This is a genomic window from Glutamicibacter soli, from assembly GCF_003309065.1.
Taxonomy (GTDB): domain Bacteria; phylum Actinomycetota; class Actinomycetes; order Actinomycetales; family Micrococcaceae; genus Glutamicibacter; species Glutamicibacter soli.
The window spans coordinates 226,062-282,248 of the sequence record NZ_POAF01000001.1 but is presented as its reverse complement, the minus strand read 5'-3'; the positions used below and the strand labels follow the sequence as shown (position 1 = coordinate 282,248).

The window sequence follows — 56,187 nt, the reverse complement described above, 5'->3', positions numbered from 1 at the left end:
ATGGACCGCGAGAACACCCAGCGCGCCGCCGCCCAGGAAGCCTGGGACAAGGCCCACCCCGAACAGGCCTAGGCCCGTTCGACCACGAAGTTTCAACCACCGATACGAAGAGGTAGTCACATGACTGAACGTACCCTGATCCTGGTCAAGCCGGATGGCGTCAAGCGCGGCTTGACCGGCCAGATCATCGCCCGCATCGAAGCCAAGGGCTACACCATCGCCGAGCTGAAGCAGGTCACCGCGACCCGCGAAGTGCTGGCCCAGCACTACGCCGAGCACGAAGGCAAGCCGTTCTACGAGCCGCTGGTAGAGTTCATGCTCTCCGGCCCGGTTGTCGCGATTGTGGCCGAGGGCCACAACGTGATCACCGGCTTCCGTTCGCTGGCCGGCACCACCGACCCGACCACCGCCGCTCCGGGCACCATCCGCGGCGACCTGGGCCGCGACTGGGGCCTGAAGGTCCAGCAGAATCTGGTTCACGGCTCGGACTCGGAAGAGTCTGCAGCACGCGAGATCGGCATCTGGTTCGGCAACTAGCCGATGAAACACGCAATCCCAGGGACCCATCGGGGTCCCTGGGATTGCTTGTTTAATGGGGATGCCTACAACCAGCCATCGAGGTTGTTGTTGGTTCCGGGAGGAGGGGCTGCCAGCGTGGGGGCCGGGAGGCCGCCGGTGCTGATCGAATCGAAGTCGTCCTTGGAGATCAGGACCACCGATTCATGGTTAGCACCTTGGACGGTGATGACCTCATGGCCGGTCACCACGTTGTCCAGCAGGTGCGGAAAATTCTGTAGGGCTTCTTCATAGCTGAAATTCAGCATGCAGATTCCTCCTGGTGTCATGTGCTCAAAGCGTCGAGGATGGGGCGATGCCTGCACCGTGGATGGAGGCCACGGTACTAAACGGCCAAGTGGCCGTCCGGGGGAGTATGTTCTCTGCACCACTCCAGGTAATTCACATGAGTCACCTTAAACACACAAACATCGGGCAATACAATCTTCAGCATTATTTTGTGACACGAATTGATGAATCCGTGGATTGCCGCTGGCGGTATCGATTCCGCCACGGTGGCAAGGTTTCCAAGATCCGCAGGACGCTGCCCCTGACGCAGCGCGAACCGATGGGACTAGTCCGTGGCGAGCCTGGCGAAGAGCAGCGAGTCGCGGCGACCGGTTGCCGTGCGCTTGTGGGCTCGCAAAAGCCCCTCGTAGCTGAACCCGGATTTTTCAAGCACCCTGCGCGAGGCGGTGTTCTCCGGCGCGCAGGTGGCCTCGATGCGCTGCAGTCCTAGGTCGCTGAAACCAAGGTCGAGCAGGAATCCCGCCACGACAGTTGCGTACCCCCGGCCCCAGCACGTGCTGTTCATGGCGTAGCCCAGTTCTCCGCATGCATGCTGCCCGCTCGCGGTCGATACCGCGCCAGCGCCGATGGCCTCGTTGTCCAGCGTCACCGCAAGGTTCAACGCGCCGGCGGCGGAGGCCATGGCCTCGTTGATGAACGCCTCGGTGTCGGGTCGGGAGTTCGGACCCCAGTCGACGTACCGGCAGACCAGCGGATCCGGGCATAGGCATGCACGGCATCGATGTCCTGCAGGGTGAAGCTGCGCACTGCGAGGCGGCCGCCATTGGGCAACAGGTGTTCTCTGAGCGGTTCCATGCGGTGTTCGGTTTCCCTTTCACGGGTGAGTAGCAGGCTATGGCGCAGGCGGGAGAAAACAAGGGGTCCAGCTTCCGGATGATGGAAGCTGGACCCCTTGGACGTACATAGCGGGCAGTGCGCGGTATTGAACTACTCGGCGGCGTCCTTCACCTCGTCGGAGGCCGGATGAGCAGGCTTGGCTGCTTCCGCCTTGTCCTGAGGCGCCCGCTCCTTGGCGGCCTTCTCCTTGGCGTCGAGGCGTTCGAGTGCGGATTCCTCCTCATCGAGCGCGACCTCCGCGAGGATGTCCTGTTTCGCCTCGACCGCTGGATCCTTCTTCTCGCGTCCTGTCCAGACCTTGATCACGGCCCATGCAGCGGCCGTCAGGGGCACGGCGAGTACCGCTCCGATGATGCCGGCCAGCACGGTGCCGGCGGTCAGCGCCATCAAGACGACCAGCGCATGCAGGCTCAGGGCGTTGGCCATGACGACCGGCTGCAGGAAGTTGCCTTCCAGCTGGTTCACGATGATGACCGCGGCCAGCACGATCAGGGCAACCACCGGCCCGTTGGTGACGAGGGCGACAAGGGTGGCCAGCACGCCTGCTACCGTCGCGCCGACCATCGGCACGAAGGAACCCAGGAAGACGATGACACCCAGCGGGATGGCCAGCGGAACCTGCAGGACCAGCAAGGTGGCGGTGATGCCGATCGAGTCGACTGCCGCCACGATCGAGGTGCCGCGGATGTAGCCGCCGAAGGTGTGCAGCGCGCGGTCGCCGGACAGGATCCACTTGTTGCGGTAGTGCTTCGGGGTCCAGGAGACCGCGAAGGCCCAAATGCGGTCGCCGTCCTTCAAGAAGAAGAACAGGATGACCAGCAGCAGGATCAGCCCGGTGATGAAGCTGCCGGCGGCGCTGATCGTATTCAGCGCCCCGGTGCCGAACTGGGAACTGGTCAGGAATCCAGTGACGGTTTGGACTGCCTTGTCGATCTGCTCCTGGTCGATGGTGAACGGAATGTCGACCAGCATTTTCTGGACAATCTCGTTGAGCTGGTTGAAGCCCTGGACCGCCTTGTCGACGAGCGTCGACCATTCGTTGGTTACGGAGAACACCAACCCGGTGCCGATGCCGCCGAGCACGAGCAGGGAACCGAGGAAAACGATCCACGCCGAAAGCAAGGCGTTGAAGACCTTGCGCAGCTTGACAACCAGTGGCCACAACGCGCAGGCGATGATGATTGCCAGCAATGTCGGGATGACGATCGTGGTGAGCCTGAGCATGCCGACGATGATGAACCCGGCCAACGCGCCGACAACCAGGATCTGCGCGCTGCGGATTCCCATGCGTCCAAGCAGGTCGGTCCACAGCCCGCTGACGGTGAATTCCGGCGGCTGCTCGGCGCTCAAGCCCAACGCCGCGTCGGCCTTCACCTTTGGCGCCCTCTCCTTCGTCGAGGGTTTCGCCCTGCGAAACAAACTCATACTCGCTCCTCTATGCCGTGTGTGATAGCTCCAACAATAGGCTAGCGAAATGAATAGCTGGTTGATCAACACCGTGAGGATGATCTTTTGCCAGCTCAGTGATGACTTGCTCGTGCTCTGGGTGGATGATCGGGGCTAGGAACGCGGTCCGAAGTATTCGCTGGCCAGCAGTCCCATGATGATCCGATCGTGGAACTGGCCATCATGGAAGCCAGCCTGGCGTTCGCGTCCTTCTTCGCGGAATCCTGCCCGGTTGAAGGTGCGCAGCGCACGCTCATTGTAGGCCCAGACGCTCAGTCCGATGCGGTTAAGCCCCATTTCGCGGAAGCCGAAATCGATAATCATCTTGGTTGCCATGGTGCCGTAGCCCTGGCCCACGTTGGAGCCGCCGATCATGATCATCAGCTCGGCCGAGCGGGCCGGGGCGTTGTAGTTGTACAGCGCCGTATGGCCGATCAGGGTGTCGTCGGGCAGCGTGATGCACAAGCCCACCCCGTCGGTGGTGCCCCGGTTCAGGCTGCGGCCCTTGAAGAGCTCGGCGGCTTCGGTTCCCGGATGCGGGAGCACCAGGGAGCCCTGCAGCGCCATGAACTCCGGGCTGTTCCACCACTGGGTCAGGATTGGCAGGTCATCGTCCTGCAGTTCGCGCAGTCGGATGTGTTCCGAAATCAGCAGATTGATTCCGTAGTCCTGGGCGTTCTCTGTGTTCCATATGTCACTGGCCATGCATCCAATCTACCCTGTTGCGTATTTCACGTTCCTGGAAACGAGCTGCGGCTGGATCAACGTATACGCAACGGAAAAGGTGGTTTGGCTAGGAGTTAAGCTAAAGAATTGCTTCAGTAGGATGCGGCGGACACGCCGAAGTCGCACACCGGGGCTTGGGCACGAACTTCGAGTGTTTGCCCAGCCAGAAATCCAGCGCTGCGGACAGCAGGATCCCCAGCGCATAGGCCGCGAGATCCAGCGCAGCGAATCCGGAGCCGAACACCAGATGGGCTGCCGGGAGCATGGAAGCCATCAGCGCTGGCAGGCCGGTGAGCTGCAGGAATTCGATCCCGAAGCACCACAGGAAAGCCAGGGAGGCTGGTAGCCACGGGGAACGCCTGACGAAGATGAAGGCGAGCAACACGTAGAACAATGCTGCGTACAGCACCCCGCCGGAGAGGTCTGCGGCCAGCCCGTCGGCCAGGTATCTTGCGCCTAAACCAACGGGGACCATCGCGATGGCGATGATCCCCAAGGTCAGTCGGCGTGCGGAAACACTGCCCATGCTTATCCGAAGAAGGCGTTCGGGAAACGCAGGATGACGGTCGCGGCGACCAGCAGCCACAGGATGGCGGTGATGATCCAGCTCCATTCGCGGAACAGCTTCTTGACTCCTTCGCCGGCGGGGATCACGCCATTGAGCACGTTGCGTCCGGTGGTGAAGACAAAGAGCGGGATGACCATGGTCCACACGACCATGCAGTAGAGGCACAGGGCGTTGATTTCGTACAGTGCCTGGTACCAGAACCAGATGACCAGGCCCAACGCCGCGGTGATGCCTAGCTGGAAGCAGATCCAGAACCAGCGCTGCAGCTTGGTGGCCCCTGCCAGCAGCGTGAAGCCGATGGTCACCACGACGGCGAAGCAGACGATGCCGAAGAACGGGTTGGGGAACCCGAAGATGCCGGCCTGCTCGGTCTTCATGACCGTGCCGCAGGAAATCCATGGATTGACGTCGCAGCTGGTGACGTAGTCGGGATTCTTGTAAAGTTCGATCCGCTCCAGAACCAGGATTCCGGCCGCGACCCAAGCGATGAAGCCGGTGATGATGGTGAACAGGCCGAACCCGCGATCCCTCGCCCACCAGGGCAACACGCCCGGGGCCTGTTGATTTTCAAGTGATGAAACCATGCTTTGACTATTCCATATGTTCCTAGGAAAGCGGATGTCTCCGCCGTGTGCGTTCTTATCCTAGAAAGATTTTCTGTGCAACGGATATGTGCCCGTGAACGCGATGTGAACGAAATATGAGAGAATGGGAATGGTTGTTCGCGGATCCACAGTCTGCTTTCAACCCAACGAGAGACTTTCGAAACGACAGATCGTCAGGCGATGCATCGCTTCGGTTGAGTGCCCAATATGTGCGCCTCCCGAGGGAATACCGCGGATCGAAGGGCTGCAAAGGAAAGCAGCTGGTTTGAAAGGGCCGCGTTGAGCCGCAGTTGCTGCGTTGGGATCGGTAAACCGGACCCGCGGCGTGGATGGCTGCGGAATATATAGAGCTTTTGCGTTCGGCCGACTCATAGAAGAAGGCCGAGCCGCACGTCATGATTGTAGATTCAGCCAAGGCGCCGTCTGTGGAGGATGCCGACGTTGGACATTAGTAGGAGTACGCGAAATTAAATGAGCGCATCAAATCAGCGAAAGGGTGGGGCGCAGGGAAACAAGCGAGGCAATCGTTCGACGCGCGCCCGCCGCACCCAGGTGTCCACCACTCCGGCCCGTCCTTTGCGCCGTGCCATGACCTTGGCAGAGCTGAACGCCGCTGCCGGCGTCGAGGATACCCAGTACCGCTGGCGGGCCACCCGCCGCACCCAGGTGTCCACCCCTGACTCCAGCAAGCGCGCCAGCCGCCAGGCCGACCGCCGCGCCCAGAGCGCGCGCAGCGCAGCCGCCGACGAGGCAGTGAACGAGCAGGCCGCCAAGCAGCAGGCAGCCGAGGCCGCCGTTTCCGAGCAGGCGCAGGATTCGGCCGCCGAAACTGTCGAGGCGGCCGCACCGGCGGCTTCGCTGGAAACCGTCGAGGCCATCGCCCAAGCAGCCATCGAGGCCGAGGCGCACGCCGAGCCCGAAGACCGCACCGGCGCGTTGCTGGCCGAGCACGGCAACACCATGATCATGAACCCGTTCGCGATCCCTGAATCGGCCCACTCGGTGCTGGCCCAGGCCGTCGCGAAGAAGACCCGCACCACGCCGCGCCCTGAAGCCGAGGAGCAGTCCGACGGCGAAGACGTCACCTCGCGCCGCCGTCGTCGCCGCCGCCGCGGAGACGTGGACCTGGAACTCGAAGGCGGCTCGCAGGACGATCCGCCGAACACCGTCACCCGTGTCCGCGCCCCGCGCGCCGGCATCGAAAGCCACGCCAGCGTGAACAACAAGGTCGCCTCGGTGCGCGGTTCCACCCGCCTGGAAGCCAAGCGCCAGCGCCGCCGCGAATCCCGCGAGACCGGCCGCCGCCGCCAAGTGATCACCGAGGCCGAGTTCCTGGCGCGCCGCGAGTCGGTTGAGCGCAAGATGATTGTGCGCCAGCGCGAGGACCGCATCCAGATCGGCGTGCTGGAAGATGGCGTGCTCGCCGAGCACTTCGTGTCCAAGACCCAGCAGGATTCGCTGATCGGCAACGTCTACCTGGGCAAGGTGCAGAACGTGCTGCCGTCCATGGAGGCCGCCTTCGTGGACATCGGACGCGGGCGCAACGCCGTGCTGTACGCCGGCGAGGTCAACTGGGACGTGGCAGGCCTCGAAGGCCAGCCGCGCCGCATCGAGAACGCCCTGAAGGCCGGCGACTCGGTCCTGGTGCAGGTCACCAAGGACCCGGTGGGCCACAAGGGCGCCCGCCTGACCAGCCAGGTCTCCCTGCCGGGCCGCTACCTGGTGTACGTGCCGGGCGGCTCCATGACCGGCATCTCCCGCAAGCTGCCCGACGTCGAGCGCCAGCGCCTGAAGAAGATCCTGAAAGACCACCTGCCGGAGAACGCCGGCGTGATCGTGCGCACCGCAGCGGAAGGCGCCTCGGAAGAGGAGCTGACCAATGACATCAACCGCCTGCGTGCCCAGTGGGAAGGCATCGAGGAGCAGTCGACCTCGACCAAGACCCTGGCCCCTGAGCTGCTGTACTCCGAGCCTGATCTGACCATCAAGGTCGTCCGCGACGTCTTCAACGAGGACTTCACCAAGCTGATCGTCTCCGGCGAGCAGGCCTGGGACACCATCGAGGCCTACGTCATGTACGTGGCGCCGGATCTGATGGGCCGCCTGGAGAAGTGGGAGCAGGACGAGGACATCTTCGCCAACTACCGCGTGGACGAGCAGATCGCCAAGGCGCTGGACCGCAAGGTCTTCCTGCCTTCGGGCGGTTCGCTGGTGATCGACCGCACCGAAGCCATGACGGTGATCGACGTGAACACCGGCAAGTTCACCGGTTCGGGCGGCAACCTCGAAGAGACCGTCACCAAGAACAACCTGGAAGCGGCCGAGGAAGTCGTGCGCCAGCTGCGCCTGCGCGACATCGGCGGCATCATCGTCATTGACTTCATCGACATGGTCCTTGAATCGAACCGCGACCTGGTGCTGCGCCGACTGGTCGAGTGCCTGGGCCGCGACCGCACCAAGCACCAGGTGGCCGAGGTGACCAGCCTGGGCCTGGTGCAGATGACGCGCAAGCGCATGGGCACCGGCCTGCTGGAAGTCTTCGGCGAGGAGTGCGAGCACTGCGCCGGCGCGGGTGTCATCACCCACGAGGAGCCTGTCGAATCCCGCAAGTCCTTCAACTCGCATGGCGAGAGCCATTCGAAGAAGTACGCCGAGAAGCCTTCGCGCAACCGCCGCCGCCGCGGCGGGGACAAGGACGAGAGCAAGCCGGTAGAGCAGGAGCACACCGAGGTCGTCGAGGAGAAGACCGAAGCCACGCGCCATGCCCTGGCCAACATCGCCGCGGCCTCGCACCTGGATCACCCGGCCGAGCACGCCGTGAAGATCGGCGACGACGAGGTTCCGATGCCGAAGCACGTCGAGACCGGCTCCGCCGACTCGTCCCTCACCCTGGAATCGCTGGAAGCAGCGCTGCCGGAAGGCGAAGGACAGGGCGAGCAGTCCGACTCCGGGCGCAAGCCACGGCGCCGCTCCCGTTCCCGCGGCCGCAACCGCGGCCAGGACGAGCAGCAGGGGGCCGAGCCCCAGGCCGAAGAGCAGCAGGCTGCCGCCGAGCCGGAGAACGCAGCGGAACAGGTTTCCTCGAAGCCTGCCCGCAGCCGTTCGCGCCGCGCCTCGCGTCCGCAGGAGGCCTCCTCAGGGGAGCAGCCGGTCCTGACCGGCCTGGCCCTGCCGGCTTCCCAGGCCCCCGTTGCCGAGCAGACCGCAGCACCTGCTGCGCCTGCCGCCGCCGCTTCGGCGGCCCCACAGAGTTCCACCAAACCAAAGCGACGCAGCCGTCGGGCCACCTCGGTCCAGGGCGATGCGAACGCGGCGGTGGAAGTGGTCGAGGTATCCGCTGCTACCGGTTCGGTAGTCCAGATGGATACCGCCAGTTCACGGGCTGAAAAACCTGCCGAACCGGCCGGTGCTCCGGTCATGTTCGGTGTCGGAGTTCCGGTTCGCGAACTGAAATAGATGAACTTGGTCACGGTTCACCCACTGGGGCAGTTTGTATTTGCCCCAGTGGCGTGGACTAGCGTAATCTAGTTGATCGGTGCTAAACGCCAAGATCACGGACTTTTGGTCCGCTCGGCGTCAAGGCACAAGCGCATGAGATCCCTGCGTAACGGACCTGAACAAGGTTTGCGGGTTGATCTCTGCGCCGGTAAGACAATAAACGTCGAGTAGAAGTGAGTACCCACGTGGTGTACGCAATTGTCCGCGCAGGCGGCCACCAGGAAAAGGTTTCCGTTGGAGACCTGATCACCGTTGACCGTCTTCAGGCTGCCCCAGGTAGCTCCATTGAGCTTCCTGCCTTGCTGCTGGTGGACGGCGAGAAGGTAACTTCCGCCGCTGCCGACCTGGCTAAGGTCAAGGTCACCGCCGAGGTCGTTGAAAACCTCCGCGGTCAGAAGATCGTTATCCAGAAGTACAAGAACAAGACCGGTTACAAGAAGCGCCAGGGTTTCCGCGCTGCTCTGACCAAGGTCAAGGTCACCTCGATCGCCTAATTAGGCGCTCGTACTATCCATTTTTTGTAGCGAAAGAGGCTAAATCATGGCACATAAGAAAGGTGCGAGTTCCACTCGCAACGGTCGCGATTCCAACGCACAGTACCTGGGCGTAAAGCGCTTCGGTGGTCAGGAAGTCAAGGCAGGCGAAATCATCGTTCGCCAGCGTGGCACCCACTTCCACCCAGGCGCCGGCGTAGGCCGCGGCAAGGACGACACCCTGTTCGCTTTGGCTGCCGGTGCAGTCGAGTTCGGCACCCGTCGTGGTCGCCGCGTGGTGAACATTGTGGCTGCTGCCTAACTCAGGCACGCAACAGCATTTTTAGTACACAAGGGGTGGGCCGATTCCGGTCCGCCCCTTGCGTGCGTAGATAGACTTTTAAGCGAGCAGAAGTTCGCACCCCTTTTCTAGGAGTAGATGGCCCCGTGGCTGCATTCGTTGATCGCGTTACCCTTCATGCCACCGCAGGCAACGGTGGTCACGGTTGTGTGTCCATCAAGCGTGAGAAGTTCAAGCCGCTGGGCGGCCCCGACGGCGGCAACGGCGGCAACGGCGGCGACATCATCCTGCGTGTCGACCCGCAGGTCACCACGCTGCTTGACTTCCACCACCTGCCGCACCGCAAGGCCGGCAACGGCGAGCCGGGCAAGGGCGGCCTGCGCCCGGGCAAGCAGGGCCAGGACCTGATCCTGGGTGTGCCTGCAGGCACCGTCATCAAGACCCGCGACGGCGACATCCTCGCCGACCTGGTTAACGTGGGCGATGAATTCCTCGCCGCCGCCGGCGGCCAGGGCGGGCTGGGCAACGCCGCCATCGCCTCCGACAAGCGCAAGGCCCCGGGCTTCGCGCTGCTGGGTATTCCCGGTCAGGAGCAGGACGTCGTCATGGAGCTCAAGTCCGTGGCCGACATCGCGCTGGTGGGCTATCCTTCGGCCGGCAAGTCCTCGCTGATCGCCGCGGTTTCCGCCGCGCGCCCTAAGATCGCCGACTACCCGTTCACCACTCTGGTGCCGAACCTGGGCGTCGTGCAGGCCGGCGAGGTCCGCTTCACCGTGGCCGACGTGCCGGGCCTGATCCCTGGCGCCTCCGAGGGCAAGGGCCTGGGCCACGAGTTCCTGCGCCACGTCGAGCGTTGCGCAGCCATCGTGCACGTGCTGGACTGCGCCTCGCTGGAATCCGACCGCGACCCGATCACCGATCTGGAGACCATCGAAGCCGAGCTGGCCAGCTACGAGGCCGACTCTACCTTCGCCGGCACCGACGGCACCATCGTCCCGCTGGTCGAGCGCCCCAAGCTGGTGGCGCTGAACAAGGTCGACATGCCGGACGGCAAGGACATGGCCGACTTCGTGCGCCCGGAGCTGGAGAGCCGCGGCTACCAGGTCTTCGAGATCTCCGCGCTGGCCCGCGACGGCCTGCGCGATTTGTCCTTCGCGATGGCCAAGCTGGTGGAGGAGGCCCGCGCCTCGCGTGTCGTGGAAACCCCTGTGGTCGAGGTGCCGGTGATCCGCCCGCGCTCTGTCAACAAGCGGGAATTCTACATCCGCCGCGAAGAGCAGAACCTCGAACCATTGTGGCGCGTCATCGGCGAGAAGCCGGAGCGCTGGATCATGCAGACCGACTTCCGCAACGACGAGGCCGTCGGCTACCTGGCCGACCGCTTGGCCAAGCTCGGCGTGGAGACCCAGCTGTTCAAGGCCGGCGCCAAGCCGGGCGACGCGGTGGTCATCGGCGTGGAGGAGAACTCCGTGGTCTTCGACTGGGAGCCGACCATGGCCGCCGGCGCGGAGCTGCTGGGCAGCCGCCGCGGCGAGGACGTGCGCCTGGAGGACCGCGGCGCCCGCAAGACCCGCGAGGAGAAGCGCGCCGAGCACGAGGACCGCAAGGCGGCCAAGGCCGCTGCCCGCGACGAGCTGGAGGCAGAGCGCCGCGCAGGCATCTGGACCGAGTCCGTGCATGCGAAGGCCGCTGAGCGCAAGGCCAAGCAGCGCGCCCAGGAAGACCAGTGAACACCACCAAGACCCTCTCCGCGGTGTCCTCCCGCGCCCAGCTGCCCCAGGCCAAGCGCCTGGTCGTCAAGGTGGGCTCCAGCTCGCTGACCACCGTGGAAGGCGGCATCTCCCAGGAGCGGCTCGACTTCCTGGTGGATACGCTCTCGCGCACGGTGGCCGCGGGCACCGAGGTGGTGCTGGTGTCCTCGGGCGCCATCGCCGCCGGCCTGGCTCCGCTGGCGCTGGCCAAGCGCCCCAAGGACCTGGCCACCCAGCAGGCGGCCGCCTCGGTGGGGCAGGGCCTGCTGCTGGCGCAGTACACCGCGCAGTTCGCGCAGCAGGGGATCACCGTCGCCCAGGTGCTGCTCACGGCCGATGACCTGATGCGCCGCACCACCTACACCAATGCGCTGCGCGCGCTGGTGCGACTGCTGAACCTCGGGGTGCTGCCGATCGTCAACGAGAACGACACGGTCGCCACCCACGAGATCCGCTTCGGCGACAACGACCGCCTGGCCTCGCTGGTGGCCCACCTGGTCAAGGCCGATGCGCTGCTGCTGTTCTCCGACGTGGACTCCGTCTACGATGCGCATCCCGCCCAGGGCGGCAGCCGCATTCCGCTGGTCGGCCACCCGGACGAGATCAGCGCCATCGACCTGGGCACCTCGGGTTCCTCGGTGGGCACCGGAGGCATGATCACCAAGGTGCAGGCCGCCACGCTCAGCGCTTCGGCCGGTATCCCGGCCCTGGTCACCTCCACCGCCAACGCCGCCCGCGCGCTGGCCGGCGAGGACGTGGGAACCTGGTTCGCCGCGCGCAACACCCGCCGCTCGGCCCGCGACGTCTGGCTGGCCCACCTCGCGGTGGCCCACGGCCGGCTGATGCTGGACGCCGGCGCGGTGCGCGCCATCCGCAGCGGCGAGAAGTCGCTGCTCGCCGCAGGCATCACCTCGGCTACCGGGGACTTCGAAGCCGGGGACGCGGTGGAGATCTGCGACGCCTCAGGAACCGTGGTGGCCCGCGGCCTGGTGAACTACGCCGCGCTGGAACTGCCGGCAATGTTCGGCCGCTCCACCTCCACGCTGCTGGCCGACCTCGGCGAAGGTTACGAAAAACCGGTAGTACATGTCGATGACTTGGCGCTGATCTAGGTTCCGGAACCTACAATGGGTGCATGACCCTCACCGTTTCCGAGACCGATGCAGCCGTCCACAAGCTGGCCGACCGGGCCCGCCGCGCCTCGCGCGTGCTGGCCCGCGCCAACCGCGACTGGAAGGACAAGGCCCTGCGCGCCATTGCGGCGTCCATCGACGCCAACCGCGCAGGGATCATCGCCGCGAATGCCAAGGACCTTCAGGCCGGCAAGGCCAACGGGACCTCGGCGGCGATGCTGGACCGCCTGAAGCTGGATGCTCCGCGCATCGATTCGCTGATCTCCGCCCTGCACGAACTGGCCGGCCTGCCCGATCCGGTGGGCCGCGTCGTGCGCGGCGAAACCCTGCCCAACGGCCTGCGCATGCGCCAGGTCAACGTGCCCATGGGAGTCATCGGCACCATCTACGAAGCCCGTCCCAACGTCACCGTGGACATCGCCGGTTTGTCGCTGAAGAGCGGCAACGCGGTCTTGCTGCGCGGCGGCTCGGCGGCCCTGAACTCCAACCTGGCGCTGGTCGGCTTCATCCGCGACGCCCTGGAATCCGTGTCGCTGCCCCGCGACCTGGTCATCTCCGTGGACGAATACGGCCGCGAAGGCGCCGACGCCATGATGGGGGCCCGCGGCAAGATCGACGTGCTCATCCCGCGCGGCGGGCGCGAGCTGATCCAGCGGGTGGTCACCACCGCCAAGGTGCCGGTCATCGAAACAGGCGAGGGCAACGTGCACATCTACCTGGATGAGAGCGCCGACCTGGAAATGGCCACCGACATCCTGCTCAATGCCAAGACCCAGCGTCCGAGCGTCTGCAATACCGTGGAAACCCTGTTGATCCACCAGAATGCCGCGGCCGCCGCCGGCGTGCTGCAGGCCTTGTCGGCCGCCGGGGTCACCCTGCACGCCGAGGAACGCGCCGCCCAGCTGGTGCCGGAGATTGCCACGGTGCAGGCGGGGGAGGACGACTGGGCCAACGAGTACCTCGACCTTGACATCGCGGTGAAGGTGGTGGACGACATGGACCAGGCGCTGGAGCACATCCGCGCCTACTCCACCGGCCACACCGAGGCGATCATCACCTCCTCGCTGCGCAATTCAGAGCGCTTCATCGCTGAAATCGACTCCGCCGCGGTCATCGTCAACGCATCGACCCGCTTCACCGATGGCGGCCAGCTTGGCCTGGGCGCCGAAGTTGGCATCTCCACCCAGAAGATGCACGCCCGGGGACCCATGGGACTGGCCGAACTGACCACGACCAAGTGGATCGTCCAAGGCGACGGACATGTCCGTAAATAGTTTCTGACCGCCTAATTCGGTACCATGTAGAAGAACGCTACCGTGACCTTTCGGGCCACTGCCCGGGCTAGCCCCCGACGCGGCAGGCAACGAGGAAAACAACTGGAGAAATATCTTGAACGCGCTGATTATGGCTTCCGCAGCCGCAAGCACCACTGGGTTGGATTCGCATACCTGGGCCCTGATCATTGGCGGCGGCATCTTCCTGGCATTTATGCTGTTGCTGCTGGTCACCGTTTCTTACACCAACGTAGGCCTGCGCCACGAAATCAAGCCTGACGATTTCGACGAGCACCGCCAGTTCAAGACCCACGCTGAGCACCACTGATCTTGGCGGACGAACAAGTCAAGAACCGCCCATTGCGCCTCGGCGTGATGGGCGGTACTTTTGACCCCATTCACAACGGCCACCTGGTTGCCGCGAGCGAGGTCGCCGCGGAATACGACCTGGACGAAGTGGTTTTCGTGCCCACGGGCGAACCTTGGCAGAAGGCCGACCGCAGCGTCACCGATGCCGAGCACCGGTACCTGATGACCGTTATCGCCACGGCGTCGAACCCGCGCTTCACCGTCAGCCGCGTGGATATCGACCGCGAGGGCGCCACCTACACCCGTGATACGCTGCTCGACCTGCGCGCCCAGCGCCCCGACGCCGAGCTGTTCTTCATCACCGGTGCCGACGCCATGAGCCAGATCATGAGCTGGCGGGACATCGACCAGGTCTGGGACCTCGCGCATTTCGTAGGCGTTAGCCGTCCGGGGTACGTGATTTCCGATTTGGGCCGGGACAACGTCTCCCAGCTGGAGATTCCTGCACTGGCGATTTCCTCCACCGACTGCCGCGAACGCGTCGCCGAGGACAAGCCCGTCTGGTACCTGGTACCCGATGGTGTGGTGCAGTACATTGCAAAATATGGGCTCTATACCGAGTCGTAACCTCACATTGAGCCGTAATACACGGCATAATCGATTAAGGTGACGGTATTTGTCTATGCGGTCGGGAGTAGCACCAGATGAGCGATAACTCGCAGCCAGTTTCCAGTAGGCGGGCATTGCGTGAAAAGCGACGCGCCGAAATGGAGGCGCTGCTCGCCAATAGCAAGGCTGAACAGGCCGCCAAGGAACAGGCGGACAAGAAGGCCAAGGCTGAATCCGCCAAGACCGATTCCAAGAGCTCTTCTGCTCCGGCTAAACCCGCACCACCTGCATCGAAGCCTGCTGATTCCAAGCCTGCGCCTGCCAAGGCAACGGAATCCAAGCCTGCCGCCAAGCCGGCAACTGCTGCCAAGAAACCGGCAGCCAATTCCGGTACCCCGAAGGCTCCCGCGAAGCCCGCCGAGAAAACCCCGGCCGCCAAATCTGCGCCCAAACCCCAGCCGGCCAAGACGGCAGCCTCCAAGCCTGCGGCACCTAAGCCCGCTGAAGCCAAATCAGCACCGGTCAAGAGCGCACCGGACAAGCCGGCGCAGTCCAAGCCCGAAGAGAGCGAGACTGCCGCTTCCAAGGCAGCTGCATCTACTCCCGCAGCGCAGAAGCCTGAAGCATTGGGGGAGCGCGCCTCATTGCGTCGCGCCCGTGACCGCGAAGCCTTGCGTGAGCGCCGCCGCCTTCAGGAAGAAGTCGGCTCGCTGACAAGCCATGTCCCAACCGTGGAGCCTGCCGATGATCCGAAGCCGCTGACCCGCCGGCAGCTGCGCTTGCAGGCATTGGCCGACCAGAACAAGGGAGCCGCTACGGCCAAACCTGTCCAGGCTGCCAAGCCTGCAAAGCAGCCAGGAGCGGAGGGCGCGCCTGATACAACTGTCATGAGCGTCGAGGACGCGTTGGCCGCACGACGTGCACACGACCCGAAATCTCCGGTCGAACCAATCCTGCTGGGCGAAGACGACTCCGAAATCGATCTTGAAGTTCTGGCCCATCAGCGCGAAATGGCTGCGCGTGCCGCAATTATTTCGCGCCGTGCTGCCGAGCGTGAGCGCCTGCGCGTGGAAAATTCCAAGCAGGGCAAGGAAGAAGTTGCTTCCGACCCATTCACTGGCGCGATGGGCAACATTCGCGAAGTCGAAGAGCGGATCGCCAAAACTGGTATCTCCGGGCCGAAAACCGAAAGCGTCTCGCTGTCGTTGGATGCCCAGGGAAAGATCGCTTCCAAGCCTCCCGTGAAGCCCGCCGCCAAGCCTGCGCCGAAGCCTGCAGCGAAAGCTCCTGCCAAACCTGCACCGAAACCGGCGGCAGCCAAACCAGCTGCAAAGCCAGAGCAAAAGCCTGCTGCGAAACCGGCTCCAAAGCCGGGTCCGTCCGCGAAGCCGACACCGGTTGCCAAGGCCCCTGTCGCGGCCAAGCCCGCGCCGGCATCAGCGTCCGAAAACAAGGTCGTCGAACTACCTCGTATCGAGGCAGTTGATGCCCAAGGTCTACAGCCGCTTGACGTGCAGACTCACGGTGTACGCCGTGCCAATAACATGCTTATCGCCATGATCGTGGCCTTGGGCGTTGGCGGCGCGGCCCTAGTGGCCGGCCTGATCATGTTGTTGACCAACTAGTTTTTATAGGACAATTAAGTCCTTGATCCACCCCTTCCTAAAGGAGACACCCAACTTCATGGGCGCACACGCAGACTCAATTGCCCTCGTGCATACCGCGGCACTGGCCGCCGCAGAAAAACTTGCCGAGGATATGGTCGCACTCGACGTGGCCGAACGTTTGGGCATCACCGATGCCTTCCTGATCGTCTCCGGCGGTTCCGAGCCTCAGGTCAATGCCATTGTGGACGAGATCCAGGCCAAGGTGATCGAGAAGTTCGACCTGCGCCCCGTTCGCCGTGAAGGCTTCGGCCTCGGCCGCTGGGTGCTGCTCGACTACGGAGACGTGGTAGTTCACGTACAGCACCAGGAAGACCGGGTCTTCTACGCGCTGGAGCGCTTGTGGTCCGATTGCCCGGTGATCGAGCTGCCTGCTGCCGACGGCAAAAAGAACTAGTCGAGATGGATTTGCATCCTGTTCAGACATTCATTTATGATAGATGAGTTGCCTGATCAGGTAGCGATCCTCACGGGGGTATGGCGCAGTTGGTAGCGCGTCTGCATGGCATGCAGAAGGTCAGGGGTTCGAATCCCCTTACCTCCACAAATGTGAAGAGTCGAGAGAACCTTGACAAAATTTGATCAGAATCCCCCGGCCATCGGCCGGGGGATTTCTGCTTATCCGGCCAGTAGTTCCGGGCCGGGTCGATCAGGTGCCGGCTGAGGATTTCCGAGGTCTGCGGGTCCAGCACGGTGACTTCTTCGGTGTCGATCAGCATCACCACTTTCTTGCGTCCGTGGATATTGCGGACCCCCAGGTGGCGCAGTTTCCCGTCGTGTCTCAGGGTCACTTTCCCGTCCTTGTCGATGTGGTTGTGGCAGTTCCGGAACTCGCGGTTGCGGGTCACATCGATCTGATTCAGGGTTTTCCGCGCGCCACGAATCGGTTGTAGTCCATCGCGGCACCGACCCAGAAAGACAGTGGACCACCTTCGCTCAATGCGTCCGCTGCGATTTCGATCCACCCCGGCGCCATTTCGCGACCAGATCCCATGAGTGCTTTTGTTGCCTCCGGCCGTTCCAGATACTCTTCGAGCTGATCGGTATTGACGCGTACAAGCAGGGTCCCGCCTTTTCGAACGCTCACGACCATCTTGCCATTCACCATGATTGACCTGCCTCCAAACATCGATACTTCGCGAAGTTCCGGTTCGTCGGCCAGCAGGGTATGGATGCGCTGGACGATCACAGTCTGCTCGGGCGTCATCTCGTCTACCTCGGCTAAATCCGCTTGGGAGGACCGTAGGAGAGCCGATCGAAGATCAGAATGTTCTCTACAATTTTGCCGTCAGTGATGGTGAATAATTCTGCTGCGGGTGCTGTGGAAGTCGCAGCAGTCTGGGGGTAATAGAACAGCGCCACGCGGTCCCCGTCGACGAACTCCGCGATCTCCCCAATGCCGACGAGCGTCGGAGCAAAACCGGCGATAAAGCTCCTGTAGGCGTCTTTGCCCTGGAAATCCGCCCCGGGGGATCGGCAGGTGATGTCATCGGAGACGTAGCTCATCGCCAAATCCACATTGCCGCTGGTCCACGCACGGTGGTAGTCCAGCACGATGTTGTAGGCGCTGTCCTACTTCATGAGACGCTCCCTGCTCGAAAGTGTGGATGCGGATGCAATGTTTCCGTGATGCAGTGGCTCCCAATAATATTCTCTGAAATCGACTTCGACACCGACTTGCGTGAATCATGTCAACAACATTTCCTGTCCAGCCGTTTGCCACGAGAGACTTTGGCATTGCTGGAAGATCCGTGGGCCAACACCTATTGACAGCGCAGCTGACGGAGTTGATCATTCAATACATGAAGTGTAATCCCGGGGGTGACATATCTCTGGACAGTTTCGATGTTCGTGCTGATCCGGAATGGTTACGTGTGCTCGCACATCGCCAGCGCGAACCAGTTGCTGTCCTGGAAGCTGTAATTGAGCGATTTCGCGCGGCCGGTGTCACCCCAGGAAGTGTTGAGTCCCATCTCCAGGATGCCGGGGATCGACTCTACGCGGCCGCTGCTTCCGGACGGGTTTCGTGGGCCGCTGAATTTGGGGGAGACCGCGTAGTCGCTCTTATCGCTGCGGAAGTTAGCGCACTTGCTTCACATCTAGTCGCTCGCGCGGCGGGCATACGTGCAGCCAGCATTGAAGCGTTGCTGGAGGAATACAGCGCAGTCACCGTGGCCAGCTCTCTGGGTGTGGCCAGGCAGAAAGTCTACGAACTCGCCAAAGGCAGTGTAGGAACCGACTTCATAAAAACCACGCCGTGGAGCTCGAAATGAATGAGATGAACGAAGCTGTAAATCTGCCAGATTTCTCGAAGAAAAAGTTCTTGCATCCCCTCGACGTGGCGGAGGCACGCGCACTTTACTTGCGTGGATGGTGGTTTGCACGATTGAATTCAGTACCGGTGCTTGTCGCCATTGGGGCAGTCGTATGGGTCGCCACGAACGATCTGTTTGCGGCCCTAGTCGCACCCGCTGGATCCCTGGCCATCGGCTTGCTCTCAAGCCGTTGGTTTATTGCTCGAGCGTGGGATTACATCCCGCGCAAGCGCCAACTCAACGAGGGAGCAGGGAGGTGGCGGGTAATCGCATCCGTTATCGATGCTGTTGCGATCTTGGTTATTGCAGCAGTAGTGATTGTCTCGATTCAAACTGCCGCGCCGGACCCTGGCGTCATTGCGTTCGCAACTGGTTCGGGCATCGGTGTTGCGCTGGTACAGGCCACAGAGCTGTTTGCAGGGTGGAAGCATGGTGCGGAGAACTTGGAAACCGCTAAGCGACTCATTCTGTTGGCCGCCGTTGTCGTGGCAACGGCGACCGTTGGATTGATAGGACTCGGTACGGTGTGGGGCGCCTGGACCATCGGAACCGTTGCGATGGGCGCCGTGACCGTAGTGGCCGCCCAGACAATTTTCTGGCTTGCGTCAACCACACTCCATCGTGGCCGCTTGGCGTAGAATTCCACCGGCCGGTCGGTAACCCGTTCAGCCTTCCGCGCCTGGGGGCTGCGGTCGTGAATTCCCGGGCGCGCAGCGCCGTTTCGGAGACTAGTCCTACGAGGCAGATTTGCGGCTGACCATCTCAGTGATCCAGATGGGTGCGAAAGGCGAGGTGCATCCCGGAGGTGTTGGATAATCGGCCAGGACCTGCAGATCCTCGCCGATTTGCAGGGCGCGCGACCGCAATGGCTCATGTTCGATACCGATTTGGGCCAAGGTGTTGTTCATCGCCCACTGCAAGCGTTCGGGTGCTGTCTTCATTTCGGCTTCGACAGTGTCCAGCAAATTCGTAAGCTCCAGATTCTCCGGTGACTTGACGACCTGATGCGCGGTCAATTCCCAGCCGGCACTGGCAACAATTGGGTCCGCGTCCTCAACGAGCATCCTACGGAGGTCTTCCAGATGCTTGCTTTTCTTCACCACGTAATTCACGAACCAGCCTTGGACCTTCGGAGTCCTGGCTTCACGGAGCCATCGCTCCAAATCATCAAGGGTGAATACGCGCGGCTTGCAGATCAGGATGGCGACCAGTCGGGTGGCCGTCTCACGGGTTGCCCAGAGCTGCTCCGCCAATTCCTGATTGCTTTTCAGGGCTTTCGCCAGGCCGCGAAGCTTGGTGAGATTCACGCCGAGGTCATCACCATGCTTTTCATTGACTGCACGCATGCGCGGGTCGTCCAACTCGGCGAGAGCCGTTTGAACCTCGGCCACCGTGCTCTGCGGCGTCAGGACAGTGCTCATGACTTGCTCCTTGAGTTTCCTTGGGTTATTTGCGCGAGGCCAGGACCACCGGCTGGCGAAGTATGGTACGAAGCTTCTCTGGTTGAACTCGACGAGGGTCGGAGAGGTAGATCTCGTGATGCTTCCCGCTCAGGTCCATGCCTTGCTCATTGATGAATTCATGCATTCGAGCCAATACGGGTGCTTCATCGTCATAGGAGCCGATGTGCAGCACCTAGACACAACTGCCTTCGGAAAGGCATCCAAGCCGGATCTTGTCTCCGGCGGGAAGTTCGCCCGAGGACTGTGCGGTGTCCAACGCCTGCGCGACGTCATCCGGGCCAAGCCATTCGGGAACCATCAGCATCATCGTCCAGTCCCACTGGGACTTGTCCCGCGCCACCGTGAACGATTCCATCTGCTCGGCCCACCAGAGACCTTCCAATGGCGGCATCACATAGTCCCGACCCGCCAGCTTGCTGGCGAACTTCAGTTTGTAGGCCACCGGGTAGAGGGTCTTCAGTGCGTCCTGGTAAGCCTGTGAGGTGTTCGGGTCACCATGTCCATCAATCATGAGATACTGCATCTGCGGCACATCGATGGACTGGAACGTCTTGGGCGCATGATAGGAATCGGTCTTCTTGAAATCGATCTTGTCCATCAGAACCACTTTCTCCATTTGAAGACACCATAAAGCCCGGCGGCAAACAGCACCATGCCCCCGATCGCCACGGGGTACCCCAGCGCCCAATGCAACTCCGGCATGTTGTCGAAGTTCATGCCGTAGATGGCGGCAATGAGCGTCGGAGCGAACAAGATTGCCGCCCAACCGGAGATCTTCTTCATGTCCTCGTTCTGGCGCTGGGCCACCAGCGTGGAGTTCACGTTGAGGATCTGGGACAGCGCGTCCCGGTACTCCTGCGTTTGGGTGTGGGCGCGGGTCAGGTGGTCCGAGACATCCTGGAGGTAGGTCTGCAGTTCGCCGGGCACGTTGTACTTCTCGAAGCCGGAAGCCAGCGAACGGACGACCTCGCTGAGAGAGGCGGTCGCATGCTGCATGTCGATGACTTCCTGGCTGAGCCGGTAGATGCGCTCGGTGACCGTGGCATCGCCGCCGAATACCTGCAGCTCGATTTGCTCCTTGTCGATGCCGAGTCCCTGCAGGGCAGGGACGTAACCGTCGACAATTTCGTCCAACAGCCGGTAGAGAATCGCTTCGGCCCCCAACTTCAACAACGCCTGGTTTGCCAGGAGCTGCTTGTCCAGAACCGCCTGGCTGCCGCCTATGTCCTCGGCCCAGTCGCGCCCCGGGGTCCCATCAATCCAGCGGTTATCCTGGCACAGGATCGCCAGCGCGCCGGGTCGAAGCAGCACATGGAATTCCGAAAGCTCGACTTCTTCGGCCTCGTCAAGGTACAACGCAGATCGGACGACCAGCAAAGTCACGTCCCCGTAGCGTTCGAGCTTTGGGCGCTGCCCGGCATGGAGCAGGTCGTCAACTAAAACTGGGTGCAGCTGCCAAGCCCGAGCCAACTCGTGGATGTCTTTGCGAGCGGGGACCGGGTAGATTCCCAGGCCAACCCGATTTGCCTCCGGCTGGGAGAATTCCAGCACCGACGCGATATCGGCATCCTTGGGAGCTTCAATGATCGCTCCATCTTGGATGAAACGGAAGATGGCCGGCACGCGGCTTGGCGTGCGGTGCTTCGGCGACCTGCGGGGGAGACTACCTGCCAAGGGACGAGACCCCACTCTCTTTGCTGGGTTCTCTATCGAACCTGCCGACGTCTGATTGTGGAAGCGCATGATACGAAAACAGCCGGGCTCATGATTCATGAACCCGGCTGGGAATCCGTGGAGCTAAGGGGATTCGAACCCCTGACCTCTTCATTGCGAACGAAGCACTCTACCAACTGAGCTATAGCCCCCTACTGGGTAAACACTACTCCGATGGGCTTTCAACGCAAAACCGGGCGCGCCCATGATTCAGGTTCCTGAGCCCGACAGCCGCAAATGCGAAGCCGACTACGGCGCCCAGGGCGTCGATGGAATCACTCAGCGTTTCTGGCCTTGGAAGTAATCCCGTTGGGCGGGGTAGTAGTCATCCCAGACGGGAAGCGGCCCACCCGTGATTGAAGCGAGCAACTGGTCGAGGTAGTACTCCCAGCCCGGTCCAATGTCCCCGACTGCTCCTGGCAGGAGTCCATGGTGCACAAAACGCAGCTCGGTCGCGTGGGCTGCTGCGGTCAACTCGATGGACAGATCCCATGAGCCGGATTCATCGATGGTCTGGACCCGCAGGAAATTCGGGGCCCGGCATTCGGCGATGACGACGTCTGACCAGGAACTGCCTTCTTCGAAGCCCATCTGAAGCTTGATGGTCTGCCCCTGGGCCCCGGTTCCTTCCCACCGTCCGATCCATCGAGCTGTGCTTTCGGGCTCGGTGAGTGCCGTCCATGCCTCCTGAAGTCCAACAGGAAGCATTCGTGTCAGGACAAGGTCGATTCCGTTCGCATTTTTCTCCACGCGCCCGGTGGGTTTCGGTGTTCTCATGCCGGCTCCTCGGTGATGATCGCTGCTGCGAGCCATATGGGTTCTCTCCGTGCTTGTTCGCGCTGAACTCGGAACCTCGGTGAGAGCTGTAGAGCCAAGGGTAACGAGTCGAGCTCGAAATGTCTGCAGCTTGAATGAATCTGCCGTTACGGTAGGTTTTTGAATCCGGGTAAAGAAAAATCTCAGGATGCTGGTGCATCCTGAGATTAATTTTCGTGGAGGTAAGGGGATTCGAACCCCTGACCTTCTGCATGCCATGCAGACGCGCTACCAACTGCGCCATACCCCCGTGAGGATTGCTACCTGATGAGGCAACTTGATAATCATAGAACACAATTCCGGGAACGCGAAATCGGGCATTGCGCCAAGTGAAAACCACCTTAAAAGCGACAATGGCTCCGACCCGCAGTGCGGATCGGAGCCATTGGCCAGGGGGCCTAGGCGACCTCGTCGACGTGCTCCACGTCGATCACCTCAGGTACGTTGCGCAGCGCGATCTTGGAAACGATCCAGATCACTGCGGTCAGCCCCGCGGTCAGCAGCAGCTGGGTGCGGGCCGCCGCATCGGTCATGGAGACACCGATGATGCCTGCCAGGACCACCATGGTCGCGATGGACAGGTACGGGAATCCCCACAGGCGCACCGGCAGGTGCTCGCCGTTCCGGTCGGCGCGGCGGCGCAGGATGTACTGCGTGACAGCGATGAATGACCAGATCACGATGATCGTGGAGCCGACCACGTTCAGCAGGATCGGCATGACCTTCTCCGGCCAGATCCAGTTCAGGCCAACGGCCAGGAAGGAGAAGGCAACGGAGCTGATCACGGCCTTGGCGGGAACGCCCTTGCCGGTCACGTGGGTTACTGCCACCGGGGCCAGCTTGCGCTTGCCCAGCGAATACAGCATGCGCGAGGAGCCGTAGATGTTGGCGTTCATGGCCGAGAGCAGCGCGATGACCACTACGGCGTTCATGACGACCTCGACACCCGGGACGTTCAGCACGCTGAGCACCGCGGCGAACGGCCCGGTCACGATGGCCGGATCATTCCACGGCACCACGGCGACGATGACCAGGATGGAGCCCAGGTAGAAGACCAGGATTCGAGCCATCACCGAGCGCACCACGCGCTTGATGTTGTCAGCCGGGTTGTTGGACTCGGCCGCGGCGATGGCAACCACTTCGGTGCCGCCGAAGGAGAAGATCACGATCAGCACTGCGGCGGCGATGCCTGCCATGCCGCCCGGGGCGAAACCGCCGTGCGCGGCCAGATTGCCCAGGCCCACCGGCTGATCGGTCGGGATGATGTAGCTGAGCACCAGAGCGCCGAGCACCAGGAAGGCGATGATCGCCGCGACCTTGATGACCGCGAACCAGTATTCGAAGCGCCCGTAGTTGCGCACGCCCAGCAGATTTGCGCCGGACAGGGCGATCACGAAGAGCAGGACCCAGCCCCATTGCGGGACGCTGGGGAACCATCCGGCGACGATGGCCGCGGCGCCGGTGGCCTCGGCGGCCACCACCACAACCAGCTGGATCCAGTACAGCCAGCCCAAGGTGCTGCCGGCCGATCGTCCCATCGCCTTGTGGGCGAAGGTGCTGAACGCGCCGGAGGACGGGTTGGCGGCGACCATCTCGGCCAGCATCGCCATGATGACGATGATGACGGTGCCGGCCAGCAGGTAGGAGACCAGCACGGCCGGGCCGGCGATGGAGATCGCCTGGCCGGAGCCGACGAACAGGCCGGCGCCGATCGCGCCGCCCAGGCCCATCATGGAGATCTGGCGGCGGGTCAGCCCCGCATGCAGATGCTGCTGCGACTGGTCCTTCAATGCCGCGCTCACGCGATGGCACCTTCGACTGCGGCCACGGCGGCGGAATCGGCGCCCAGCGCTGCCAGCACGCGGTCCACGTCCAGCTCGGAACCGGAGGAGATGCGCAGGCCCTCGCCCGGGAAGGCCCGGGCGACCACGCCGCCGGCCTCGAGTCGGGCCTCGATGTCAGCGGTGGCGTCGCCGGCGGCGATCCATACGAAGTTGGCTTCAGACGCGACGACCGGGTAGCCGGCGGCGCCCAGGCCCGCGTACATGCGCTCGCGCTGCGCGACGACCTCGTTGATGCGCACGGCCAGCTCATCGGCGGCGTGCAGCGAGGCGACTGCCGCGCGCTGGGCCAGATCAGAGACGCCGAACGGGATGGCGACCTTGCGCAGGTTCTCGGCCACCTCCAGCGGGCTGATGGCGTAGCCGATGCGCAGGCCGGCCAGGCCGTAGGCCTTGGAAAAGGTGTGCAGCACCGCGACGTTCGGGTTCTTCTTGAACAGCTCCACGCCGTCGGCGCGCACTGCCGAGCGGTCGAAGTGCACGTAGGCCTCGTCGATCACGATCAGCACCTCGCGCGGCACGGCAGCGATGAAGCGCTCCAGCGCCTCGGCTTCCACCACGGTGCCGGTCGGGTTGTTCGGGTTGCAGATGAAAATCAGACGGGTCTTCTCGGTGACCGCGGCCAGCATGGCGTCCAGGTCGTGCTTGGCGTCGGCGTCCAGCGGCACCTCGACCGGGGTTGCCCCGGCGATGCGCACCAGCGACGGGTAGGCCTCGAAGGAGCGCCATGCGTACATGACCTCATCGCCCTCGGCGGCGACCGCATGGATCAGCTGCGCGGCCACCTCGACGGAGCCTGCGCCCAGGGTCAGGTGCGCCGGATCCACGTTGTGCAGCGCGGCCAGTTCCGCAGTGACCTGCGGGGCGGCGATGCTCGGGTAGCGGTGGATGCTCTGGATCCCGTCGCGGATGGCGTCGAGCACCGACGGCAGCGGCTCGTGCGGCGACTCGTTGGACGAGAGCTTCGAGGCTCCAGCGGCGGCGGGCTTTCCCTGCTTGTAAGCGGGGACTGCCTGCAAGGAAGGGCGCTGGTGAAGGGTCATGGGTTCCTCTCTGAAGACCATGGGCACAAATGGGGGTGCGGGTGGCCCCGCTCATATCCTCGCGTGTCGCGATTCACAAGCTTTGACTCTAGAGTGGCGGATCAGGCCGTTTCAATCGCCGCGCGCACCGCTATGCAACCTGCATAGCGAAAATTGGTCAACACCCCATTTTACTGGTCAGTCTGCACAGTTCCCGAACCAGCTTTCGCACAGGCTTCTACCAGGGGAAGGGTGCGTCCCTGGAAATGCTCGTGCAGGGCGAAGGACGAGGAGGTGCGGGCAACCCCGGGCACGGTGTTGATCCGGTTGAAGATGTCCTGCAGGTCCTCGGGAGTCCTGGCCACTACGCGCAGCTGCAGATCCGAGGTGCCGGTGACGGTGTACATGTCCACGATCTCCGGGATCGCTTCCTCCAAGGCGGTAGCCACGGGATCGTGCCCGTACTTCTGGATGATCTCCACCGAGCAGAAGGCCACCAGCGTGTAGCCGAAGCCGGCAGGCTCGATGCGCGGCACGATGCCGCGGATCACCCCCGCCTCGTGGAGCCGCGCCAGCCGGCTGCTGACGGTGCCGCGGGCCACCCCGAGGCGGCGGGCGCATTCCATGACCGGCAGCATGGGGGAGTCGGTGAGCAGCTCAATCAGGTCTGCATCCAGTTGGTCGATGCGCATTCGGTCCTCACTTCGTCTTCGGCTGCATAGGCTGCGGAGCGATCCCGCAGATTCAAGGCTAGCGCGGCGCCCCGCCTGCCCGGGGTCACGGGACAGCCTCGCGGCTATGGGGCATCTCACAAGATATTCTGGCCTTTCAGACTCCCGGGGAAAGGTGCATCATGCCGCGCAGGCAGGTTTTGGAATCGGTCGACGGACTGGCGGTGCTGGTCACCGGAGCGGCCCAGGGCATGGGGGAGCTGTTCGCACGCCGGGCCTGCGCCGACAAGGCGGCGCGGGTGGTCCTCTGGGACCTCAACGAGCCGCTGCTGGAACAGGCCGCCGATGCCCTGCGCGCGGCATTCCCGCAGACCGCCATCGAGACCCGGGTGGTGGACCTGGCCGACCCCGCGCAGATCGCCGAGGGCGCAGCGCAGGCGCTGGCGGCCGGCGGCATCGACATCCTGGTCAACAACGCCGGGGTGGTGACCGGCAAGCCCTTCGCCCAGCACAGCACCGGGCAGATCCACTCCGCCATGGCGGTGAATGCGCTGGCGCCGATGTACCTGACCCATGCGCTGCTGCCGCAGCTGGGAGTGCGGCGGCCGGGCCGCATCCTGACCATTGCCTCGGCAGCGGCGCTGGTATCGAACCCGAACATGAGTGTGTACGCAGCATCCAAGGCTGCTGTCGCCAGCTTCAGCGACTCGCTGCGCCTCGAGCTCGAGCGGGAGCCGGGAAGGAACCTGGCGGTGACCACCTTCTGCCCGACCTACGTGGATACCGGAATGTTCGCCGGGGCCCGGCGTATGCTCTTAACCCCGATGCTGCAGAAGCAGCAGGTGGCGGACCGCGCGTGGGATGCGATGCTGCGCGCCACCCCCATGGTGCTGCTGCCGTGGACCAGCAAGCTGGGGCAGGCGCTGCGCGGAGTGCTGCCGCGGGCGGCCTGGGATTTGCTGGCCGAAAAGGTGCTGGGCATCTACCACTCCATGGACGAATTTTCCGGACGGGCCCCGGCTGCTGACCGGTCGGCGCAAACCCCGGGCAACAGCGCGGTGTAGGGCTGGCAAACCCGAACTGGGAATCGGTCTCGAAGTATTCCGCGCGCGCTGCGCAGCAGGTAGCATCAGGTGCGCGGACGGCATCCGCCGCGGCCGCGCGACCTGGCCATACCCCGGCATGCCGGTGGGCAGATCGGCATCGCAAGAGCGCACATTCGTGAGGACCAGTCATGCAGAAGCTCAGAGTCAATTTGTGGATGAACGGCACCGGCGAGGAAGCCGGAAACTTCTATGCCGATGCCCTGCCCGGGAGCTCCATGGAGGTGGAATCGCGCTACCCCACCGAGGGCCTGCTGGACTTCCAGCAGCCGCTGGCAGGCCAAGCCCTGACGGTTGCGGTGTACGTGCGCGGCCAGCGGATCACCCTGGTCAATGCCGACCCCGATTTCACCCCCAACCCCTCGATCTCGCTAATGCTGAATTTCGACCCGGCGGACTACGAGGGCAGCGTCGACGCGGCGCGGGCCGATCTGGACGCCACTTGGGCCAAGCTGTCGGCCGGCGGGCAGGAGCTGATGGAGCTGGGCGAATACCCCTACAGCCCCCGCTACGGCTGGGTGCAGGACAAGTACAACGTGTCCTGGCAGCTGATCCTGAGCGGCCCGGAGGGTGATCCGCGTCCCTTCGTGATGCCCAGCCTGCTCTTCGGCGGAGCGGCCCAGAACCGCGCGGCGGAAGCGGTGGCCCACTACAAGGAAGTGTTCGGCGCCCGCGAGGGCATGTTCGTCACCTATCCCGAGCCCACCGGGCCGGCGGCCGCCGGATCGGTGATGTTCTCCGACTTCGCGTTGGACGACGACTGGGTGACCGCCATGGACTCCGGTGTCGAGCAGGACTTCTCCTTCACTCCCGGCGTCTCGCTGGAGTGGCCCTGCGACGGGCAGGAAGAGCTGGACCGGGTGTGGGATGCCATGAGCGCGGTGCCCGAAGCGGAGCAGTGCGGCTGGCTCGCGGATAAGTTCGGTGTCAGCTGGCAAATTGTTCCCGCCAACTTGGGTGAGCTCATGTCCAGGCCAAATGCCTTTGAGCACATGATGGGCATGAAGAAGCTGGTGATCGACGAGTTCTAGGGGATCGGGCGCGTACAGTGGGGTGGCAGTACCATTCACGCCGCACGTCAGGAGCACCATGCCAGCCCCCAAGATCCGTCCGTTCATCCTGCCCGAGCTGGCCGAGGGCTACGCGGGGGATCTGGACGCCGGAGGCTACCTCGACCAGCTGCGCTTTGCCGGGCTGGACGGGGAGATCGCGGCCGACGACGTGCGGTTCGAGCAGTGCGAATTCTCCGGACTGAACGCCGACCGCTTCTCGCTGTGCAATGCCCGGGTGTTGCAGAGCGAGCTGAACCAGGTCTCCGCTCCGGTGCTGGCCGCCGCCGGCGTGCGCCTGGACGAGGTGCGCATCTCGCACAGCCGCTTTGGCTCGGCCGACCTGGCCGAGTCCAGCGTCGACTCGCTGCTGGTGGAGAACTGCAAGTTTGGCTGGCTGAACCTGCGCGGCGCCACGCTGCGCGATGTGGAGTTCCGCGATTGCCAGTTCGACGAACTGGATTTGGGCACCCTGCAACGGGTGCGCTTCACCAGTTCGCGGACCAAGGTGCTGGCGGCCCATCAGGCGAAGCTGAGTTCGGTGGACCTGACTGGCCTTGAATTCGATATGGTCGACGGGGTGACCGGGCTGCGCGGCGCGCAGGTCACGCAGCTGCAGCTCATGTCGCTGGCGCCGCAGCTGGCCGACCATCTGGGTATCAAGATCGCAGGCTGATCTGCGGGTGGCGCTGGGCCAACTGGCCCGCGGTCTGCAACAGCAGCTCGCGCATCGCGATGGCCGCCGCCCCGGGAGGGGTGTCGCGGCGATGCGCCAGCCCGATGGTGCGTTCAAGGTTCGGCTGGGCAAGATCCGTGTCCTTGCGCGGAGTGCTGCGCAGCGCCCTGCCGTGCAGCTGGCTCCGTCCGACCAGGGCCGTGGCCGGCACGATGGCCACGCCCAGTCCGACCTGGACGAAGCGCAGCACTGCGTCCATTTCACCGCCGTCAATGACCACGTTGGGGCTCAGCCCCAGCGTGCGGTACGCGCTCTGCGTCGCCGCCCGCAAGTCGTAGCTGGGGGAGAAGGCGATCTGCGGCACCATTGCCAGGTCCCGCAATTCCACCGGGCCCTGGCCCAGTCGAGGATGCTGCATCGAATCGGCCACCACCAGCTGCTCCACCAGCACTTCGGTGTGCGCCAGGCTTGGCTCGGTCACCGCGTGCTCGCTGGTGACGATCAGCGCCAAGTCGAGCTGGCCGCCGGTGAGCTGCTCCAGCAGCGTCCGGGAACCTGCCTCGGAGATCTGCAACTCGATGCCGGGATACGTCGCGCGATAGGTTTCCAGCACCTCGGCCACCAGCGACACGCATAGCGTCGGCGGCGCGCCCAAGCGCACCCGGCCGCGGCGCAATCCGGCCAGTTCGGCCATCTCCACGCGAATCGACTCCGCATCTGCAAGCATCCGGGTAGCCAGCGGAAGCAGAGCGCGCCCCGCGGCGGTCAGCGTGAGGTTGCCGCGCGTGCGGTTGACCAGCGTGGTGCCCAGATCGTGCTCCAGCGTGGAGATCTGCCGGCTCAGCGACGGCTGGGAGAGGTGCAGGGCCTCGGCCGCGCGTGTGAAGTGCCCCACGCGGGCAATGGTGGCGAACCCTCGAAGTTGCTCTAGATTCATGATGCATAGCTTACTGCTATGGAAATCATGAGGATAATTCATTGGACGTATCGTGGACCCGGGCAGATGCTGGAAAACATGAAACCAGAACAGCAGATATCCACGTCAGTCCTCGTCATCGGCACTGGAGGATCCGGCCTGCGCGCCGCGATCGAATTGGCCGAGCAGGGCGTCGACGTGCTGGCGGTAGGCAAGCGCCCGCGCCACGACGCGCACACCTCCCTGGCCGCCGGCGGCATCAACGCGGCGCTGGGCACCATGGACGAGGAAGACAGCTGGCAGCAGCACGCGGCCGACACCATCAAGGAAAGCTACTTCCTGGCCGACCCGCGCACCGTGCAGGTGGTCGCCCAGGGCGCCGCCCGCGGCATCGAGGACCTTGAACGCTACGGGATGAACTTCGCCCGCGAGGTGGACGGCCGCATCTCGCAGCGCTTCTTCGGCGCCCACACCTTCCGCCGTACCGCCTTCGCCGGGGACTACACCGGCCTGGAGATCCAGCGCACGCTGATCAAGCGGGCCGAGCAGCTGCAGGTGCCGATCCTCGACACCGTGTACATCACCGAGCTGCTCACCGCCGAAGGGCAGATCTTCGGCGCCTACGGCTTCGACGTGAACCACGGCACCGGCTATCTCATCCACGCCGATGCGGTGATCCTGGCCGCTGGCGGGCACAACCGCATCTGGCGCCGCAGCAGCTCGCGCCGCGACGAGAACACCGGCGACTCGTTCCGCCTGGCCGTCCAGGCCGGCGCCCGGCTGCGCGACCCCGAGCTGGTGCAGTTCCACCCCTCGGGCATCATCGAACCGGAAAGCGACGCCGGAACCCTGGTCTCCGAGGCCGCGCGCGGCGAAGGCGGCATCCTGACCAATGCGCTGGGCGAACGCTTCATGGCCCGCTACGACGCCAAGCGCATGGAGCTGTCCACCCGCGACCGGGTCGCGCTGGCCGCCTACACCGAGATCCGCGAAGGACGCGGCACCGAGAACGGCGGGGTGTGGCTGGACGTCTCGCACCTTGACCGCGAGGTCATCATGAAGCGCCTGCCGCGGGTCTACCAGACCATGATGGAACTGCAGATGCTGGACATCACCTCGCAGAAGATGGAGATCGCACCGACCGCGCACTACTCCATGGGCGGGGTCTGGGTGGACCCGCTGACCCATGCCACCGAGGTTCCCGGGCTCTACGCCATCGGCGAGGCCTCCTCCGGGCTGCACGGGGCCAACCGGCTGGGCGGCAACTCGCTGATCGAGCTGCTGGTCTTCGGGCGCATCGTGGGCCAGCACGCGGCGCAGTACTCCGCGTCGCTGGCTTCCCAGCCGCGCTCGGCCCAGGCCATCGCCGCCGCCCGCGCCCACATCGCCGAGCTGCTCGGATCCCGCGGCCAGGAAAACGTGCGCAGCCTGCAGCGCGCCATCCGCGACCTGATGACCGAGCACGCCGGGGTGGTGCGCGACGAGGCCGGGCTGCTGGAAGGCTTGGCGAAGCTTCAGGCCATCGAGCAGCGCATGGCCAACGTGGGAATCCACCCGGACATCGCCGGCTACCAGGACCTGGCCCACGCCTTCGACCTGCAGTCCTCGGCGCTGGCCGCCCGCGCCACGCTGGAAGCAGCGCTGGAACGCCGCGAAACCCGCGGCTGCCACAACCGCAGCGACTACCCGGCCATGGATCCGGCGCTGCAGGTGAACCTGGTCTGGTCGCCGAGCACCGGGATCACCCGCGAACCGATTCCCGAAGTTCCGGCGCAGATCGCGGAACTGATCACCGAGGTGTCCCAGGAAGGCAAACTCGTGGAGTAACGATTCGGCGCGGACTTGCCACCCGGGCATCGGTATCTGAAACTGTGGTTAGCGGCAGGACGCGGGTCCCGATGCCCGGATCCGCATCCGGGTGCGCCGCGTGCGAGTGGAGGAACCCATGGTCCATGTCGGGCTGGTTTTTGTAGGCCTCATCCTGTTTGTCAACGGGCTGGTTTCACTGGGCCGGATTCCGGCGCGGTCGGCCGCTGTGCTGAACCTGCTGGTCGGTGGGGTGCAGATCCTGCTGCCCACGCTGATCATGGTGCAGGCCGAGGGCGATCACGTGCTGATCAACGATACGTGGCCCAGCTACTTGTTCGGCATGACCTACCTGCTGGTAGGGCTGAATACGCTCTTGGGCTTCGATGCAACAGCCTTCGGCTGGTTCAGCAGCTTCGTGGCGGGCATTGCCATCTACAAGGCGCTCATGTCCCTGGACTTCGACCCGGTTTTCGCGGTCATTTGGCTTGCCTGGGCGATCATGTGGCTGTGCCTGTTCCTGCAGCACGCGCTGGGCGTGAGCAGGCTGGGGCGCATCGACCTGCAACGTTTCGCCGGATGGCTGCTGGTTAGCGCCGGCATCCCGTCGAGTACGGTGCCGGCGCTGTTCGCGCAAAACGGGTTGTGGAGTACCAGCGGCGCCGCGGGCCTCGGTGCGCTCCTCGCCCTGGCCGCGGCCCTGTGCTTCAGCGCGTGGCAGGGGAGCAGGATGCCCAAGCCCGCGGCCAGCACCGGGCACCTCGCCGCGTAGCATCCACTGTCGGGTTTAGCGTTCGCGCTGCACCCGGGTCTCGTCCCACACCGGGGTGTCGGATTCGTAGACCTTGCCGTCCGAGCCGAAGACCAGAAAGCGGTCGAAGCCGCGGGCGAACCAGCGGTCGTGGGTGACTGCCAGCACCGTGCCCTCGAACGCGTCGATGGCGCGCTCCAGCGCCTCGCCCGAATGCAGGTCGAGGTTGTCGGTGGGCTCGTCAAGCAGCAGCAGGGTTGCGCCGGAGAGCTGCAGCAGCAGGATCTGGAAGCGCGCCTGCTGCCCGCCGGAGAGCGAATCGAACTTCTGCTCCGACTGGCCTGCCAGCCCGTAGCTGTCCAGCGCGCCGGCGGCCGCCTCGCGCGGCAGGCCGGAGCGGTGCTCGTCGCCGCGGTGCAGGATGTCCAGCAGGGTGCGGCCGAACAGATCCGGGCGCGAGTGCGTCTGGGCGAAGTAGCCCGGACGGATGCGCGCGCCGAGTTTCACCGTGCCGGCATGCTGCACCGGCTCGATCACCACGTCGGACACCGGCAGGTGCTCGCGCTCCGGATCCGTGCCGCCGGAGGCCAGCAGGCGCAGGAAGTGCGACTTGCCCGAGCCGTTGGAGCCGAGCACGCCCACGCGGTCCCCGAACCAGATCTCCGCGTCGAAGGGCTTCATCAGGTTGGTCAGTTCAAGCTTTTCGGCGACCACCGCGCGCTTGGCGGTGCGCCCGCCCTTCAGGCGCATGTTCACGTTCTGCTCCAGCGGGATGGCCTGCGGCGGGCCGGCCTCCAGGAACTTTTCCAGCCGGGTGGTCGCGGCCTGGTAGCGGTTGGCCATGTCGGAGCGGAACGCTGCCTTGGTCTTGTACATGTTCACCAGCTCTTTGAGCTTGGCGTGCTCCTCGTCCCAGCGCTTGCGCAGCTCCTCGAAGCGTTCGTTGCGCTCCTTGCGGGCTTGAACGTAGGAGCCGAATGCGCCGCCGTGCACCCAGGCGGTGGCGCCGCCGTGGCCCGGTTCCAGGGTCACGATGCGGGTAGCGGCATTGTTCAGCAGCTCGCGGTCGTGGCTGATGAACAGCACGGTCTTGTTGGAGCGGGACATGGTGTCCTCGAGCCAGCGCTTGCCCGGCACGTCCAGGTAGTTGTCCGGCTCGTCGAGCAGCAGCAGTTCGTCGTTGCCCTCGAAGAGCGCTTCGAGGACCAGGCGCTTCTGCTCGCCGCCGGAGAGCGTGCGGGCCAGCCGGTCGCCGGCCTTGTCGAACCCGATGCCCAGGGCCGCCATGCAGACCTTGTCCCAGGTGGTTTCCAGTTCGTAGCCGCCGGCGTCGCCCCATTCGATGATCGCTTCGGCGTAGCGCATATGGACTTTCTCGTCCTCGCTGGTGAGCATCTTCGCCTCGTACTCGGCGACCTTTGCGGCGGCCTGGGCCAGGGCCGGGGCGGCGGTGGACAGCAGCAGGTCCTTCACCGTGGACTCGTCGCGCACCTGCCCGACGAACTGGCGCATGATGCCCAGGGTGCCGGTGCGGTTGATGGAGCCTTCGTCGGCTTTCAGGTCGCCCGCGATGATCTTGAACAGGGTTGTCTTGCCGGTGCCGTTGGGTCCGATCAGCGCGGTCTTGGAGCCGGCGGTGACCTTGAAGGTCACCCCGCCCAGCAGCTGGGTGCCGTCGGAAAGGAAATACTGGATGTCTGTCACGTCAATATGAGCCACCTGGCAATCCTATCGGGCTTTGGCCGGTTCGTTCCGTCGCCGGCGCGTGCGTTCGGCTACGGTGGTGCCATGCAGATCGAGTTGGAAATCCACGGGGCGCTTCACGCCTGCTGCCACCCGGGCTTCGAGGTGGGCCAGCAGGTGCAGTGGGAGATCGCCCGGCTGCGCCATCCGGATGGCACCGTGGTCTACGAACTGAACGACCATGACGTGCTCAGTGATTCCGGCGTGCCGGTCGCGGCGGTTCACGGCACGGTGAAGGAGATCCACTACATCGACCGCCGCTACGAGCCGGCCATCGGCGATCCGGTCCAGCTGCTGCCGACCGGGGAGCCTGCCCGGATCACCCCGACCACCAGCGTTCCGGCGGGCACTGACTTCGACCACGACCTGATCCATGTCACCCTGAAGCTGCAGGACCCCGGGCAGATGCCGGAGATCTGCGACTGGGATCCGCAATTGGAATGCCCAGCGGAGCCGGGAGCGCGCGAAGGCGTCGCCCGTGCGCAATTCGAGCTCAGTGACGCAGCCGTCCAATTGCGTGAACTCGCGGAGGAACTGGCCCAGCGCTACGGCCACCTGGCCGACGCGTGGATCGACGCCACGGGTCTGGCCTCGTTGCTGCCCCGGGCCCGGGGAGCCGCCGAAGTGCACTGGCGACTGGATTTCACCGACGTCCCGGCGCAGCTGGTGATGGAGATTGCAGGTGTCGAATTCACCTTCCTGCCGGATACAGCGTCCATCAGGCAGGTGGAGCGGATCGTGGAGGCGGTCGCCGCCGGACGGCTCCGCGAGGAGCAGCGGGCAAAGGGCGCCTCCCTGGTCCTTGAAATGAGCATCGAACTGGCCGACGGCACCACGATCACCCAGCGGGACACGGTGCAGGGTATTGCTGGGCAGGATTCCTTTTCGATCATCGGTCCCCTCGGAGACCGGTTGGCTCGAACCGGCGCATTCAAGGCCTGGGCTTAGCGGCTGCCTGTCTGCTGGAGTGTGGGCCCATCGAAAATGACGACGAGTGGACTACTACGCGTCGCCCGGTGTTCACCTGCCGGTCGGAAAGGATTGCGACTCTTGGGGGGCCATCTTGAGCAAACACCAAGCTATTTTTTGGGGGGACTACCCACGTGAATCGAACCGCAAAGAGGTCAGCAGGCATTATTGCCGCGCTGGCATTGGGGGCCGGCGGTCTGGTGCCGCTGACACTGTCCGCAGCCGCCAGCGCGGACACCGGAAGCTATTTTGAACGCACCGCCACCTACCCGGTTTACCAGAACCACCCCGAGGGGGCCGCGGCTGAGACCGCCGCGGAAATCTCCACTGTCTCAGCCGACGGACAGACGCTGATCTATACCGATGCCTTGTCCCGCATGATCGGCTTCGTCGACATCTCGGACGCCTCGAATCCAGCGGGCTTGGGAACCCTGCCGCTGCACCAGCTGGGTAGCGCCGAGGACGAGCCGACCAGCGTCGCCGCCTACGGCGAGTACGTGTTCGTGGTCGTCAACAACTCCAAGAGCTACATCGACCCGTCGGGCCGCGTGGACGTGGTGCACATCGCGGATCGCAAACTGGTGCACAGCATCGAGCTGTCCGGGCAGCCCGACTCCATCGCCCTGTCCGCCGACGGATCCTACGCGGCGATCGCCATCGAGAATGAACGCGATGAAGATGCCGGGGACGGTGGACTGCCGCAGACTCCGGCCGGTTCGGTGGCCATCCTCGATCTGCTGGGCGGCGCCCCGGACGAATGGACGCTTCGCGAAGTGCCGCTGGCCGGCGGCACCCGTGAAAAGCCGGTAGCCCTCGACCAGCTTGCCCAGGCCGGACTTGATACCCCGCAAGATCCGGAACCCGAATATGTCACTATCAATGACCGCAACCAGGTGGCGGTAACCCTCCAGGAAAACAATGGCATTGTCCTCATCGACCTGCCGAGCGGAAAGATTACCAAGGCGTTCAGCGCCGGATCCGTGGATCTGGCCGGCATCGACACGCAAGACGACGGAAAACTCGACCCCAGCGGTTCGCTTCAGGGAGTTCCCCGCGAACCGGATGCCATCGGATGGATCCAGGACCGCTACCTTGCGACCGCCAATGAGGGGGATTGGAAGGGTGGCAGCCGCGGCTTCACCATTTTCGATTCCCTCACCGGCGAACCGGTGTGGGACGCCGGAAACCGTTTTGAGCGCCTTGCGCTGTCCCAGGGGTTGTTCCCCGAAGGCCGCGCAGGCAAGAAGGGCACCGAGCCCGAAGGCCTGGCCGTGCATGAGTACCGGGGTGTCGAGTACGCCTTCGTCGCCTCCGAACGCGGAAATTTCGTGGCGGTCTACGACCTGAGCGACCCGCGCGAGCCGAAATACCTACAGACGCTGCCCACCACCAATGGTCCCGAAGGGATCCTTCCGATCCCGGGGCGCGACCTGCTCGCCGTCTCCTCGGAAACCGACGAGGCCGACGAGGGTGTGCGTTCGGCGCTGACCCTGTTCAGTTTCGGTGCCGCCACGCCGCAGTTCCCGCAGCTGTCTTCCGATCCGTCCGCTCCGGTGCCCTTCGGAGCGCTCAGCGGGCTGAGCGCCGACCCGGAGGCTGCGCACCAGATTTTCGCGGTCAGTGACAATGCCTACGAACCGCTGATCTACACCATCGATGCCGGCCAGGGGCTGGTCACGGACTCCCTGCCGGTGACCGAGGACGGCGCCCCGGCGAAATTGGACCTGGAAGGCATCTCCGCCCGTGCAGGGGGCGGCTTCTGGGCGGCCAGCGAGGGAGCCGAGGGCGCGGGCAACACGCTGGTGCGCATCGATGTCGACGGCGCGGTCGCCGAGCGGGTGCAGCTGCCGCAGGACATTGTCGGGACGTTGAAGGGCCAGGGGCTGGAAGGAGTTGCGGCCTTCGGCGCGGGGGAGGAAGAAGAAGTGGTCTTCGCCCTGCAGCGCGAGGTGGGGGGCGAGGACTTCGTCCGCATCGGGCGCTACCTCCCAGCCAGCGGCGAATTCTCCTGGTATGGCTACCAGCTGGAGGATGCCGGGGACGACGGGAGCTGGAACGGTCTCTCGGAGATCACCCGGCTCTCGGACGGCAGTTTTGCGGTGATCGAGCGCGACAAGCGCATCGGCGAGAACGCCAAGCTGAAGGCCGTGTACCAGTTCGCCCTGCCCGAAGCCTCGGCCAGCGCGCCGAACGACACGGTTCCCCTGCTGGAGAAGAAGCTGGCGGTGGACGTCCTGCCGGTGCTGGAGCGGACCAACGGCCGGACCCAGGAAAAGCTTGAAGGCCTCGCTGTCGCCGGCAACGGCCAGGTCTACGTGGTGACGGATAACGACGCGGTGAAGGATGCCAGCGGAGAAACCGTCTTCGCCAGCCTCGGGGCCGAGGCCGAAGCCTTCGCCTTGGCGCCTGCGGCGAGTACCGCTCCGACCGAATCTGCGGCGCCCACCGCATCCTCGACTCCCACCGATTCGGCTGCACCGAGCACCTCGCCGTCGAGCACTCCGTCCACCAGCGAGGGCAAGGGTGACGGCTCAGCGGGCGCGCCGGACGGCGCCGAGTCCGCCGCGCCGGACGCCGGGGAAACCTCGGCCGCGGAACCAGCCACGGATGACCTGGCGCAGACAGGGGTGGGCAGCCTGTGGTTCCTGCCCCTGGGCTTGGTCCTGGCTGGGGTTGGCGTGGCCGCGGCCCTGAAGGCACGCGGCAATGCACGCGGGCACTGACAACCGAGAATAGCGGGGACCGCGGTGGCTGCCGACAGCCGCCGCGGTCCCCGCTTCATGCGTGGCATGCTTCTATACTGGCATGATGCAGATCACCGTGATCCTCGATCCTGCCGAGCAGGCCTGTTGCGGCGGGATGCTGAGCCCCGGCTAGCGCGTCGAGTGGGTGCTTGCCTACGTCACTCGCGGTGAACATCCCTATTACATGTGTGATCAGCACGAGCAGTTCGCCGTCCATGGCGCGAAGACCAGGACCGTCAGCGGTTCTGTTGCGGCGATCCGCGAGCTGGCCATCCACCCATCACGCCCCGATGACACGCCAGTGCGCCGCGTCTGGCGCTCGCTGTCCAGGCTGGCCTGCGGGGTGGACTATGACAGCGACTGCATCGAAATCGACCTGCTTCTTGATGACGGGGCGCAGCCGCCCGAACTGTTCAGCTGGCCACGCCGCTAGTTGTACTTGTAGAAGCCCTCGCCGGTCGCCGCGCCCAGCTTGCCCTTCTCGATGTACTCGCTCTTGAGCAGGGCGGCGAACTTCTTGCTTGTCTCGTCACCCATGCTGGAAATATTGTAGGCGGTGTTCAGCCCCACGATGTCGTAGATCTCGAAGGGTCCCTTCGGGGCGCCGGTGCCCAGCTTCCACGTCTTGTCGATGGTCGGAGCGTCGGCCACGCCGTTGACCAGCAGGTGGCTTGCGGCTTGGAGGAACGGGACCAGCAGGGAGTTGAGCAGGTAGCCCGGCTGCTCCTTGAGGACGCGAATCGCCACCAGACCGGTACGTTCGGCGAAGTCGACCACGGCCTCATAGGCTTCGCTGCCGGTGAGCGCGGTGCCCATGATTTCGCCGGTGTTGTTCTGCCAGACGTGGTTGGCGTAGTGCAGGGCCAGGAACTTCTCCGGGCGCCCGGTGTGCGGTGCGATGGCCGACGGGAGCAGGGTGGAGGAGTTGGTGGCGAACACGGTGCGCTCCGGCGCCACGGCAGCTAGGGCCTCGTAGGTGCCCTGTTTGATATCGAGGGATTCCGGGACGGCCTCGATGACGAAGTCTGCGTCCTTGACCGCATCGGCCAGGTCCATGGACAGTCGGATGGAATCGCGCGCTGCCTGGGCCTTGGAGCGGTCTCCTGCGTCGAAGTAGTCCGCGTAGGTCTGCACCAGTGAATCCAGGCGGTGGTTTGCCGCCTCCAGTGCCTGTTCGGTGATGTCGTATCCCACGACGGGCAGGCCGTGATAGGCGGTCTGGAAGATGATCTGCGCGCCCAGCACGCCGGTGCCCAGGACTGTGGTGTTGGTGAGGATCATGGGATTGCCCCGATTCCGCCGGCAGGAGCTGGCAATTGTTTTCGGCGCAACGGCCGCCGTGCCGCCAACCAGTAAGTTACCGATTGGTAACTTCATTGTGCGGCACCCGGTGGCCTGCTGCAACGTTCTGTGAGGCGAAGAACGAGCTGCTGGGGCCCAGACCACATGGCAGGCATGCAAAAGGGCATCCGGGTATGCCCCGGATGCCCTTCGGATCTCAAGCCTTAGGCGGTCTTCTTTTTCAGGACCACTGCGGCCACCGCGGCAACGATCAGCGAAATGATCAGGAAGTTGCGGCCCTTGTGGCTCTGCTTCGGAGCCAGCGACTTCTGCGCGCTCTTCACCGCATTCTCCACCGAGGCGCGGGTGCGCTTGGCCGCCTTGGACTTGCCCGTCACGTTCTCCACCAGATTCGCCCCGGCGTGGCTGATCGCTTCGACGTTCACGCCGGAAATCGCGTTGTTCCAGGTTTCGCGCAACTCGTCCGGCAGCTCTTCCTTGGCGGACTTGGCGAGCTTGGCCAGCGACTTCTCTACTTCTTTGAAATTCTTGGCGGTCTTCGACATAACTTCCTCTCGGTTGGCCCGCGCCCGTGGATGGGACGCCGTGCGTTCACGTCTCCAGCCTAGCCAGCACCGATAACGCGCTCAAGCACCGTTGGTTGCGCTCAGTGCGAACTCCCAGAGACTTCACGGGCGCGGCTTACGCGGCGGGCTCGCCGTCCGCAGGCTCCTGGGGATCCCGCAGCCGACGCAGCCGGGTGCGCACCGCGCTGGCAAGGCACAGCAGCAGCAACAGCGTGGCGACGCTCGCCACCCCGGCGAACAGGGGCGAGGAGGCCTGCCACGTGTAGCGGTCGATGGTGATCCAGAAAACGACCCACAGGGCCCCGGCGTTCATGTAGAGCCCGATGGGTTTCTTGAAGGTCAGCGCGCACAGGGCAAGGCTGACCAGCAGCAGCACCAGGGCCGCGATTCCCTTGAACATCAGCCGGTTCGAATCCACTCCCAGGGCCGCCAGCCAAGCCGCCGCCTCGCCGAGCACGATGATGACCAGCCATCCGGTGAACAAGCCGAAGCTGGACCGGGTGATCCAGCGGTCCATGTTGTTGCGCAGCGTGGTGCGGTCGATCATCAAGGCGATCCGGGTCAGCACCAGGAGCATGAGCAGCGCGAACAGCAGGCTGAAGCCCATCCGGTCGCGCTGCAGCAATTGCAGCCACAGGGCATTAAGCAGGACCAGCGCGAGTACCCAGGGGCGCAGCTTGCCGTGCAGGTCCGTGTGCCTGGCGGTGGGCATGCATTGCCACACCGCATAGATGCCCAGGCCAGCCATCAGGGCGAACCAGGGCAGCTGGGCCACCAGCGGAACCGCCATCACCGTGGCGTCGGCTTCCAACCAGCCGCCGGCGATCTGGCCCAGATGCGAGCCGCGGATCGCTCCGGTGCCGAACACCGCCCAGTTCAAGGCCGCGAAAACGACCAGTGCGTAACAGATAGACACTAGTGGTGTCGCATTTTGACGGGCCTTGGCCATGGCATCCCTTATCCGATACTTCGTCTCGAGTCTGAAACTACCACGGCTGTGCGGAGATTGCCTGATGGCGCGACAGGTGGCGATAAGCTGGTTTGATGACGCAATCAACCCAGTGGGTCCGCGAGGCCATCTCCCTGCTTGACGCCGATGCAAACCGCAGCGCCGATACGCATCTGCACCGCTTCGAACTGCCCAAGCAATGGGGGATCGAGCTGTACCTGAAGGACGAATCGGTGCACCCCACTGGATCGCTCAAGCACCGTCTGGCGCGGTCGCTGATCCTCTACGGCCTGGTGAACGGCAAGATCCAGGAGGGCACCACGCTGGTGGAGGCCTCCAGCGGCTCCACCGCAGTCTCCGAAGCGTACTTCGCCCGCATGCTGGGACTTGAATTCATCGCCGTGGTCCCTAAGTCCACGAGCACCGAGAAGATCGAGCTCATCGAGTTCTACGGCGGGCGCTGCCACCTGGTGGACCAGGCCGGGCAGGTCGACGCGGCGGCCCGCGAGCTGGCCGCCGGCCCCGGCGGCTACTACCTGGACCAGTTCACCTTCGCCGAGCGGGCCACCGACTGGCGCGGCAACAACAACATCGCCGAATCGGTGTTCGCGCAGATGAGCGCCGAGCGCTACCCGATCCCGAGCTGGATCGTGGTGGGTGCCGGCACCGGCGGCACCAGCGCGACCTTCGGGCGCTTCGTGCGCTACAAGCGCCACGACACGAAGGTCGCCGTGGCGGACCCCGAAGGCTCCTCCTTCTACGAGGGCTGGCGCACCGGGAACATGGGCTACTCCACCGGCGTGGGCTCGCGGATCGAGGGCATCGGACGCCCGAGCGTCGAGCCGTCCTTCGTGCCCGGGGTCATCGACGAGATGATCCAGGTCCCCGACGCCGGCTCGCTGGCCGCCATGCGCCTGCTGCGGGCCAAGACCCGCTATTTCGCCGGCGGCTCCACCGGCACCAACCTCTACGCCGCATTCCAGATCATCGCCGGCATGCTCCAGCGCCGTGAGCGCGGCAGCATCGTCACGCTGATCTGCGACTCCGGCGAGCGCTACGCCAACACCTATTACAACGACGACTGGCTGGCAGACCAGGGCCTTGACCTGGCCCCGCACACCGCGGTACTGGAGCGCTTCCTGGCCGAGGGGATCTGGGAGGACTAGGTCTCGCTGGGCCGGTGCGCGGGCATCAGCCCGGCGGTCTTCTTGCGCTGGTGCACAGAGAAGTAGGACAGCCCCTGCTCGCCGGCGACGAAGTGTCGCCGGGCCCTGGCCGGCAGGTAGATGATGTCCCCGGCACCCAGCTGCACGGTGGTTCCCTCGCCGTGCAGCAGGCCGGAGCCGGCGACCACGTGCAGCAGCACGTCCAGCTCCGGGCCCACGTGCTCGCCGATCTCGGCTCCCGGTGCCAGCGCGATCACGTTCGCGTCCAGGTCCCGCCGGCCCGGTTCAAGTTTCCACAGCGCCCCGTTGCGGCCGTCCGCCTGGGCGGCGAGGTCTGCGGTGTTGGCCATGCGGCGCGGGACCGGGGGCATGCTGGTCATCGGGAGCTCCTGTTCAGCGCCGGAATTCGGGCCGGTGCGCGGATGTCTTCTGTGCACCCAGCATAACCGCGCACCGTGGACGCGGTCGTAGGATGGAATCATGAGTGAACACCCCTCCGCAGCAGCCCACGCCCAGACCCAGGCGGACTTCGCCGCGAACCTCGCCTCGGTGCGGGAGCGGATCGCCCGCGCGGAAGCATCCGCGGGCCGCGCGCCGGGCAGCGTGCGCCTGCTGCCGGTCACCAAGACCGTGCCCTCCGAGCGGCTGCGCCTGGCGATCGCCGCCGGGGTGGACTGGCTGGGGGAGAACAAGGTGCAGGAAGCGCTGCAGAAATCCGAGGAGCTGGCGGACCTGCCGCAGCTGAAGTACTCGGTGATCGGGCACCTGCAGACCAACAAGTCCAAGTACGTGGCGCGCTTCGCCCACGAGTTCCAGGCGCTGGACAACCTGCGCCAGGCCGAGGCGCTGCAGCGCCGCCTGGAGCTGGAGGACCGCACCCTGGACGTATTCGTGCAGGTGAACACCTCCGGCGAGGAATCCAAGTTCGGCATGCCGCCGGAAGCGGCGCCCGGCTTCGTCAAGCAGCTGCCGGCCTTCGACCGTCTGCACGTCAAGGGCCTGATGACCCTGGCGATCTTCTCCACCGACCAGGTGGCGGTGCGCCGCTGCTTCCAGAAGCTGCGGGCCGTGCGTGACACCGTGCGCGAGGCCGACGAGCGGATCGCGGAACTGTCCATGGGCATGAGCGGCGACTTCGAGCTGGCCATCGCCGAGGGCGCCACAGTGGTGCGCGTGGGGCAGGGCATCTTCGGGGCCCGCGCGCTGCCGGACTCGCACTACTGGCCCGGATTCGCCGGCTGAGCCCCGGCCGACACGCCTGTGACCTGAGAGGCAGCGGGGTATCTGCAAAAACACTTAGCCCGCAGGGCGCTGGCGCAGTAGGGTGAAAGTGACACCGTCACTGTTCCAAAGGAGCTGTCTTGCCTACCGTTGCCGAACACCTTATCGACCAGCTCGACGCCCAGGGGGTCCGCCGGATCTACGGCATTCCCGGCGATTCGCTCAATGGCCTGACCGACGCGCTGCGGGTCAACGGCCGCATCGAATGGATCCACCACCGCCATGAGGAAGCCGCGGCGTTCGCCGCCGCGGCGGAGGCTGAAATCACCGGGGAGCTGGCCGTCTGCGCCGGATCCTGCGGGCCGGGCAACCTGCACCTGATCAACGGGCTGTACGACGCGCAGCGCTCACGGGTTCCGGTGCTGGCCATCGCCGCGCACATCCCCACCGAGGAAATCGGCTCCAACTACTTCCAGGAAACCCATCCTGTGGAAGTCTTCCGCGGCTGCTCGGTGTACGCCGAACAGGTCTCGGACCCCAAGCAGATGCCGCGCATGCTGCGCATCGCGATGCGCGAGGCCATCGAGAAACGCGGCGTGGCAGTGCTGGTGGTCTCCGGGGACGTGGCCCTGTCGAGCATGGAGCGCAGCGAAACCCACCAGATCGTGAAAACCAACCCGCGCATCCTGCCCGACGAGCAGGAGCTGGAGCGCGCCGCGGAAATCCTCGAATCCTCGCGCAAGGTCACCATCCTCGCCGGGGCCGGCACCGCCGGCGCCCACGACGAGGTCATCGCCCTGGCGGACAAGCTGGGCGCCCCGATCGTGCACGCGCTGCGCGGCAAGGAGCACATCGAATACGACAACCCCTTCGACGTTGGCATGACCGGCCTGCTCGGCTTCGCCTCGGGCGCCAAGGCCATCGCCGAATGCGAGGTGCTGCTGATGCTGGGTACCGACTTCCCGTACCAGCAGTTCTACCCGCAGCAGGCGACCATCATCCAGGTGGACATCCGCGGCGAGCAGATCGGCCGGCGCACCCGGGTGGATGTGCCCCTGGTGGGCACCGTGAAGGACACCGCGGCCGCGCTGGCGGCGCTGTTGCCGGTGCAGACGCACCGCAAGCACCTGGACACTGCGCTGGAGCACTACCGCAAGACCCGGACCAAGCTCGACGAGCTGGCTACCGGGTCCAAGCCGGGCACCGCGATCCATCCCCAGTACCTGGCCCGGCTGATCGACCAGGCGGCCGACGAGGACACGATCTTCACCGCCGACGTGGGTTCCCCGGTGATTTGGGCGGCCCGCTACCTGAGCATGACCGGCAAGCGCCGGGTGCTGGGTTCCTTCAACCACGGTTCCATGGCCAACGCGCTGTGCCACGCGCTGGGCGCCCAGGCCATCGACCGCTCCCGCCAGGTGATCGCCTTCGCCGGCGACGGCGGGCTTGCCATGATGCTCGGCGAGCTGCTCACCGCCACGCAGAACAAGCTGCCGATCAAGGTGGTGGTCTTCAACAATTCCTCGCTGAACTTCGTGGAACTTGAAATGAAGGCCGCTGGATTCGTCACCTACGCCACCGACCTGCAGAATCCCGACTTCGGCGCGCTGGCTAACGCCGCCGGGCTGAAGGGCTACCGCGTGACGGACTCCTCCCAGTTGGAGGACACCATCAAGGACTTCCTGGCCCACGACGGACCGGCGGTGCTGGACGTGGTGACCGACCGCCAGGAGATGTCCATGCCGCCGTCGATCAAGCTGGAACAGGCCAAGGGTTTCGCGCTCTACGCGATCCGCACGGTCATGTCCGGGCGCGGCGACGAGCTGCTGGATCTGGCCAAGACCAACTGGCGGCAGATGTTCTAGGAATTAATTGCCTATGCTTAATGCCGGTGCCGTGAATGCGGCGCCGGCATTTTGCATGTGAACTTCAGAAAGAGGCGTAGGCGCTTTGACTTCGCAACCTGCCGCGGCCCACGCGGCAACCACCGAGGACTTCTCCCACAACCTGGCTGCGGTGCGCGAGCGGATCGCCCGCGCGGCACGCTCGGTGGGCCGCGACCCAGAATCGGTGCGCCTGCTGCCGGTCACCAAGACCATCCCGGCCGAGCGGCTGCGCCTGGCCATTGCCGCCGGCGTGGACACGCTGGGGGAGAACAAGGTCCAGGAAGCGCAAGCCAAGCACGAGGAGTTCAAGCAGGACTACCCGCATCTGCGCTACTCGGTGATCGGTCCGCTGCAGCGCAACAAGGCGAAGTTCGTGGCGCAGTTCGCCGACGAGTTCCATGCCCTTGATTCGCTCCGGCTCGCCGAAACCCTGCAGAGCCGGCTGGAAGCCGAAGACCGCCACCTGGATGTCTTCATCCAGGTGAACACCTCCGGGGAGGAATCGAAGTCCGGCATCGAAGCGGCAGAAGCCGCGGGACTGCTGGCAGCGCTGAAGCCGCTGGACCGCCTGAAGCCCGTCGGGCTGATGACCATGGCTGCGAATACCAGCGACGAGTCCTCCATTCGCGCCAGCTTCACCCTGCTGCGCGAGACGCTCGCCGAGCTGCAGGCCGCCGGAGCCCCGGAGGGATTCACGCAGCTGTCCATGGGCATGAGCGGAGACTTCGAGATCGCCATCCAGGAAGGCGCCACCGTCGTCCGTGTGGGCCAGGGGATCTTCGGGGCCCGCCAAGTACCCCGCCTAGGCATTCCGGGACGCTTGCAAGCCCGGCAGCGGCGGTGTGGGACGTCGTCGGTGTAGCGCGCCTTTGTATCCATTCCACGGGTGTTTCCACACCCTGCCTTGAACCGTCCTAAAGTGTCGGTTTCCCGGCGGATACTACATGTAGGTACAGACACTTCAGCCATGGCACAAGTCGACGGAGGCGAAACACGCCGAGGAACTTCTCACACCAAGTATTTTTAACCCACAAGTTCGATATCCCAAGCTGTGGACAAACCAGGCTGTACCGCGAGAAATCGGGGTTTAATCAGGGGCCGGTATCCACAATTCCTGTGGACTCCCTTGTGGGGGAATCACATAGCTGTAATACATCATCTTGTGGCCGCTTGACCGGCCAGACACAAGATGTAGTATTGAATCCGATGGCGCGATAAACGCCGAAAACACCCCGAAGGTGAACTTTGGGGCATCCGAGAGGTTGGTCCGCACCACCGTGAAAACGGTGAGAAGACGGACCGAAACTAGGACTTTTTAAAGGGGATCAGGGACTATGTCCATCACGGTTTACACGAAGCCTTCCTGCGTACAGTGCAACGCCACCTACCGCGCGTTGGACAAGAAGGGTGTCGAGTACAACAAGGTCGATATCTCTCAGGATGCTAACGCCTTGGAGCACGTGCGTGGCCTTGGATACATGCAGGCACCGGTTGTCGTGACCGACAACGATCACTGGTCGGGCTTCCGCCCGGACAAGATCGCTCTGCTGGCTCCGGCAAACTAACCAGATACCGAGCCCATTCGGTACTAAATCCGCTCTTTTGTAGTGGAGGCGAAATACCATGCCACCGACAGCTCTTGCCGACAGGCAACACGCTGAGGCGCACGAACCAGTGGTGTACACCGATTCGAAGTTGATCTACTTTTCTTCGATATCGGAGTACACCCGGCGGTTCGTCGAAAAACTTCAGATGGATTCGGCCCGGATTCCGCTTTACGGGTACGAGCCGAAACTCATCACCACAGCTCCGTACGTCCTGCTGATTCCCACCTATGGGGGAGACGGCGGTAAACGATCAATCCTGCCGCAGATCATGAAATTTCTCGGGTATGAAGAGAACCGCAAGAACCTACGCGGTGTCATCGGAGCAGGGAATACAAACTTCGGCGAGTACTACTGCATTGCGGCCAAGCGAATCGCGGCCAAATGCGATGTGCCCGTGCTTTATACATTCGAACTCATGGGAACGCAGGAAGATGTTCTCAAAGTCAAAGAAGGGCTTGAAACCTTTTGGAAACCAGCGTCGCAGAAGCAGCAGGAACGATGAAGGACTCGAAAGAGCTCCCCGCGCAGTTCCAGGGGTTGAGCTACAACGACCTCAACGCCATGCTGAACCTCTACGGTCCAGACGGCAAGATCCAGTTCGAGGTGGATCGCTACGCGGCTCGCCAGTACTTCCTGGATCACGTGAACAACAACACCGTGTTCTTCCACGATCTGGATGAGAAGCTCGAATACCTGGTCAAGCACGAATACTACGAGCGTGAAACTCTCGACCAGTACTCGATGAACTTCATCCGCGACCTGTTCAAGCACGCCTTCTCCAAGAAGTTCCGTTTCGAAACCTTCCTGGGCGCCTTCAAGTTCTACACCTCGTACACCCTGAAGACTTTTGACGGCAAGCGTTACCTGGAGCGCTACGAGGACCGTGTCTGCATGGTTGCCCTGCACCTGGCTCGCGGCAACGAAGAACTGGCCACCCAGCTCGTCGACGAAATCATCGAAGGCCGTTTCCAGCCTGCTACCCCGACCTTCCTCAACGCGGGCAAGGCCCAGCGCGGCGAATTGGTCTCCTGCTTCCTGCTTCGCATTGAAGACAACATGGAGTCGATCGCCCGTGCCGTGAACTCCTCGCTGCAGCTGTCCAAGCGCGGCGGCGGCGTGGCCCTGGCCCTGACCAACCTGCGCGAGCACGGTGCACCGATCAAGCAGATCGAGAACCAGTCCTCCGGCGTCATCCCTGTCATGAAGCTTCTGGAAGATTCCTTCTCTTACGCCAACCAGCTTGGCGCACGCCAGGGTGCCGGCGCGGTCTACTTGAACGCCCACCACCCGGACATCTACCGCTTCCTCGACACCAAGCGCGAAAACGCCGACGAGAAGATCCGTATCAAGACCCTGTCGCTGGGTGTTGTCATTCCTGACGTCACCTTTGAACTCGCTCGTAAGAACGAGGACATGTATCTGTTCAGCCCGTACGACGTCGAGCGCGTCTACGGCAAGCCGTTCAGCGAAATCTCGGTCACCGAGAAGTACACCGAGATGGTCGATGATTCGCGCATCAAGAAGACCAAGATCAACGCCCGCGAGTTCTTCCAGACCCTGGCGGAGATCCAGTTCGAGTCCGGCTACCCGTACATCATGTTCGAAGACACGGTGAACAAGGCCAACCCGATCGAGGGCCGCGTCTCCATGTCGAACCTTTGCTCGGAAATCCTGCAGGTCTCCTCGCCGTCGGAATACAATGACGACCTGAGCTACAAGACCGTGGGCAAGGACATCTCCTGCAACCTGGGTTCGATGAACATCGCCAAGGCTATGGACGGCAAGAACCTGGCCAAGTCCGTGGACATTGCCATCCGCGCGCTGTCCGCAGTCTCCGACATGTCATACATCGACTCCGTTCCTTCGGTTGCGGACGGAAACCGGAAGTCGCACGCCATCGGCTTGGGTCAGATGAACCTGCACGGCTTCCTGGCTCGTGAGCGCATCTACTACGGTTCCGAAGAAGGCATCGACTTCACCAACATCTACTTCTACTCGATTCTGTTCCACGCGCTGACCGCGTCGAACAAGATCGCGATTGAACGCGGCGAGGTCTTCGACAACTTCGAGAACTCCAAGTACGCAACGGGCGAATTCTTCGACAAGTACATCGACGTGGAATGGGCTCCAGCCACCGAGCGTGTGCGCGAACTGTTCGACGGCATCCACATTCCTACCCAGGAAGACTGGATCGCGCTGAAGAAGTCGGTCATGGAACACGGCATCTATAACCAGAATCTGCAGGCCGTGCCGCCAACCGGTTCGATCTCCTACATCAACAACTCGACCTCGTCGATCCACCCTGTTGCTGCGAAGGTCGAAATCCGCAAGGAAGGCAAGATTGGCCGCGTCTACTACCCGGCCCCGTACATGACCAACGAGAACATTGAGTTCTACGAGGACGCGTACGAAATTGGCTACGAGAAGATCATCGACACCTACGCCGCTGCCACTCAGCACGTCGACCAAGGCCTGTCGCTGACCCTGTTCTTCAAGGACACCGTAACCACCCGTGACATCAACAAGGCCCAGATCTACGCATGGCGCAAGGGCATTAAGACCCTGTACTACATCCGCCTGCGTCAGCTGGCCCTTGAAGGCACCGAAGTGGAAAACTGCGTTTCCTGCATGCTGTAAAGCCTCGTGAAATGCGCTGACTAGAGTATTAGCCAGCATGAACAGCCAGTCGCTGAATCCCTACCGGATTCGGCGACTTGCTGTGCTTAAGTGCCTAGTCAGAAACGGTTTGTGATCTTTCTCTTTGAGGCGTCCCGACACAGCTCACGGGTAGGTTAAAGAGCAAACAAGGGGGTAGAGTTGATTGCGAAGTTAGAGCTGCAGGCTGAGTCGCTATGCAGCGATGCAAGTGGCTAAAAAGGGAACAAATGACCGAGAAGCTTAAGCTCGCCAACAAGGTTGAAGCGATCAACTGGAACCGTATCCAGGATGACAAGGACGTGGAGGTCTGGAACCGACTCGTCAATAACTTCTGGCTGCCGGAGAAGGTGCCGCTGTCCAACGACATCCAGTCGTGGGGGACCCTGACCGAAGACGAAAAGCTGCTGACCATGCGCGTCTTCACCGGCCTGACCCTGCTCGACACCCTGCAGGGCACCGTTGGCGCAGTGTCGCTGATCCCGGATGCGATCACCCCTCACGAAGAGGCCGTGTACACCAACATTGCCTTCATGGAGTCGGTGCATGCCAAGAGCTACTCCTCGATCTTCTCCACCCTGGCTTCCACCAAGGAAATCGACGAGGCCTTCCGCTGGTCGACCGAGAACGTGAACCTTCAGAAGAAGGCGCAGATCATCGAGAGCTACTACTACGGTGACGACCCACTCAAGCGCAAGATCGCTTCGACCCTGCTCGAATCGTTCCTGTTCTACTCCGGCTTCTACCTGCCGATGCACTGGTCCTCGCACGCCAAGCTGACCAACACCGCTGACCTGATCCGCCTGATCATCCGCGATGAAGCCGTTCACGGCTACTACATCGGCTACAAGTTCCAGAAGGGTCTTGAAGGCCTGAGCGAAGAGCGCAAGCAGGAGCTGAAGGACTACACCTTCGAGCTGTTGTTCGAGCTGTACGAGAACGAAGTTCAGTACACTCACGACCTCTACGATCCAGTGGGCCTGGCCGAGGACGTCAAGAAGTTCCTGCACTACAACGCCAACAAGGCGCTGATGAACCTGGGCTACGAGGCCATGTTCCCGTCCACCGTGACCGATGTGTCGCCAGCCATCCTGGCTGCGCTGAGCCCGAACGCCGACGAGAACCACGACTTCTTCTCCGGCTCCGGCTCCTCGTATGTCATCGGCAAGGCAGTGAATACCGAAGACGAAGACTGGGATTTCTAAGCTTTCCCCAATTCACGGATAGCTAGCCAAATCCAAAACCCGAACCCGCGTTTCGTGGGTTCGGGTTTTGTCGTCTTGTGGTCCCGAGACGCTGCATGGCTTCCCTTGTAAGTTTGCTTAGAAATTTCTGCCGACAGCTTCAGCTTAAAAAGTAGTGTACGGATCGTTCTCTAAGCCGTAGCATGGCCTCATGGAAAAACCGCAGATCCTGCCTTTGGCATTAGCTTCCCAAGACAACCTGAATGTCGTCGGAGGCAAGGCCGCAGGTTTGGGCGAACTGATCAAGCTGGGGGAAAACGTGCCTCCGGGATTTGTCGTGACGACGGATGCCTACGAAGAATTCCGGTCGGCTGGTTCCTTCACCGCGCTCAGCGGAACAAAACTGGCCGAAGTGATCGGAGCAGCTTACCGAGAACTAGGAAGCCCTTTGGTTGCCGTCCGTTCCAGCGCGACGGCAGAAGACCTTCCGGGTTCCACTTTCGCCGGACAACAGGAGACATACCTGGGCATCTCGGGCGAAAGGCAGCTGTTCCGGGCTGTTGAAGACTGTTGGGCTTCCTTGTACTCCGACCGCGCCCGAGCGTATCGAAGTGAGCGAAAGATCGATGAATCGGTGATGTCGATGGGCGTCGTGGTTCAGTCGATGGTGGATGCAGACTTCGCCGGGGTGATGTTCACCGCTGATCCGGTGACCGGGGGCAGGGACCACATCGTGGTGGAATCTAACCCGGGCTTGGGCGAAGCAGTGGTTTCGGGAATGGTGACCGCAGATCGGGCGGTCATTGATTCCAAGGGGAGGATTATCGAGCGCCGAGCCGGACTGGCGGGCACTGTCATCAAGCTGAACTCCGACGGTGGAACCAGAAATGAGACTCCCAAGGAAAACCAGCAGGTTTCCGAGGAAACGCTGCGCGAGATTGCGGAAGCCGGCGTTCGCATCCGCGAAGGCTTCGGCCGACCCATGGATATTGAATGGGCTGTAGCCAATGGCGATCTCCTGATTCTGCAGGCCAGGCCGATGACAGCCTTGCCTCCAGCCCCGCGCAATATCGGCCCGCTGGCGCGGAAAGTCGCACCGATGCTCTACGAGTTGTTGCCGCAGCGCCCCACTATATTGGAAACCGAAGCATGGATCGATGCCGGTATCGCCCCATTGGTCGCGGGTATGCTGCACGGAATCACCGGGGTTCGTGTGGACTACTCCGCATGCTTGAAGCGCGAGAACGGGGTCGTCACCGAATTCATTCCCGTCACGCCGAAACCATCAGCGGCAATTCCGCGGAAATTAGTTCAAGCCTTTACGCAGAAAGCTCCGACAGGATCCTGGCGAAAAGATCCCTTGTATGACGAGTACCTGCGCAACTGCCAACAGCTCAACGAACTCCAAGTGGCGGATCTGTCCTGGAAAGAACTGTCGGAGATTCCAAGCAGGGCCACCACCAGCATGCAACTTGTGACTGAGCTGCGAGTGAAATACCTACGCCAGGCGATCCCTGCGGGAATCAAGCTGATCCTGGTACTGGCGTTAACCGGAAAGCTGTCGCAGTTTGCGTCGCTGAGCGTGACTGCTGATACCGAGACCCACCGAATCAACGACGATCTGCAACGTATTGCTAAACTGATCGCCGAGATGCCCGGAGGCACCCAGCTTCTGCGGGATACGGAGCCAGAATCAACAATCCAGGCGCTGCGCTCGCAACCGCACATGGACGAAATCGCTGACCAGATCGATGAATTTCTTGCTCGCTACGGCCACAGGGAATCAGCCAGCTTGCTGCTGCCGCGAGCAGCGACCTGGGGCGACGACCCAACCCCGGTAATCAACCTGCTGCGCATGCTGATCGATGGAACTGGCGCAGAAGGAGCGGAAATAGACGCCTTGGAAAATCTGATATCCCACCCGCTGCTTGGCAGCCGGTGGCTGGAACCGCGAATCAGACGATGGGTCAAGGGGCTGCGTGGATTCATCTCCGTGCGCGAAGACACGCATTTCGAAATCACCCGGACCATGCCGGCAGTACGCTCCGCCATCAATGAAATGGGGCGCCGACTGCACGATGCCTCGGCCTTGGAAGACCCAGGAGATATCTGGTTCGTGAACTATGACCTCCTGCGCCGCGCGCCCGGTGCCGCTGCACTCAGCGGTGGCCAACTTGCCCAGATTGCGGCCGGCCGTCGACGGCGCCATGATGAGCTGGGCGGTGCACCGATGATTTCTCCAGCCACCCTCTACGATCTGTCACCGGTGCCAGGGGCATTACTGCACGGCACCGGTTCCGGCGGAGGCAGGGCCAGCGGAAGCGTTCGCATAATCAATTCTCCAGAAGAGTTCGAAAAGCTGCTGCCCGGAGAAGTCCTGGTCTGTCCTGCTACCAACCCGTCGTGGACTCCGTTGTTCTCCCGGGCCGCGGCGGTGGTGGTCAATCACGGTTCTGCCGTCTCCCACGCAGCTATCGTTGCCCGTGAATACCGGATCCCAGCGGTCATGGGATGCGCTAACGCCACCACCGTATTGGCCGATGGCCAGCAAATCATCGTTGACGGCGACCGTGGTCTCGTGTTGGAGCCAGAACATGGCTGACCAGAAAGATTATCGATCAGGCCCACGACGGCGCGGGGAGCAACTTGTCACTGCAATACTCGATGCCGCGGCGTTGGAGCTGGCGCAGTCCGGATTCGCCGCCCTGAGCGTTGAAGCAGTGGCACGTCGGGCCTCTGCGTCCAAGGTGTCCATCTACCGGCGGTGGCCGAACAAGATTGAATTGGTGCGGGCCGTCGCGGCGCATAAAGCCGTCATGCCGGTCCTGCCGGAACAGGCTGCAACACTTCGCCAAGACTTGCTCCTGGTGCTGCGCTCGATGGCAGCGCAGATCGACGAACCGATTGGCGAGCTGTTGCGGGGCTTGGTCATCGCGAGTTTGTCGGAACAAGCGCCGAGCATGGCAGACATGTCGTGGGGGATGGGCCCCAACATGATGCATCTGGTTGCTGAACGTGCTCAGGCGCGCGGGGAACTGGCGGAGATCCCGTCCGAACTGCTGCTTCGGGTCCCCACCGAACTGTTCAAGCAGCGTTTCATCAGTTTTGGGAAGGTTACCGACCGGTTCATTGTTGAACTAGTTGATGAGATCGCCTTACCGCTGTGGACCCTGAAACCCGGGGAGCCTCACGCGAGCTAATCGCTCAGCCATGGCGATGCACCCGAAGCTATAGAATACGGTGAACCCAGCTGGGCGACGTACCAAGGAGAAATCATTACAAAGTCAGATGCCAGAGCCGAGCAGTTGAGCGAGCCTCAGATCCGCGCAATTCGCCGGCGGTCTATTTCAGTGCTCGCTCTGGGGCAGATACTGGGAGGGCTCGGCGGCGGCGCGACGATAACACTGGGTTCCCTGCTCATCGTTGATGTTTCGGGCCTCGACTCGCTGGCCGGCATGGCCGCGACCATGAACACCCTCGGTGCGGCGATCATGGCGATCCCATTGGCGATGCTGGCGCGCCGCTTTGGGCGCCGGATCTCGCTTTCCACCGGCGCCTTGATCGCGGTTCTCGGCTCGCTGCTGATCGTCACCTCGGCGATGCTTGATTTGGTGCCGCTGCTATTCCTCGGAATGCTGGTGCTGGGAACCGCTTCGGCGATGAACCTGCAATCGCGTTTCGCTGCGACCGACCTGTCGGACGAGAAGACCAGGGGCCGGGATTTGTCCTTGGTGGTGTGGACGACAACCATCGGTGCCGTGATCGGTCCGAACCTCTTCGCGCCAGGCGAAGTAGTGTCCACCGCATTGGGACTGCCCGCCTATACCGGAGGATTCTTGATTGCGATGGCGGCGCAGCTGGCTGGCATGAGCATTTACCTCCTTGGGCTGCGGCCGGACCCGATGAAGGTCGCCCTGCAGCAAAACAGCGGTAGCGTACCGGCTGTCGCGCGCCGTGGCGGGGGTTTCCATCTCCTGCGTGAGAGGCCTGCGGCTCGTCGGGCCGTGGTGACCGTTGCGCTGAGCCATGCCTACATGGTGGCGCTCATGTCCATGACCCCGGTGCACATGCAGCACCATGGGGCAACGCTGACGCTCATCGGATTCACCATTTCGCTTCACGTGCTGGGCATGTACGCGCTGTCGCCGCTCTTTGGCTGGCTGACCGACCGGGTCGGCGGGTCTCGTGTTGCCCTGATGGGGCAAGTCCTGCTGATCGGGTCGAGCCTCTTCGTCTGGTTCAACCCGGAGGACCACGTCATGGTGACTGTTGCCTTGGCGTTACTGGGCCTGGGCTGGTCCGCCTCTACGGTGGCGGGCTCGACCATGGTTTCGGCAGCTGCGCCGATTCACGAACGCACCAGTCTCCAGGGCACCAGCGACCTGCTGATGAACCTCGCCGGCGCACTGGGCGGCCTCAGCGCGGGGCCGCTGCTGGCGCTCTTCGGGTTCCACGGGTTGGCGCTGCTGCTGTTGGCTCTGGCAGTAGTCGTAATTTTCGCCAATCGCGATGCACTGAAGCCGAGCCAACGCGTGGCTCTCTAGACTGGTGCGAAACCCTCGGCTCGCTGAGCCGGGGGAATGAGCCCGAAAACGATAACGGCGTGGACTTCATCAAATGATGAAGTCCACGCCGTTATTTCAAAGACTCTTAGCGGGCCTGAATGTTGGTTGCCTGTGGGCCCTTTGGACCGGCTTCCAGGGTGTACTCAACGGTCTGGCCTTCTTCGAGGCTGCGGAATCCGAAGCTCTGGATAGCGCTGTAGTGTGCGAAGACGTCAGCCGATCCATCCGAAGGAGCGATGAAGCCGAAGCCCTTTTCAGCGTTGAACCATTTTACGGTGCCAGTGGCCATAGTGTTATTTCCTTATTATTGGTTGGCCACAGCGTGGCCTGAGTGCCGATCCGGAGATTCGAATCGGAAATTTTTGAGGTTACCTCGGGCAGTGCCATCCGAAACGATTCGCCTGCCGTCGATACGGGGGATCGATTACTGATTTTGCCGGTATCGGCCAAAAACGGATGTCGCTGCACTGGATTAGTTATCCGCGAGATTCCGGGAGAAGGACGGTAATGAACCAGCCCCATCGAAGTAGAACACGGAATCGGTTGTCATCGGACGCACTGATGCGTCTGGATAACCAGTTTGCAGTGAAGAAGAGAAGATGAAGAATTCGTTTCGGTTAGGAGCTGATCCGATCCAGGATCTGACCAGCCGATATGTGCTGCACAGACGATTTGTTGGCTGTGCTACAAATCCATACTGCTAACGCTTGCTGGCGGGTGAGTCACACCATCAAGCGCCGAGGTAACTCAATAACTCTACCATCTGGAGCCGAGGATGTCTTCGTGACCTTCCTAACGGACCGCTGGGACCGGAGCAGAGTGTGGTTGCTGGCGGTTACGGGCGGGTGTCAAGGCCTGTTCTGGCTGCGATCTCGATTGAACGCTCGTAATGAGATTTGGTGAAGTGCCCGGCAACTTCAGAGATTACTTGTTGGAAGAAGGAGCTATGAGCGGACTCGGCGATTTCCACGACTTTTCGTCGAGCAACTCGATCGTCAAAGGCCTTGCGATGGTTGCTCTGAGTGTAACCACCGCAAGACCTGTAGCCGTTAGGAGTGTATTTTGCTCGGCTCCGAATTAATGCTCGCCATGGCAAGGTCATTAATGCTCGCCATGGCAAGGTCTGCGTTGAGTGCCGCTCCAGCGATGGTGCCAGATGCAGCCGCGGCCATGACCATGGCGCCCAAGTTCACTGCGTTGCCAGCTGCGTAGACCCCGGGAATACCCGTTAGCCCCATTTCGCTTACCTGGATAAACGTGCCCAGAGGATGCTCTTGCAACCTGCCGCCGAGCTGCTGGTATAGGTCTGCATTGGCATTCATTCTGCTGGCTACAACGGCTGCTTGGGCCTTAACCAGATCGCCGTTGCTCAGCTCAACGCCTTCGAGCTGCCCGTCGCCGTCCACTCGAAGCTTCGCAATCCTGCGCTC

Annotated in this window: 54 protein-coding genes, 3 tRNA genes and 2 pseudogenes (2 of these 59 running past the window's edge); 34 read left to right on the top strand and 25 right to left on the bottom strand. The window is 63.3% G+C overall.

The window, feature by feature from the left end:
* Together C1H84_RS01365 and ndk are read left to right on the top strand one after the other, a co-directional pair.
* Window positions 1-72, top strand: partial view of a DUF4233 domain-containing protein gene (locus C1H84_RS01365; RefSeq protein WP_113606350.1) — the final stretch only. Its footprint begins 360 nt before the window's first position; the window shows 72 of its 432 coding nt (coding positions 361-432); the start codon falls outside the window, past its left edge; it ends in the stop codon at window positions 70-72.
* A 48-nt stretch (window positions 73-120) separates the two neighbouring features.
* Window positions 121-537, top strand: coding sequence for a nucleoside-diphosphate kinase (ndk, locus tag C1H84_RS01360; protein ID WP_047119281.1), 417 nt, complete (start codon window positions 121-123; stop codon window positions 535-537).
* A gap of 65 nt (window positions 538-602) precedes the next feature.
* On the opposite strand, the gene C1H84_RS01355 is transcribed toward ndk, so the two are convergent.
* The 6 genes and pseudogenes from C1H84_RS01355 to C1H84_RS01330 form a co-directional block, all read right to left on the bottom strand.
* Entirely contained in the window at window positions 603-824 is a 222-nt protein-coding gene (locus C1H84_RS01355) for a type II toxin-antitoxin system Phd/YefM family antitoxin (protein ID WP_181728007.1), read from the bottom strand.
* Between the two features lie 305 nt (window positions 825-1,129).
* Window positions 1,130-1,558: pseudogene (locus tag C1H84_RS01350) on the bottom strand (GNAT family N-acetyltransferase); the annotation flags it as partial.
* A gap of 233 nt (window positions 1,559-1,791) precedes the next feature.
* Window positions 1,792-3,075, bottom strand: a complete 1,284-nt coding sequence (locus tag C1H84_RS01345; RefSeq protein ID WP_244910779.1) for an AI-2E family transporter — start codon at window positions 3,073-3,075, stop codon at window positions 1,792-1,794.
* Between the two features lie 186 nt (window positions 3,076-3,261).
* Entirely contained in the window at window positions 3,262-3,852 is a 591-nt protein-coding gene (locus tag C1H84_RS01340; protein ID WP_047119278.1) for a GNAT family N-acetyltransferase, read from the bottom strand.
* 100 nt (window positions 3,853-3,952) lie between these two features.
* Window positions 3,953-4,399 (bottom strand): ribosomal maturation YjgA family protein, encoded by a 447-nt coding sequence (locus C1H84_RS01335; RefSeq protein WP_181728006.1) that lies wholly within the window; start codon window positions 4,397-4,399, stop codon window positions 3,953-3,955.
* A gap of 2 nt (window positions 4,400-4,401) precedes the next feature.
* Entirely contained in the window at window positions 4,402-5,025 is a 624-nt protein-coding gene (locus C1H84_RS01330) for a vitamin K epoxide reductase family protein (RefSeq protein WP_053798246.1), read from the bottom strand.
* Window positions 5,026-5,517: 492 nt separating this feature from the next.
* Here C1H84_RS01330 and C1H84_RS01325 point away from each other — a divergent pair, with 492 nt between their 5' ends.
* The 11 genes from C1H84_RS01325 (at window position 5,518) to C1H84_RS01270 (ending at window position 16,602) form a co-directional block, all read left to right on the top strand.
* Window positions 5,518-8,502, top strand: coding sequence for an Rne/Rng family ribonuclease (locus C1H84_RS01325; protein WP_244910778.1), 2,985 nt, complete (start codon window positions 5,518-5,520; stop codon window positions 8,500-8,502).
* A 227-nt stretch (window positions 8,503-8,729) separates the two neighbouring features.
* Window positions 8,730-9,038, top strand: coding sequence for a 50S ribosomal protein L21 (gene rplU / locus C1H84_RS01320; RefSeq protein WP_047119274.1), 309 nt, complete (start codon window positions 8,730-8,732; stop codon window positions 9,036-9,038).
* A 46-nt stretch (window positions 9,039-9,084) separates the two neighbouring features.
* On the top strand, window positions 9,085-9,339 hold the full coding sequence (gene rpmA, locus C1H84_RS01315; RefSeq protein ID WP_022875303.1) for a 50S ribosomal protein L27: 255 nt from the start codon (window positions 9,085-9,087) through the stop codon (window positions 9,337-9,339).
* Between the two features lie 125 nt (window positions 9,340-9,464).
* A complete protein-coding gene (obgE, locus tag C1H84_RS01310) occupies window positions 9,465-11,048 on the top strand; it encodes a GTPase ObgE (RefSeq protein WP_113606344.1) in 1,584 nt (527 codons plus the stop codon).
* A complete protein-coding gene (gene proB / locus C1H84_RS01305; protein WP_113606343.1) occupies window positions 11,045-12,181 on the top strand; it encodes a glutamate 5-kinase in 1,137 nt (378 codons plus the stop codon). Before obgE ends, proB begins: the two co-directional genes overlap by 4 nt.
* Before the next feature lie 23 nt (window positions 12,182-12,204).
* Window positions 12,205-13,476: a glutamate-5-semialdehyde dehydrogenase gene (locus C1H84_RS01300; RefSeq protein WP_047119271.1), complete on the top strand. Its 1,272-nt coding sequence runs from the start codon at window positions 12,205-12,207 to the stop codon at window positions 13,474-13,476.
* A gap of 115 nt (window positions 13,477-13,591) precedes the next feature.
* Window positions 13,592-13,804: a hypothetical protein gene (locus tag C1H84_RS01295; RefSeq protein ID WP_047119270.1), complete on the top strand. Its 213-nt coding sequence runs from the start codon at window positions 13,592-13,594 to the stop codon at window positions 13,802-13,804.
* A 2-nt stretch (window positions 13,805-13,806) separates the two neighbouring features.
* Window positions 13,807-14,412, top strand: coding sequence for a nicotinate-nucleotide adenylyltransferase (gene nadD, locus C1H84_RS01290; RefSeq protein WP_082123911.1), 606 nt, complete (start codon window positions 13,807-13,809; stop codon window positions 14,410-14,412).
* Window positions 14,413-14,528: 116 nt separating this feature from the next.
* On the top strand, window positions 14,529-16,019 hold the full coding sequence (locus tag C1H84_RS18595) for a hypothetical protein (protein ID WP_181728005.1): 1,491 nt from the start codon (window positions 14,529-14,531) through the stop codon (window positions 16,017-16,019).
* A gap of 58 nt (window positions 16,020-16,077) precedes the next feature.
* Entirely contained in the window at window positions 16,078-16,455 is a 378-nt protein-coding gene (rsfS, locus tag C1H84_RS01275) for a ribosome silencing factor (RefSeq protein WP_047119269.1), read from the top strand.
* A gap of 74 nt (window positions 16,456-16,529) precedes the next feature.
* A tRNA-Ala gene (locus tag C1H84_RS01270) sits at window positions 16,530-16,602 on the top strand.
* Window positions 16,603-16,917: 315 nt separating this feature from the next.
* Here the strand turns inward: C1H84_RS01270 and C1H84_RS01265 are convergent.
* Together C1H84_RS01265 and C1H84_RS01260 are read right to left on the bottom strand one after the other, a co-directional pair.
* Window positions 16,918-17,265 (bottom strand): TfoX/Sxy family protein, encoded by a 348-nt coding sequence (locus tag C1H84_RS01265; protein WP_113606341.1) that lies wholly within the window; start codon window positions 17,263-17,265, stop codon window positions 16,918-16,920.
* Between the two features lie 14 nt (window positions 17,266-17,279).
* Window positions 17,280-17,612: a nuclear transport factor 2 family protein gene (locus C1H84_RS01260; RefSeq protein ID WP_280524245.1), complete on the bottom strand. Its 333-nt coding sequence runs from the start codon at window positions 17,610-17,612 to the stop codon at window positions 17,280-17,282.
* 134 nt (window positions 17,613-17,746) lie between these two features.
* Between C1H84_RS01260 and C1H84_RS17900 the strand changes: the two genes are divergently transcribed.
* Both C1H84_RS17900 and C1H84_RS01255 read left to right on the top strand, forming a co-directional pair.
* Window positions 17,747-18,331 (top strand): hypothetical protein, encoded by a 585-nt coding sequence (locus tag C1H84_RS17900; RefSeq protein ID WP_146955808.1) that lies wholly within the window; start codon window positions 17,747-17,749, stop codon window positions 18,329-18,331.
* Window positions 18,328-19,011, top strand: a complete 684-nt coding sequence (locus tag C1H84_RS01255) for a hypothetical protein (protein ID WP_146955805.1) — start codon at window positions 18,328-18,330, stop codon at window positions 19,009-19,011. The genes C1H84_RS17900 and C1H84_RS01255 overlap by 4 nt, the downstream gene beginning before the upstream one ends.
* Window positions 19,012-19,107: 96 nt before the next feature.
* Here C1H84_RS01255 and C1H84_RS01250 read toward each other — a convergent pair whose 3' ends face one another.
* The 9 genes and pseudogenes from C1H84_RS01250 to C1H84_RS01210 all read right to left on the bottom strand — a co-directional run bounded on the left by C1H84_RS01250 (window position 19,108) and on the right by C1H84_RS01210 (window position 25,920).
* Entirely contained in the window at window positions 19,108-19,794 is a 687-nt protein-coding gene (locus C1H84_RS01250; protein ID WP_047119266.1) for a DNA alkylation repair protein, read from the bottom strand.
* Window positions 19,795-19,819: 25 nt separating this feature from the next.
* Window positions 19,820-20,434: pseudogene (locus tag C1H84_RS01245) on the bottom strand (GyrI-like domain-containing protein).
* Window positions 20,434-21,459 carry a magnesium and cobalt transport protein CorA gene (locus C1H84_RS01240; RefSeq protein ID WP_244910776.1) on the bottom strand — a complete coding sequence of 342 codons (1,026 nt, stop codon included), beginning with the start codon at window positions 21,457-21,459 and terminating at the stop codon, window positions 20,434-20,436. The pseudogene C1H84_RS01245 and the gene C1H84_RS01240 overlap by 1 nt, the downstream one beginning before the upstream one ends.
* Window positions 21,460-21,628: 169 nt before the next feature.
* Window positions 21,629-21,701 (bottom strand) — tRNA-Ala (locus tag C1H84_RS01235).
* A 127-nt stretch (window positions 21,702-21,828) separates the two neighbouring features.
* Window positions 21,829-22,362, bottom strand: coding sequence for an SRPBCC domain-containing protein (locus C1H84_RS01230; protein ID WP_220124866.1), 534 nt, complete (start codon window positions 22,360-22,362; stop codon window positions 21,829-21,831).
* A gap of 180 nt (window positions 22,363-22,542) precedes the next feature.
* A tRNA-Ala gene (locus C1H84_RS01225) sits at window positions 22,543-22,615 on the bottom strand.
* 148 nt (window positions 22,616-22,763) lie between these two features.
* Window positions 22,764-24,167, bottom strand: coding sequence for an amino acid permease (locus tag C1H84_RS01220; protein ID WP_244910775.1), 1,404 nt, complete (start codon window positions 24,165-24,167; stop codon window positions 22,764-22,766).
* Window positions 24,164-25,249, bottom strand: a complete 1,086-nt coding sequence (hisC, locus tag C1H84_RS01215; protein ID WP_113606336.1) for a histidinol-phosphate transaminase — start codon at window positions 25,247-25,249, stop codon at window positions 24,164-24,166. Before hisC ends, C1H84_RS01220 begins: the two co-directional genes overlap by 4 nt.
* Before the next feature lie 170 nt (window positions 25,250-25,419).
* Complete coding sequence (locus C1H84_RS01210; protein ID WP_047119261.1) at window positions 25,420-25,920, bottom strand: Lrp/AsnC family transcriptional regulator; 501 nt, start codon at window positions 25,918-25,920, stop codon at window positions 25,420-25,422.
* 161 nt (window positions 25,921-26,081) lie between these two features.
* Between C1H84_RS01210 and C1H84_RS01205 the strand changes: the two genes are divergently transcribed.
* The 3 genes from C1H84_RS01205 to C1H84_RS01195 all read left to right on the top strand — a co-directional run bounded on the left by C1H84_RS01205 (window position 26,082) and on the right by C1H84_RS01195 (window position 28,727).
* Window positions 26,082-26,963, top strand: a complete 882-nt coding sequence (locus C1H84_RS01205; protein ID WP_113606335.1) for an SDR family NAD(P)-dependent oxidoreductase — start codon at window positions 26,082-26,084, stop codon at window positions 26,961-26,963.
* Between the two features lie 170 nt (window positions 26,964-27,133).
* Window positions 27,134-28,033 (top strand): VOC family protein, encoded by a 900-nt coding sequence (locus C1H84_RS01200; RefSeq protein WP_113606334.1) that lies wholly within the window; start codon window positions 27,134-27,136, stop codon window positions 28,031-28,033.
* Between the two features lie 58 nt (window positions 28,034-28,091).
* Entirely contained in the window at window positions 28,092-28,727 is a 636-nt protein-coding gene (locus C1H84_RS01195) for a pentapeptide repeat-containing protein (RefSeq protein ID WP_113606333.1), read from the top strand.
* Here the strand turns inward: C1H84_RS01195 and C1H84_RS01190 are convergent.
* Window positions 28,711-29,664 carry a LysR family transcriptional regulator gene (locus C1H84_RS01190; protein WP_053798226.1) on the bottom strand — a complete coding sequence of 318 codons (954 nt, stop codon included), beginning with the start codon at window positions 29,662-29,664 and terminating at the stop codon, window positions 28,711-28,713. The genes C1H84_RS01195 and C1H84_RS01190 overlap by 17 nt on opposite strands.
* 78 nt (window positions 29,665-29,742) lie before the next feature.
* Between C1H84_RS01190 and C1H84_RS01185 the strand changes: the two genes are divergently transcribed.
* Window positions 29,743-31,470, top strand: a complete 1,728-nt coding sequence (locus C1H84_RS01185; RefSeq protein ID WP_113606546.1) for an L-aspartate oxidase — start codon at window positions 29,743-29,745, stop codon at window positions 31,468-31,470.
* Window positions 31,471-31,588: 118 nt separating this feature from the next.
* Window positions 31,589-32,221 carry an AmiS/UreI family transporter gene (locus C1H84_RS01180; protein WP_113606332.1) on the top strand — a complete coding sequence of 211 codons (633 nt, stop codon included), beginning with the start codon at window positions 31,589-31,591 and terminating at the stop codon, window positions 32,219-32,221.
* Between the two features lie 15 nt (window positions 32,222-32,236).
* Here C1H84_RS01180 and C1H84_RS01175 read toward each other — a convergent pair whose 3' ends face one another.
* A complete protein-coding gene (locus C1H84_RS01175; protein ID WP_047119256.1) occupies window positions 32,237-33,919 on the bottom strand; it encodes an ABC-F family ATP-binding cassette domain-containing protein in 1,683 nt (560 codons plus the stop codon).
* A gap of 69 nt (window positions 33,920-33,988) precedes the next feature.
* Here C1H84_RS01175 and C1H84_RS01170 point away from each other — a divergent pair, with 69 nt between their 5' ends.
* The 3 genes from C1H84_RS01170 (at window position 33,989) to C1H84_RS01160 (ending at window position 38,089) form a co-directional block, all read left to right on the top strand.
* Window positions 33,989-34,891 carry a DcrB/PsbP domain-containing protein gene (locus tag C1H84_RS01170; protein WP_146955803.1) on the top strand — a complete coding sequence of 301 codons (903 nt, stop codon included), beginning with the start codon at window positions 33,989-33,991 and terminating at the stop codon, window positions 34,889-34,891.
* 155 nt (window positions 34,892-35,046) lie between these two features.
* A complete protein-coding gene (locus C1H84_RS01165; protein WP_113606330.1) occupies window positions 35,047-37,635 on the top strand; it encodes an esterase-like activity of phytase family protein in 2,589 nt (862 codons plus the stop codon).
* 205 nt (window positions 37,636-37,840) lie between these two features.
* Window positions 37,841-38,089 carry a hypothetical protein gene (locus C1H84_RS01160; RefSeq protein WP_113606329.1) on the top strand — a complete coding sequence of 83 codons (249 nt, stop codon included), beginning with the start codon at window positions 37,841-37,843 and terminating at the stop codon, window positions 38,087-38,089.
* On the opposite strand, the gene C1H84_RS01155 is transcribed toward C1H84_RS01160, so the two are convergent.
* The 3 genes from C1H84_RS01155 to C1H84_RS01145 all read right to left on the bottom strand — a co-directional run bounded on the left by C1H84_RS01155 (window position 38,086) and on the right by C1H84_RS01145 (window position 40,440).
* Window positions 38,086-38,937: a 3-hydroxyacyl-CoA dehydrogenase gene (locus C1H84_RS01155; RefSeq protein WP_053798220.1), complete on the bottom strand. Its 852-nt coding sequence runs from the start codon at window positions 38,935-38,937 to the stop codon at window positions 38,086-38,088. The genes C1H84_RS01160 and C1H84_RS01155 overlap by 4 nt on opposite strands.
* A gap of 224 nt (window positions 38,938-39,161) precedes the next feature.
* Complete coding sequence (locus C1H84_RS01150; RefSeq protein WP_047119251.1) at window positions 39,162-39,503, bottom strand: hypothetical protein; 342 nt, start codon at window positions 39,501-39,503, stop codon at window positions 39,162-39,164.
* Between the two features lie 136 nt (window positions 39,504-39,639).
* A complete protein-coding gene (locus tag C1H84_RS01145) occupies window positions 39,640-40,440 on the bottom strand; it encodes a hypothetical protein (RefSeq protein WP_146955800.1) in 801 nt (266 codons plus the stop codon).
* Between the two features lie 128 nt (window positions 40,441-40,568).
* Here C1H84_RS01145 and C1H84_RS01140 point away from each other — a divergent pair, with 128 nt between their 5' ends.
* Entirely contained in the window at window positions 40,569-41,639 is a 1,071-nt protein-coding gene (locus C1H84_RS01140; RefSeq protein ID WP_047119249.1) for a PLP-dependent cysteine synthase family protein, read from the top strand.
* On the opposite strand, the gene C1H84_RS01135 is transcribed toward C1H84_RS01140, so the two are convergent.
* Entirely contained in the window at window positions 41,636-42,019 is a 384-nt protein-coding gene (locus C1H84_RS01135; protein WP_047119248.1) for a cupin domain-containing protein, read from the bottom strand. The two genes, C1H84_RS01140 and C1H84_RS01135, sit on opposite strands and share 4 nt — an antisense overlap.
* A 100-nt stretch (window positions 42,020-42,119) precedes the next feature.
* On the opposite strand from C1H84_RS01135, the gene C1H84_RS01130 reads away from it, so the two are divergent.
* The 10 genes from C1H84_RS01130 (at window position 42,120) to C1H84_RS01085 (ending at window position 54,736) form a co-directional block, all read left to right on the top strand.
* Entirely contained in the window at window positions 42,120-42,881 is a 762-nt protein-coding gene (locus tag C1H84_RS01130) for a YggS family pyridoxal phosphate-dependent enzyme (RefSeq protein WP_047119247.1), read from the top strand.
* A 119-nt stretch (window positions 42,882-43,000) separates the two neighbouring features.
* A complete protein-coding gene (poxB, locus tag C1H84_RS01125; protein ID WP_113606328.1) occupies window positions 43,001-44,725 on the top strand; it encodes a ubiquinone-dependent pyruvate dehydrogenase in 1,725 nt (574 codons plus the stop codon).
* A gap of 85 nt (window positions 44,726-44,810) precedes the next feature.
* Window positions 44,811-45,608, top strand: a complete 798-nt coding sequence (locus C1H84_RS01120; protein WP_113606327.1) for a YggS family pyridoxal phosphate-dependent enzyme — start codon at window positions 44,811-44,813, stop codon at window positions 45,606-45,608.
* A 472-nt stretch (window positions 45,609-46,080) separates the two neighbouring features.
* Window positions 46,081-46,311 (top strand): glutaredoxin-like protein NrdH, encoded by a 231-nt coding sequence (nrdH, locus tag C1H84_RS01115; protein ID WP_047119244.1) that lies wholly within the window; start codon window positions 46,081-46,083, stop codon window positions 46,309-46,311.
* Window positions 46,312-46,369: 58 nt separating this feature from the next.
* Window positions 46,370-46,855 carry a class Ib ribonucleoside-diphosphate reductase assembly flavoprotein NrdI gene (gene nrdI, locus C1H84_RS01110; protein ID WP_047119243.1) on the top strand — a complete coding sequence of 162 codons (486 nt, stop codon included), beginning with the start codon at window positions 46,370-46,372 and terminating at the stop codon, window positions 46,853-46,855.
* Window positions 46,852-48,990, top strand: coding sequence for a class 1b ribonucleoside-diphosphate reductase subunit alpha (gene nrdE, locus C1H84_RS01105; protein WP_113606326.1), 2,139 nt, complete (start codon window positions 46,852-46,854; stop codon window positions 48,988-48,990). Before nrdI ends, nrdE begins: the two co-directional genes overlap by 4 nt.
* Window positions 48,991-49,238: 248 nt before the next feature.
* The gene (gene nrdF / locus C1H84_RS01100) at window positions 49,239-50,213 is read left to right on the top strand and encodes a class 1b ribonucleoside-diphosphate reductase subunit beta (RefSeq protein WP_047119241.1); all 975 of its coding nucleotides are present in this window, start codon (window positions 49,239-49,241) and stop codon (window positions 50,211-50,213) included.
* Window positions 50,214-50,403: 190 nt separating this feature from the next.
* Window positions 50,404-52,794, top strand: coding sequence for a PEP/pyruvate-binding domain-containing protein (locus tag C1H84_RS01095; protein ID WP_113606325.1), 2,391 nt, complete (start codon window positions 50,404-50,406; stop codon window positions 52,792-52,794).
* The gene (locus C1H84_RS01090) at window positions 52,787-53,392 is read left to right on the top strand and encodes a TetR/AcrR family transcriptional regulator (protein WP_181728004.1); all 606 of its coding nucleotides are present in this window, start codon (window positions 52,787-52,789) and stop codon (window positions 53,390-53,392) included. Before C1H84_RS01095 ends, C1H84_RS01090 begins: the two co-directional genes overlap by 8 nt.
* 105 nt (window positions 53,393-53,497) lie before the next feature.
* Window positions 53,498-54,736, top strand: coding sequence for an MFS transporter (locus tag C1H84_RS01085; RefSeq protein WP_244910774.1), 1,239 nt, complete (start codon window positions 53,498-53,500; stop codon window positions 54,734-54,736).
* Between the two features lie 106 nt (window positions 54,737-54,842).
* Here the strand turns inward: C1H84_RS01085 and C1H84_RS01080 are convergent, their stop codons facing one another.
* A complete protein-coding gene (locus C1H84_RS01080; protein WP_013349123.1) occupies window positions 54,843-55,046 on the bottom strand; it encodes a cold-shock protein in 204 nt (67 codons plus the stop codon).
* 760 nt (window positions 55,047-55,806) lie between these two features.
* A protein-coding gene (locus C1H84_RS01075; RefSeq protein WP_113606322.1) for an NAD(P)/FAD-dependent oxidoreductase crosses the window boundary here: on the bottom strand, window positions 55,807-56,187 show its 3' portion. It continues 579 nt past the right edge of the window; only the last 381 of its 960 coding nucleotides appear in the window; its start codon lies off the right edge, out of view — the gene reads right to left on this strand; its stop codon occupies window positions 55,807-55,809.

What these genes read in the sequence shown, in the direction of transcription:
- ndk (WP_047119281.1), top strand. Translation starts at nt 121, where the DNA reads ATGACTGAACGTACCCTGATCCTGGTCAAGCCGGATGGCGTCAAGCGC.
- C1H84_RS01355 (WP_181728007.1), bottom strand. Translation starts at nt 824, where the DNA reads ATGCTGAATTTCAGCTATGAAGAAGCCCTACAGAATTTTCCGCACCTG.
- C1H84_RS01340 (WP_047119278.1), bottom strand. Translation starts at nt 3,852, where the DNA reads ATGGCCAGTGACATATGGAACACAGAGAACGCCCAGGACTACGGAATC.
- C1H84_RS01335 (WP_181728006.1), bottom strand. Translation starts at nt 4,399, where the DNA reads ATGGGCAGTGTTTCCGCACGCCGACTGACCTTGGGGATCATCGCCATC.
- C1H84_RS01330 (WP_053798246.1), bottom strand. Translation starts at nt 5,025, where the DNA reads ATGGTTTCATCACTTGAAAATCAACAGGCCCCGGGCGTGTTGCCCTGG.
- C1H84_RS01325 (WP_244910778.1), top strand. Translation starts at nt 5,518, where the DNA reads ATGAGCGCATCAAATCAGCGAAAGGGTGGGGCGCAGGGAAACAAGCGA.
- rpmA (WP_022875303.1), top strand. Translation starts at nt 9,085, where the DNA reads ATGGCACATAAGAAAGGTGCGAGTTCCACTCGCAACGGTCGCGATTCC.
- C1H84_RS01300 (WP_047119271.1), top strand. Translation starts at nt 12,205, where the DNA reads ATGACCCTCACCGTTTCCGAGACCGATGCAGCCGTCCACAAGCTGGCC.
- rsfS (WP_047119269.1), top strand. Translation starts at nt 16,078, where the DNA reads ATGGGCGCACACGCAGACTCAATTGCCCTCGTGCATACCGCGGCACTG.
- C1H84_RS01265 (WP_113606341.1), bottom strand. Translation starts at nt 17,265, where the DNA reads ATGACGCCCGAGCAGACTGTGATCGTCCAGCGCATCCATACCCTGCTG.
- C1H84_RS17900 (WP_146955808.1), top strand. Translation starts at nt 17,747, where the DNA reads ATGTCAACAACATTTCCTGTCCAGCCGTTTGCCACGAGAGACTTTGGC.
- C1H84_RS01255 (WP_146955805.1), top strand. Translation starts at nt 18,328, where the DNA reads ATGAATGAGATGAACGAAGCTGTAAATCTGCCAGATTTCTCGAAGAAA.
- C1H84_RS01250 (WP_047119266.1), bottom strand. Translation starts at nt 19,794, where the DNA reads ATGAGCACTGTCCTGACGCCGCAGAGCACGGTGGCCGAGGTTCAAACG.
- C1H84_RS01230 (WP_220124866.1), bottom strand. Translation starts at nt 22,362, where the DNA reads ATGGCTCGCAGCAGCGATCATCACCGAGGAGCCGGCATGAGAACACCG.
- hisC (WP_113606336.1), bottom strand. Translation starts at nt 25,249, where the DNA reads ATGACCCTTCACCAGCGCCCTTCCTTGCAGGCAGTCCCCGCTTACAAG.
- C1H84_RS01210 (WP_047119261.1), bottom strand. Translation starts at nt 25,920, where the DNA reads ATGCGCATCGACCAACTGGATGCAGACCTGATTGAGCTGCTCACCGAC.
- C1H84_RS01205 (WP_113606335.1), top strand. Translation starts at nt 26,082, where the DNA reads ATGCCGCGCAGGCAGGTTTTGGAATCGGTCGACGGACTGGCGGTGCTG.
- C1H84_RS01200 (WP_113606334.1), top strand. Translation starts at nt 27,134, where the DNA reads ATGCAGAAGCTCAGAGTCAATTTGTGGATGAACGGCACCGGCGAGGAA.
- C1H84_RS01195 (WP_113606333.1), top strand. Translation starts at nt 28,092, where the DNA reads ATGCCAGCCCCCAAGATCCGTCCGTTCATCCTGCCCGAGCTGGCCGAG.
- C1H84_RS01190 (WP_053798226.1), bottom strand. Translation starts at nt 29,664, where the DNA reads ATGAATCTAGAGCAACTTCGAGGGTTCGCCACCATTGCCCGCGTGGGG.
- C1H84_RS01185 (WP_113606546.1), top strand. Translation starts at nt 29,743, where the DNA reads ATGAAACCAGAACAGCAGATATCCACGTCAGTCCTCGTCATCGGCACT.
- C1H84_RS01180 (WP_113606332.1), top strand. Translation starts at nt 31,589, where the DNA reads ATGGTCCATGTCGGGCTGGTTTTTGTAGGCCTCATCCTGTTTGTCAAC.
- C1H84_RS01170 (WP_146955803.1), top strand. Translation starts at nt 33,989, where the DNA reads ATGCAGATCGAGTTGGAAATCCACGGGGCGCTTCACGCCTGCTGCCAC.
- C1H84_RS01160 (WP_113606329.1), top strand. Translation starts at nt 37,841, where the DNA reads ATGTGTGATCAGCACGAGCAGTTCGCCGTCCATGGCGCGAAGACCAGG.
- C1H84_RS01155 (WP_053798220.1), bottom strand. Translation starts at nt 38,937, where the DNA reads ATGATCCTCACCAACACCACAGTCCTGGGCACCGGCGTGCTGGGCGCG.
- C1H84_RS01150 (WP_047119251.1), bottom strand. Translation starts at nt 39,503, where the DNA reads ATGTCGAAGACCGCCAAGAATTTCAAAGAAGTAGAGAAGTCGCTGGCC.
- C1H84_RS01140 (WP_047119249.1), top strand. Translation starts at nt 40,569, where the DNA reads ATGACGCAATCAACCCAGTGGGTCCGCGAGGCCATCTCCCTGCTTGAC.
- C1H84_RS01135 (WP_047119248.1), bottom strand. Translation starts at nt 42,019, where the DNA reads ATGACCAGCATGCCCCCGGTCCCGCGCCGCATGGCCAACACCGCAGAC.
- C1H84_RS01130 (WP_047119247.1), top strand. Translation starts at nt 42,120, where the DNA reads ATGAGTGAACACCCCTCCGCAGCAGCCCACGCCCAGACCCAGGCGGAC.
- nrdH (WP_047119244.1), top strand. Translation starts at nt 46,081, where the DNA reads ATGTCCATCACGGTTTACACGAAGCCTTCCTGCGTACAGTGCAACGCC.
- nrdI (WP_047119243.1), top strand. Translation starts at nt 46,370, where the DNA reads ATGCCACCGACAGCTCTTGCCGACAGGCAACACGCTGAGGCGCACGAA.
- nrdE (WP_113606326.1), top strand. Translation starts at nt 46,852, where the DNA reads ATGAAGGACTCGAAAGAGCTCCCCGCGCAGTTCCAGGGGTTGAGCTAC.
- nrdF (WP_047119241.1), top strand. Translation starts at nt 49,239, where the DNA reads ATGACCGAGAAGCTTAAGCTCGCCAACAAGGTTGAAGCGATCAACTGG.
- C1H84_RS01095 (WP_113606325.1), top strand. Translation starts at nt 50,404, where the DNA reads ATGGAAAAACCGCAGATCCTGCCTTTGGCATTAGCTTCCCAAGACAAC.
- C1H84_RS01090 (WP_181728004.1), top strand. Translation starts at nt 52,787, where the DNA reads ATGGCTGACCAGAAAGATTATCGATCAGGCCCACGACGGCGCGGGGAG.
- C1H84_RS01080 (WP_013349123.1), bottom strand. Translation starts at nt 55,046, where the DNA reads ATGGCCACTGGCACCGTAAAATGGTTCAACGCTGAAAAGGGCTTCGGC.